Annotated in this window: 57 protein-coding genes (1 of these 57 running past the window's edge); all 57 read left to right on the forward strand. The window is 62.9% G+C overall.

Annotated elements, in window-relative coordinates; genetic code table 11:
- Window positions 1-261, forward strand: partial view of a 50S ribosomal protein L4 gene (gene rplD, locus VNN77_06490; protein ID HXG51032.1) — the end only. The gene continues 336 nt to the left of window position 1, outside the view; 261 of the gene's 597 nt are visible here — the last part of the coding sequence; its start codon lies off the left edge, out of view; its stop codon occupies window positions 259-261.
- Window positions 258-548 (forward strand): 50S ribosomal protein L23, encoded by a 291-nt coding sequence (locus tag VNN77_06495; protein HXG51033.1) that lies wholly within the window; start codon window positions 258-260, stop codon window positions 546-548. The genes rplD and VNN77_06495 overlap by 4 nt, the downstream gene beginning before the upstream one ends.
- 9 nt (window positions 549-557) lie before the next feature.
- On the forward strand, window positions 558-1,382 hold the full coding sequence (gene rplB, locus VNN77_06500) for a 50S ribosomal protein L2 (GenBank protein HXG51034.1): 825 nt from the start codon (window positions 558-560) through the stop codon (window positions 1,380-1,382).
- A 5-nt stretch (window positions 1,383-1,387) separates the two neighbouring features.
- The gene (rpsS, locus tag VNN77_06505; protein HXG51035.1) at window positions 1,388-1,714 is read left to right on the forward strand and encodes a 30S ribosomal protein S19; all 327 of its coding nucleotides are present in this window, start codon (window positions 1,388-1,390) and stop codon (window positions 1,712-1,714) included.
- Between the two features lie 35 nt (window positions 1,715-1,749).
- A complete protein-coding gene (gene rplV / locus VNN77_06510; protein HXG51036.1) occupies window positions 1,750-2,094 on the forward strand; it encodes a 50S ribosomal protein L22 in 345 nt (114 codons plus the stop codon).
- 4 nt (window positions 2,095-2,098) lie between these two features.
- A complete protein-coding gene (gene rpsC, locus VNN77_06515) occupies window positions 2,099-2,761 on the forward strand; it encodes a 30S ribosomal protein S3 (protein ID HXG51037.1) in 663 nt (220 codons plus the stop codon).
- Between the two features lie 80 nt (window positions 2,762-2,841).
- The gene (gene rplP / locus VNN77_06520; GenBank protein ID HXG51038.1) at window positions 2,842-3,267 is read left to right on the forward strand and encodes a 50S ribosomal protein L16; all 426 of its coding nucleotides are present in this window, start codon (window positions 2,842-2,844) and stop codon (window positions 3,265-3,267) included.
- Window positions 3,257-3,466, forward strand: a complete 210-nt coding sequence (gene rpmC / locus VNN77_06525; protein HXG51039.1) for a 50S ribosomal protein L29 — start codon at window positions 3,257-3,259, stop codon at window positions 3,464-3,466. The genes rplP and rpmC overlap by 11 nt, the downstream gene beginning before the upstream one ends.
- Window positions 3,463-3,756, forward strand: coding sequence for a 30S ribosomal protein S17 (gene rpsQ, locus VNN77_06530; GenBank protein HXG51040.1), 294 nt, complete (start codon window positions 3,463-3,465; stop codon window positions 3,754-3,756). The genes rpmC and rpsQ overlap by 4 nt, the downstream gene beginning before the upstream one ends.
- A complete protein-coding gene (gene rplN / locus VNN77_06535; protein ID HXG51041.1) occupies window positions 3,753-4,121 on the forward strand; it encodes a 50S ribosomal protein L14 in 369 nt (122 codons plus the stop codon). The genes rpsQ and rplN overlap by 4 nt, the downstream gene beginning before the upstream one ends.
- Before the next feature lie 26 nt (window positions 4,122-4,147).
- The gene (gene rplX / locus VNN77_06540; protein ID HXG51042.1) at window positions 4,148-4,459 is read left to right on the forward strand and encodes a 50S ribosomal protein L24; all 312 of its coding nucleotides are present in this window, start codon (window positions 4,148-4,150) and stop codon (window positions 4,457-4,459) included.
- Window positions 4,460-4,470: 11 nt separating this feature from the next.
- Complete coding sequence (rplE, locus tag VNN77_06545) at window positions 4,471-5,010, forward strand: 50S ribosomal protein L5 (protein ID HXG51043.1); 540 nt, start codon at window positions 4,471-4,473, stop codon at window positions 5,008-5,010.
- An 18-nt stretch (window positions 5,011-5,028) separates the two neighbouring features.
- Window positions 5,029-5,214, forward strand: coding sequence for a type Z 30S ribosomal protein S14 (locus VNN77_06550; protein ID HXG51044.1), 186 nt, complete (start codon window positions 5,029-5,031; stop codon window positions 5,212-5,214).
- Window positions 5,215-5,227: 13 nt separating this feature from the next.
- The gene (gene rpsH, locus VNN77_06555; protein ID HXG51045.1) at window positions 5,228-5,632 is read left to right on the forward strand and encodes a 30S ribosomal protein S8; all 405 of its coding nucleotides are present in this window, start codon (window positions 5,228-5,230) and stop codon (window positions 5,630-5,632) included.
- A gap of 15 nt (window positions 5,633-5,647) precedes the next feature.
- The gene (gene rplF, locus VNN77_06560; GenBank protein ID HXG51046.1) at window positions 5,648-6,196 is read left to right on the forward strand and encodes a 50S ribosomal protein L6; all 549 of its coding nucleotides are present in this window, start codon (window positions 5,648-5,650) and stop codon (window positions 6,194-6,196) included.
- Window positions 6,197-6,211: 15 nt separating this feature from the next.
- The gene (gene rplR, locus VNN77_06565) at window positions 6,212-6,568 is read left to right on the forward strand and encodes a 50S ribosomal protein L18 (protein HXG51047.1); all 357 of its coding nucleotides are present in this window, start codon (window positions 6,212-6,214) and stop codon (window positions 6,566-6,568) included.
- Window positions 6,569-6,590: 22 nt separating this feature from the next.
- Window positions 6,591-7,088, forward strand: a complete 498-nt coding sequence (gene rpsE, locus VNN77_06570; protein ID HXG51048.1) for a 30S ribosomal protein S5 — start codon at window positions 6,591-6,593, stop codon at window positions 7,086-7,088.
- 2 nt (window positions 7,089-7,090) lie between these two features.
- Window positions 7,091-7,546, forward strand: a complete 456-nt coding sequence (rplO, locus tag VNN77_06575) for a 50S ribosomal protein L15 (GenBank protein HXG51049.1) — start codon at window positions 7,091-7,093, stop codon at window positions 7,544-7,546.
- Window positions 7,539-8,849 (forward strand): preprotein translocase subunit SecY, encoded by a 1,311-nt coding sequence (gene secY, locus VNN77_06580; GenBank protein ID HXG51050.1) that lies wholly within the window; start codon window positions 7,539-7,541, stop codon window positions 8,847-8,849. The genes rplO and secY overlap by 8 nt, the downstream gene beginning before the upstream one ends.
- A gap of 2 nt (window positions 8,850-8,851) precedes the next feature.
- Window positions 8,852-9,514 (forward strand): adenylate kinase, encoded by a 663-nt coding sequence (locus VNN77_06585; GenBank protein HXG51051.1) that lies wholly within the window; start codon window positions 8,852-8,854, stop codon window positions 9,512-9,514.
- Window positions 9,511-10,269 (forward strand): type I methionyl aminopeptidase, encoded by a 759-nt coding sequence (map, locus tag VNN77_06590; protein HXG51052.1) that lies wholly within the window; start codon window positions 9,511-9,513, stop codon window positions 10,267-10,269. Before VNN77_06585 ends, map begins: the two co-directional genes overlap by 4 nt.
- 19 nt (window positions 10,270-10,288) lie before the next feature.
- Complete coding sequence (gene infA / locus VNN77_06595; GenBank protein ID HXG51053.1) at window positions 10,289-10,507, forward strand: translation initiation factor IF-1; 219 nt, start codon at window positions 10,289-10,291, stop codon at window positions 10,505-10,507.
- Between the two features lie 14 nt (window positions 10,508-10,521).
- Window positions 10,522-10,635 carry a 50S ribosomal protein L36 gene (gene rpmJ / locus VNN77_06600; GenBank protein HXG51054.1) on the forward strand — a complete coding sequence of 38 codons (114 nt, stop codon included), beginning with the start codon at window positions 10,522-10,524 and terminating at the stop codon, window positions 10,633-10,635.
- 109 nt (window positions 10,636-10,744) lie between these two features.
- Window positions 10,745-11,128, forward strand: a complete 384-nt coding sequence (gene rpsM, locus VNN77_06605) for a 30S ribosomal protein S13 (GenBank protein HXG51055.1) — start codon at window positions 10,745-10,747, stop codon at window positions 11,126-11,128.
- A gap of 19 nt (window positions 11,129-11,147) precedes the next feature.
- The gene (gene rpsK, locus VNN77_06610; protein ID HXG51056.1) at window positions 11,148-11,603 is read left to right on the forward strand and encodes a 30S ribosomal protein S11; all 456 of its coding nucleotides are present in this window, start codon (window positions 11,148-11,150) and stop codon (window positions 11,601-11,603) included.
- Window positions 11,604-11,613: 10 nt separating this feature from the next.
- Window positions 11,614-12,240: a 30S ribosomal protein S4 gene (gene rpsD, locus VNN77_06615; protein ID HXG51057.1), complete on the forward strand. Its 627-nt coding sequence runs from the start codon at window positions 11,614-11,616 to the stop codon at window positions 12,238-12,240.
- 32 nt (window positions 12,241-12,272) lie between these two features.
- The gene (locus VNN77_06620) at window positions 12,273-13,292 is read left to right on the forward strand and encodes a DNA-directed RNA polymerase subunit alpha (GenBank protein ID HXG51058.1); all 1,020 of its coding nucleotides are present in this window, start codon (window positions 12,273-12,275) and stop codon (window positions 13,290-13,292) included.
- Window positions 13,293-13,295: 3 nt separating this feature from the next.
- Complete coding sequence (gene rplQ, locus VNN77_06625) at window positions 13,296-13,763, forward strand: 50S ribosomal protein L17 (GenBank protein ID HXG51059.1); 468 nt, start codon at window positions 13,296-13,298, stop codon at window positions 13,761-13,763.
- Between the two features lie 50 nt (window positions 13,764-13,813).
- Window positions 13,814-14,182, forward strand: a complete 369-nt coding sequence (locus VNN77_06630; protein ID HXG51060.1) for a cupin domain-containing protein — start codon at window positions 13,814-13,816, stop codon at window positions 14,180-14,182.
- A gap of 66 nt (window positions 14,183-14,248) precedes the next feature.
- Window positions 14,249-15,130: an NAD(P)-dependent oxidoreductase gene (locus VNN77_06635; protein ID HXG51061.1), complete on the forward strand. Its 882-nt coding sequence runs from the start codon at window positions 14,249-14,251 to the stop codon at window positions 15,128-15,130.
- Window positions 15,131-15,302: 172 nt separating this feature from the next.
- Window positions 15,303-17,000, forward strand: a complete 1,698-nt coding sequence (gene argS, locus VNN77_06640; protein ID HXG51062.1) for an arginine--tRNA ligase — start codon at window positions 15,303-15,305, stop codon at window positions 16,998-17,000.
- Between the two features lie 11 nt (window positions 17,001-17,011).
- Entirely contained in the window at window positions 17,012-17,710 is a 699-nt protein-coding gene (locus tag VNN77_06645) for an SPOR domain-containing protein (GenBank protein ID HXG51063.1), read from the forward strand.
- 5 nt (window positions 17,711-17,715) lie between these two features.
- Entirely contained in the window at window positions 17,716-18,732 is a 1,017-nt protein-coding gene (gene trpD / locus VNN77_06650) for an anthranilate phosphoribosyltransferase (protein ID HXG51064.1), read from the forward strand.
- Between the two features lie 112 nt (window positions 18,733-18,844).
- Window positions 18,845-19,621: an indole-3-glycerol phosphate synthase TrpC gene (gene trpC, locus VNN77_06655; protein ID HXG51065.1), complete on the forward strand. Its 777-nt coding sequence runs from the start codon at window positions 18,845-18,847 to the stop codon at window positions 19,619-19,621.
- Window positions 19,622-19,653: 32 nt separating this feature from the next.
- Window positions 19,654-20,280 (forward strand): phosphoribosylanthranilate isomerase, encoded by a 627-nt coding sequence (locus tag VNN77_06660; protein ID HXG51066.1) that lies wholly within the window; start codon window positions 19,654-19,656, stop codon window positions 20,278-20,280.
- The gene (gene trpB / locus VNN77_06665) at window positions 20,237-21,457 is read left to right on the forward strand and encodes a tryptophan synthase subunit beta (GenBank protein ID HXG51067.1); all 1,221 of its coding nucleotides are present in this window, start codon (window positions 20,237-20,239) and stop codon (window positions 21,455-21,457) included. The genes VNN77_06660 and trpB overlap by 44 nt, the downstream gene beginning before the upstream one ends.
- Before the next feature lie 64 nt (window positions 21,458-21,521).
- Window positions 21,522-22,358 (forward strand): tryptophan synthase subunit alpha, encoded by an 837-nt coding sequence (gene trpA / locus VNN77_06670; protein HXG51068.1) that lies wholly within the window; start codon window positions 21,522-21,524, stop codon window positions 22,356-22,358.
- A 135-nt stretch (window positions 22,359-22,493) separates the two neighbouring features.
- Window positions 22,494-23,771: a folylpolyglutamate synthase/dihydrofolate synthase family protein gene (locus tag VNN77_06675; GenBank protein HXG51069.1), complete on the forward strand. Its 1,278-nt coding sequence runs from the start codon at window positions 22,494-22,496 to the stop codon at window positions 23,769-23,771.
- A gap of 34 nt (window positions 23,772-23,805) precedes the next feature.
- Complete coding sequence (gene lptD / locus VNN77_06680; GenBank protein ID HXG51070.1) at window positions 23,806-26,148, forward strand: LPS assembly protein LptD; 2,343 nt, start codon at window positions 23,806-23,808, stop codon at window positions 26,146-26,148.
- A 235-nt stretch (window positions 26,149-26,383) separates the two neighbouring features.
- A complete protein-coding gene (locus VNN77_06685; protein HXG51071.1) occupies window positions 26,384-27,451 on the forward strand; it encodes a glucose-1-phosphate thymidylyltransferase in 1,068 nt (355 codons plus the stop codon).
- A 33-nt stretch (window positions 27,452-27,484) separates the two neighbouring features.
- The gene (gene rfbB / locus VNN77_06690) at window positions 27,485-28,579 is read left to right on the forward strand and encodes a dTDP-glucose 4,6-dehydratase (GenBank protein ID HXG51072.1); all 1,095 of its coding nucleotides are present in this window, start codon (window positions 27,485-27,487) and stop codon (window positions 28,577-28,579) included.
- 4 nt (window positions 28,580-28,583) lie between these two features.
- Window positions 28,584-29,141, forward strand: a complete 558-nt coding sequence (rfbC, locus tag VNN77_06695; GenBank protein ID HXG51073.1) for a dTDP-4-dehydrorhamnose 3,5-epimerase — start codon at window positions 28,584-28,586, stop codon at window positions 29,139-29,141.
- A 142-nt stretch (window positions 29,142-29,283) separates the two neighbouring features.
- A complete protein-coding gene (locus VNN77_06700; GenBank protein ID HXG51074.1) occupies window positions 29,284-29,934 on the forward strand; it encodes a class I SAM-dependent methyltransferase in 651 nt (216 codons plus the stop codon).
- 40 nt (window positions 29,935-29,974) lie between these two features.
- Window positions 29,975-30,862: a dTDP-4-dehydrorhamnose reductase gene (gene rfbD, locus VNN77_06705; protein ID HXG51075.1), complete on the forward strand. Its 888-nt coding sequence runs from the start codon at window positions 29,975-29,977 to the stop codon at window positions 30,860-30,862.
- Between the two features lie 415 nt (window positions 30,863-31,277).
- Complete coding sequence (locus tag VNN77_06710) at window positions 31,278-32,210, forward strand: NAD(P)-dependent oxidoreductase (protein HXG51076.1); 933 nt, start codon at window positions 31,278-31,280, stop codon at window positions 32,208-32,210.
- An 8-nt stretch (window positions 32,211-32,218) separates the two neighbouring features.
- Window positions 32,219-33,526 carry an HAD-IIIA family hydrolase gene (locus VNN77_06715; protein ID HXG51077.1) on the forward strand — a complete coding sequence of 436 codons (1,308 nt, stop codon included), beginning with the start codon at window positions 32,219-32,221 and terminating at the stop codon, window positions 33,524-33,526.
- On the forward strand, window positions 33,513-34,589 hold the full coding sequence (locus VNN77_06720) for a kinase (protein ID HXG51078.1): 1,077 nt from the start codon (window positions 33,513-33,515) through the stop codon (window positions 34,587-34,589). Before VNN77_06715 ends, VNN77_06720 begins: the two co-directional genes overlap by 14 nt.
- Before the next feature lie 13 nt (window positions 34,590-34,602).
- A complete protein-coding gene (locus VNN77_06725; GenBank protein HXG51079.1) occupies window positions 34,603-35,571 on the forward strand; it encodes a GDP-L-fucose synthase in 969 nt (322 codons plus the stop codon).
- Window positions 35,552-36,490, forward strand: a complete 939-nt coding sequence (locus VNN77_06730; protein HXG51080.1) for a thiamine pyrophosphate-dependent dehydrogenase E1 component subunit alpha — start codon at window positions 35,552-35,554, stop codon at window positions 36,488-36,490. Before VNN77_06725 ends, VNN77_06730 begins: the two co-directional genes overlap by 20 nt.
- A 6-nt stretch (window positions 36,491-36,496) precedes the next feature.
- Window positions 36,497-37,543 carry a transketolase C-terminal domain-containing protein gene (locus VNN77_06735; GenBank protein HXG51081.1) on the forward strand — a complete coding sequence of 349 codons (1,047 nt, stop codon included), beginning with the start codon at window positions 36,497-36,499 and terminating at the stop codon, window positions 37,541-37,543.
- Window positions 37,544-37,545: 2 nt separating this feature from the next.
- Window positions 37,546-38,727, forward strand: coding sequence for a DegT/DnrJ/EryC1/StrS aminotransferase family protein (locus VNN77_06740; protein HXG51082.1), 1,182 nt, complete (start codon window positions 37,546-37,548; stop codon window positions 38,725-38,727).
- Window positions 38,728-38,740: 13 nt separating this feature from the next.
- On the forward strand, window positions 38,741-40,279 hold the full coding sequence (locus tag VNN77_06745) for a radical SAM protein (protein ID HXG51083.1): 1,539 nt from the start codon (window positions 38,741-38,743) through the stop codon (window positions 40,277-40,279).
- A 47-nt stretch (window positions 40,280-40,326) separates the two neighbouring features.
- Window positions 40,327-40,902, forward strand: coding sequence for an NUDIX hydrolase (locus tag VNN77_06750; GenBank protein ID HXG51084.1), 576 nt, complete (start codon window positions 40,327-40,329; stop codon window positions 40,900-40,902).
- Window positions 40,899-41,603: a glycosyltransferase family 2 protein gene (locus tag VNN77_06755; GenBank protein HXG51085.1), complete on the forward strand. Its 705-nt coding sequence runs from the start codon at window positions 40,899-40,901 to the stop codon at window positions 41,601-41,603. The genes VNN77_06750 and VNN77_06755 overlap by 4 nt, the downstream gene beginning before the upstream one ends.
- A gap of 81 nt (window positions 41,604-41,684) precedes the next feature.
- Complete coding sequence (locus tag VNN77_06760; GenBank protein ID HXG51086.1) at window positions 41,685-43,928, forward strand: hypothetical protein; 2,244 nt, start codon at window positions 41,685-41,687, stop codon at window positions 43,926-43,928.
- Window positions 43,929-43,941: 13 nt separating this feature from the next.
- Window positions 43,942-44,898, forward strand: a complete 957-nt coding sequence (locus VNN77_06765; protein HXG51087.1) for a glycosyltransferase family 2 protein — start codon at window positions 43,942-43,944, stop codon at window positions 44,896-44,898.
- Between the two features lie 229 nt (window positions 44,899-45,127).
- Window positions 45,128-45,313 (forward strand): transposase (locus tag VNN77_06770; protein HXG51088.1); only part of this gene is annotated, 186 nt, incomplete at its 3' end.

Below are 45,313 nucleotides of genomic sequence, written 5' to 3' on the forward strand. Positions count from 1 at the left end.
AAGCTGATCGTGGTGGACCGGTTCGATCTCGAGGCGCCGAAGACGCGCCTGATGGCGCAGGCGCTGGCGGATCTCCAGGTCTCGAGCGCGCTGATCGTGATTCCTGCATCCGAGGAGACGGTCGAGCGTTCGGCGCGCAACCTCCCCGGGGTCAAAGTGCTGCGCGTCGAAGGGCTCAACGTCTACGACCTGCTCCGTTACGAGCACTTGATCCTTACCGAAGGAGCGCTCAGGCTGCTCGAAGAGAGGCTGGCGGCATGAAAGGACCCGAATCCGTTATCGAAGCGCCGTTGATTTCCGAGAAGGGCTCTCTGCTCGCCGAAAGCGCGAACCAGGTGCTGTTCAAGGTGCGACCGGACGCCAACAAAATCGACGTGAAGCGGGCCGTGGAGAGCCTGTTCAAGGTCAAGGTCGTCAAGGTCCGGATGTCCCGCTATCTGGGCAAGGTGCGCCGGGTCGGACGGAACATCGGACGGCGGCCGCAGTGGAAGAAGGCCTACGTGACCCTCAGGGAAGGGGACAAGATCGACTTTTTCGGAGGCGCTTAAAGAACCGCCATGGCCATCAAGACCTATCAGCCGACTTCCGCCGGAATACGCTTCCGCACGGGTCTGACCTTCGAGGAGATCACGCGGACCGAGCCCGTAAAGGGGCTGTGCGAGCCGCTCAAGCGCAGCGGGGGGCGCAACAACACCGGGCGCGTGACCGCGGACCATCGCGGCGGCGGACACAAGCGCCTGTACCGGGTGATCGACTTCAAGCGCGACAAGAAGGGGGTGCCGGCGAAGGTGGAGGCGATCGAGTACGATCCGAACCGTTCGTGTCGGATCGCGCTCCTCTGCTACGCGGACGGCGAGCGGCGCTACATTCTCGCGCCTGATCGGCTCAAGGTGGGGGACCAGGTGGTGGCGGGCGACGACAACGTCGACATCCAGCCGGGGAATTCCTTGCCGCTCAAGTACATCCCGGTCGGAACCGTGGTGCACAACATTGAGCTCAAGATCGGCAAGGGGGGGCAGCTCGCCCGCAGCGCCGGTTCCGGGGCGCAACTGATGGCGAAGGAAGGCAACTACACGCTGCTCAAACTGCCCTCGGGCGAGCTGCGTTACGTGCTCGCCGATTGCCGGGCGACGATCGGCCAGGTCGGGAACGCCGACCAGGAGAACATCTCGTGGGGAAAAGCCGGGCGGATGCGGTGGCTCGGCCGGCGCCCCATTACCCGGGGGATCGCCAAGAACCCGGTGGATCATCCGCACGGCGGCGGCGAAGGCCGCTCCAAGGGCAATCACCCGATGACGCCCTGGGGCAAGCCCACCAAGGGCTACAAGACGCGCAAGAACCGCGCGTCGGACCGGTACATCGTGCAGCGTAGAAAGGCGTAGCGAAAATGGCGCGTTCGGTGAAAAAAGGACCGTTCGTCGACGAGCATCTCGCGAAGAAGATCGCCGCGATGAACGAGTCGCGGCAAAAGCGCGTGATCCAGACCTGGTCGCGTCGTTCGACGATCACTCCGGAGATGGTGGGTCACACCATCGGGGTGCACAACGGGCGAAAGTTCATCCCGGTTTTCATCACCGAGAACATGGTCGGCCACAAGCTCGGAGAATTCGCGCCGACGCGGACCTTTTTCATGCATTCAGGGGACCGCAAGGGAGAGGCCAAGGAAACCACCGGGGCTCCGCGGCCTGCACCTGGCGCGCCGCCGAAGAGCTGACGCCAGCGGGAGCTACGCTGGGAAGGTAAGGAAAGATGGAAGCCCGCGCGATCACCCGATTCACGAGACTCTCGCCGCGCAAGGTCCGGCTGGTCGTCGACCAGATCCGGGGCAAGGGCGTGGAGGAGGCGTTGAATATCCTGAAATTCATTCCGAAGCGCGCCGCCGGCACGGTCGCCAAGACGCTCCGTGCCGCCGTGGCGAACGCGGAAAACACCCAGAGCGTGGACGTCGACCGGCTGTACGTCAAGCGGGCGAGGGTGGACGAAGCCGGGATGTGGAAGCGGTTCACGCCGCGCGCCCAGGGCCGGGCCACTCGGATCCGCAAGCGGCTGAGCCACATTACGATCGTCCTGGACGAGGCCGAGGAGAGGAGCTGACCGGATGGGCCAGAAGACGCATCCCAAGATTTTTCGGCTCGGCGTGATCGAGTCCTGGGACTCGCGGTGGTATGCCCGCCAGGACTACGCCAAGCTGCTGCACGAAGACCTGCGGATAAAGAAGTTTCTCAAGAGCCGACTTTACCATGCGGGCATTTCGCGGATCGAGATCGAGCGCGCGGCGAACAAGGCCAAGATCAACATACACACCGCGCGCCCCGGCATCGTGATCGGAAAGAAAGGGGCGGAGATCGAAAAGCTCAAGGAAGACCTCACCAAGCTCACGGGCCGGGAAACCTACATCAACATCCACGAGGTGCGACGCCCCGACCTCGACGCGCAGCTGGTCGCGGAAAACGTCGCCCTCCAGCTCGAGCGGCGGGTCGCCTTCCGGCGGGCGATGAAGGAGAGCGTTTCCCGGGCCATGCGGATGGGGGCCCAGGGGATCAAGATCCAGTGCGCGGGGCGGCTCGGCGGAGCGGAAATCGCGCGCACCGAGTGGTACCGGGAGGGCCGGGTGCCGCTGCACACGCTGCGGGCCGACATCAGCTACGGCTTCGCGGAGGCGCGGACCACGTACGGCGTGATCGGCGTCAAGGTCTGGATCTTTCGCGGCGAGGTATTGACCGAGGAAGAGGAACAGCAGAAGGCGATGCTGGGCGGATAACAATCAGGTTGTCGGTTTCCGCTTGAGAGATCGAAGCGGCAACTGCAACCTCGAGCCCGAAACGGGAAACTCGCAGATCGATGCTCGAACCGAAAAAAGTAAAATATCGCAAGCAACAAAAGGGCCGGCGGCGCGGCCTGGCTTATCGCGGGGCCTCGCTCGCCTTCGGCGACTACGGGCTGAAAGCGGTGGGGCGCGGCTGGATGACCGCACGTGAGATCGAGGCGGCTCGGGTGGCGCTCACGCGCTACCTGAAACGCGGCGGCAAGGTCTGGATCCGGATCTTCCCCGACAAGCCGCTTACGAGAAAGCCGGCGGAAACCCGGATGGGCAAAGGCAAGGGGGCTCCGGAGCTGTGGGTGGCGGTGATCAAACCCGGCAGGATTCTCTTCGAGATGGAAGGGGTCGAGGCGAACCTGGCGCGGGAGGCTTTCCGGCTGGCGGCCCACAAGTTGTCGATTCCGACTATTTTCGTCGAAAGAAGGGGGCTGGCTCATGCTGGCTAGAGAGCTGAGGGAAATGAGCGACGGAGATCTCGCGCGCAAGCGATCGGAGCTGCGCGAAGAGATCAGTCACCTGAAGCTGCGGCGCGCGACCAGCCGGCTCGAGAACCCGATGAAGCTGCGGCAGACCCGGCGGGAGCTGGCGCGGGTGGAGACGGTGCTCCGGGAAAAGGCGCTCGCGAGGGAGAAGGGCGGAGTATGAAGCAGCGGGGGCTGAGAAAGGAGCGCACCGGGGTGGTGGTGAGCGACCGGATGCAGAAGACGGTGGTGGTAGCGGTGGAGCGTACGATCATGCACCCCAAGTACAAGAAGTACCTGCGCCGCCGCACGAAGATGATGGCGCACGACGAGGCCAACGCATGCCGGGTGGGCGACCGCGTGCTGATCGTGGAGTGCCGTCCGATCAGCCGGACCAAGCACTGGCGCGTCCGCAAGATCCTCGAGCGCGCCAAGACGGCGGTCGAAACCGAGCCGGTCGAGGTGGGGTCATGATTCAGATGCGGACGGTTCTCGACGTGGCGGACAACTCGGGGGCCCGAAAGGTGCAGTGTATCAAGGTGCTGGGCGGAAGCCGGCGGCGGTACGCCTCGATCGGCGACATTATCGTCGTGTCGGTCAAGGAGGCGGTCCCCAACGCGAAGGTCAAGAAAGGCGACGTGATGAAAGCGGTGGTGGTGCGGACGGCCAAGGAGGTGGGACGCCCCGACGGGACCTACATCCGCTTCGACAACAACTCGGCGGTGCTGATCGACAACCAGAAGGAGCCGATCGGAACCCGTATTTTCGGTCCGGTCGCGCGCGAGCTCAGGGCCAAGAAGTTCATGAAGATCATTTCGCTGGCGCCCGAGGTGTTATAGCGGCGGGCCCGGGGAGAAGGCTAACCGTGCATATCCGAAAGAACGACAGCGTCATGGTGATCGCCGGCAAGGAGCGCGGTAAGACCGGGAAAGTGTTGCGGGTGGTGCCCAAGAAGGGCGGGGTGGTGGTCGAGCGGCTCAACCTGGTCAAGCGACACATGCGGCCCCGCGGTCCTCAGCATCCCGGCGGGATCGTCGAGAAAGAGGCTCTCATCCGGGCGGCGAACGTCATGCTGATGTGCGACAAGTGCAACGCTCCGGTGCGCGTCGGGCACAAGGTCCTCTCCGACGGGAAGAAGGTGCGTGTTTGCCGACGCTGCGGGGAAGCCTTAGATTGACGGGTACGGCAATGGCGAGGCTCAAGGACAAGTACTACAACGAGGTCGTGCCGGCGATGCAGCGGGAGTTCGGGTACAAGAACGCGATGCAGGTGCCCCGGCTGGAGAAGATCACGGTGAACGTGGGCCTGGGCGAGGCGACGCAGAACATCAAGGCCCTTGAGACGGCTGCGGCCGAGGTCGCCGCGATCACCGGGCAGAAACCGGTGATCACCCGGGCGAAGAAGGCGATCGCCAATTTCAAGCTGCGCCAGGGGATGCCGATCGGCTGCATGGTAACGCTGCGGCGCGATCGCATGTACGAGTTCCTGGACCGGCTTATCCACGCGGCGTTGCCCCGGGTGCGGGATTTCAAGGGAGTGCCGGACCGATCGTTCGACGGTCGCGGCAACTATTCCCTGGGGCTGCGGGAGCAGATCATCTTTCCCGAAATCCAGGCCGACAAGGTGGACAAGCCCAGGGGTATGACGGTGACGATCACCACGACGGCAAAAACCGACCGGGAGGCGCGGTCGCTGCTCAGACTGCTGGGCATGCCTTTTGCCGGCTGAGGCGCAGGGGGGGTTCCGTTGGCCAAGAAATGTCTTCGTGTCAAGGCCGAAAGGCCGAACAAATTCAGGGTTCGAGAGTACAACCGCTGCCCGCTGTGCGGCCGGGCCCGGGCTTTCTACCGCCGTTTCCGCATGTGCCGCCTCTGCTTGAGGGATTACGCGCGCAAGGGCCAGATCCCGGGCCTGATCAAGGCGAGTTGGTGAGGCGGAGAAGAATATGGCGATGACCGATCCGATTGCAGACATGCTCACGCGGATACGCAACGCGGCCCGTGCGCGGCATCCGAAGGTTTCGGTGCCGTGGTCCCGCATAAAAGAAAGCATCGCCCGCGTGCTGCTCGAAGAGGGCTACGTCAAGGACGTCAAGAAGGTCAAGGCGGCCCGGGGCGGGGGAGAAGATCTGGTGATCCAGCTCAAGTTCGACCGGGAAAACCGCCCGGTCATCTCCGGGCTCAAGCGCGTGAGCACTCCCGGACGGCGAGTCTACACCGGGACGAGAGAACTGATGCCGGTCCGAAAAGGACTGGGGATTCATATCCTCTCGACGCCGAAGGGTATCCTGGTGGACCGGGAAGCGCAGCGCGCCAGGGTCGGGGGCGAGCTGATCTGCTCGGTGTGGTAGGCGGCGAGGTGTACGGTGTCGCGAATCGGTAAACTTCCCATAATGCTGCCGCAAGGGCTCAAGGTCGCGGTCGAGGGCGACCGTGTTCGCATCGAGGGGCCGAAGGGCAGGCTCGAGACCACGGTTCCGGAAGGCATCAGCGTCAAGGTCGAAGGGAACGTGGTGCGCGTGGAGCGCCGGGGGGATGAGCGCAAGGTGAAGGCACTGCACGGTCTCACGCGGAAGCTGCTCGCCAACATGGCCGACGGCGTCAGCAAGGGCTTTACCCGCGTGCTGGAGATCAACGGCGTGGGTTACCGCGCGGAAGTGAAGGGGCAGGAGCTCCACATGACGCTCGGCTACTCGCATCCGGTAGTGTTTCCCCTCCCGCCCGGCATCACTGCTTCGGTCGAGCGCCAAACGATCATCACGTTGAGCGGCGCGGATCGGCAGCTGCTCGGCGAAACCGCTGCCAAGATCCGAAGCCTGAGGCCCCCCGAGCCCTACAAGGGCAAGGGCATCAAGTACCGTGAAGAAGTGATCAGGCGCAAGGCCGGAAAGGCCGTGGGCTCCGCGGGGGCGTAGCGACGAGGTTTGCTGATGTTGGGAAATGAACGATATATCGGGCGAGTCCGGCGCCGCAAGCGGGTACGGAAGAAGGTTCTCGGCACGGACGAGCGGCCGCGCCTTTGCGTCTTCCGCAGCAACAAGCATATCTACGCTCAGGTGATCTCCGACGACCGGGGCGTCACACTGGCTTCGGCGTCGACCCTGGCGTCCGCCGCGACCCCCAGACCCAAGGGCGTGGAGGCGGCCAGGCAGGTCGGGCTGGAGATCGCCAGGATATGCAAGGAACGGAACATCACGCGCGTGGTTTTCGACCGTAACGGCTTTCTCTATCACGGCCAGGTCAAGGCGCTGGCGGACGGGGCGCGCGAGGGCGGGCTGGAATTTTAGCCGGCGGGACAGCGAGGGTGCATTGGAACGGATTGATCCGCAGGGATTGGAGCTAAAGGAAAAGGTCGTTCACATCAGCCGCGTCGCCAAGGTCGTCAAGGGCGGCCGCCGCTTCAGCTTCAGCGCGCTGGTGGTGGTCGGGGACGGCAAGTCGGTGGTCGGCTGCGGCCTCGGTAAGGCCAACGAGGTGCCCGAGGCGATCCGCAAGGGGCTGGAGCAGGCGAAAAAGAATCTCATACGCGTGCCGGTGGTGAACGGCACGATTCCGTTCGAGGTGACCGGACACTTCGGCGCCGGCCACGTGATCCTCAAGCCCGCCTCGGACGGCACGGGCGTGATCGCCGGGGGCGGCGTGCGCGCCGTCGTGGAGGCGGCCGGCATCCAGAACGTGCTCACCAAGTGCATCGGCTCCAACAACCCGCACAACATGGTCAAGGCGACCTTCGAGGCCCTGCGCGACCTGCGGGCCCCGGAAGAGATCGCGGACCGGCGCGGAAAGGCGCTGGCGGAGATTCGCTGAAGATGAAGCTGAGCGACTTGAAACCCGCGGCGGGTTCGAAGAAAAAGAGAAAACGGGTAGGACGCGGCGACGGCTCCGGCCACGGCAAAACCTCGGGCCGGGGTCACAAGGGCCAGGGGGCCCGATCGGGCGGCAACGTGGCGCCGGGCTTCGAGGGCGGGCAAATGCCGCTCCAGCGGCGCCTTCCGAAACGGGGCTTTCATAACCCGTTCCGCGTCGAGACCGCGGTGGTGAACCTCAAGCAGCTCGAGGAAGTCTTTCCCGCCGGTGCCGAGGTTACCCCGGAGGCGCTGGCGGAGGCGGGCCTCGTGCGAGGCCGGGGCAAGCGCGTGAAGATCCTGGGGGACGGCTCGCTCACCAAGGCGCTCACCGTCAAGGCTCACGGCTTCTCGGCCTCGGCCAGGGAGAAAATCGAAGGCTGCGGCGGTAAAATAGAATTGATCGCGACTCATGCTTAGCGGTTTTCAAAACGCTTCCCGGATCCCGGAGCTTCGCCGCCGGATATTTTTCACGCTGGCGATGCTGGCGGTCTACCGCCTCGGGGTCCACGTGCCGACGCCGGGAATCGACCGGGTGGCGCTGGCGGCTTACTTCGAGCAGGTCAAGGACACGATCTTCGGGCTGTTCAACCTGTTCTCGGGGGGAGCGCTCGAACAGTTCTCGGTCTTTTCGCTGGGCATCATGCCCTACATCAGCGCTTCGATCATCCTGCAGCTGCTGACGGTGGTGTTTCCCTACCTGGAACGGCTGTCCAAGGAGGGGGAGGTCGGGAGGCGCAAGATCACCCAGTACACCCGCTACGGCACCGTGGTGCTGTCGATCATTCAGGGATTGATGATCAGCTATGGTTTGGAGGGGACGCGGGGGCCGGGCGGACAACCGATCGTCATCCATCCGGGCTGGGGGTTTCGCTTGATGACGGTCATCACGCTTACCTCCGGGACCGCGTTCATCATGTGGTTGGGCGAGCAGATCACCGAGCGCGGGATCGGCAACGGGATCTCGCTGATCATCTTTGCCGGGATCGTGGCCAGGCTGCCTTCGGCCGTCACGACGACCCTGCAGTTCATCCGCGAAGGCGAGCTGGGGATCCTGGTGGCGCTTTTCATGCTGGTCTTGATCGTCGTGGTGGTTGGCGCCATCATTTTTGTCGAGCGCGGCCAGCGGCGGATCCCGGTGCAGTACGCCAAGCGGGTGGTCGGCCGCAAGATGTACGGCGGCCAGAGCTCGCACCTGCCGCTCAAGGTGAACACCGCGAACGTCATCCCGCCGATCTTCGCTTCCTCGATCCTGATCTTTCCGGCGACGATGGCGCAGTTCGCGGACTACCCGTGGATCCAGGCGATTTCCAGCTACCTCAGCCCGGGACGGTGGCTGCACGACATCGCTTTTGCCGCGTTGATCATCTTTTTCGCTTTCTTCTACACGGCGGTGGTGTTCAACCCGACCGACGTGGCCGATAACATGAAGAAATTCGGCGGCTACATCCCGGGGATCCGGCCGGGGCAGAAGACCGCGGAGTTCATCGAGCGCGTGCTTTCCCGGATCACGCTGATCGGCGCGATCTATCTGGTGATTGTTTGTCTGTTGCCGACGTTCCTGATCAGCCAGTTCAACGTGCCGTTCTACTTCGGTGGAACCGCGTTGCTGATCGTGGTCGGGGTCGCGCTGGATACTGTGGCGCAGATGGAGACCCATTTGATCACACGTAGCTACGAGGGATTCATGAAGCGCGGGCGGCTGCGGGGAAGACGAGGTTAGGCTTGGCCGGTTTGCGCGTCGTTTTGCTGGGGCCCCCGGGAGCCGGCAAGGGAACCCAGGCAAAACTGCTCCGGGAGCGCTACGAGGCGTGCCAGGTGTCGACCGGAGACATACTGAGAAACGCCGTGGCGCAGCAGACTCCTCTCGGCAAGGAAGCGGCACGACATCTCGAGCGCGGAACCCTGGTTCCGGACGACGTGATCGTCGAGCTGGTCGCCGAGCGGCTCGCGGAAAGCGACTGTGCGAAGGGATTCATCCTCGACGGTTTTCCCAGGACGATTCCCCAGGCGCAGAGTCTCGACGCGATGCTGGGCAGGATGGGACGCGACCTTCAGTGCGTCCTTTCGATCCGGGTTCCGCGGGAGGTGATCATCGAGCGGCTCGCGGGACGGCGTACGTGCAGGCGATGCGGCGCGCTCTATCATGTGACGTTCGATCCTCCGGCCAGACCGGGCGTCTGCGATCGCTGCGGCGGAGAGCTCTACCAGAGGGAGGACGATCGGGAAGAGACCATAGCGAGGCGTCTGGAGGTCTACGATAAGCAAACGGCGCCGTTGATCGGATACTACCGGGAACGGGGTCTCCTCCGGGAGCTCGACGGGGTCGGGACCATTGCCGAGATCCGGGACCGCCTGATGGCTGCCCTGGGAGGCGCCGCGGCGTGATCTCGCTCAAATCCCCCCGCGAGATCGAGATCATGCGGCGGGCCAACATCATCGTGGCCGAGGTGCTCGAGGAGCTAAAGCGCGCGATCGCTCCGGGCGTGACAACGCTCGAGCTGGACGCTCTCGCCGAGGAGCTGACGCTCAAGAGGAAGGCGGTGCCGGCGTTCAAGGGCTACACGGTCGCGGGCCGCGTGTTTCCCCGGAGCCTCTGCGTGTCGGTGAACGAAGAGGTCGTTCATGGCATACCCTCGCGCCGGGTCCTGCGCGAAGGGGATATCGTCGGGCTCGACTACGGCGTGATCTACGAAGGGTACTACGGCGACGCGGCGATCACGGTGGGAGTGGGCGCGGTGAGCGAGCAGGCACGCCGCCTGATGGAGGTGACCGAACAGGCGCTTTACCGCGGCATCGAACAGCTCCGGGTCGGAAAGCGGCTCGGCGACCTCGGCGCGGCGGTGCAGCAGACGGCGGAAAGCGCCGGCTTTTCCGTGGTTCGGGCGTTCGTCGGGCACGGTATCGGCAAGCGCTTGCACGAGGAGCCGCCGGTACCCAATTTCGGCGAGCCAGACCGCGGAGTCCGGCTGCAGGAGGGGATGGTGCTCGCCATCGAGCCGATGGTGAACGCGGGAAGCCACGAGGTTAAAATCAAGGAAGACGGTTGGACCGCCGTGACCAAAGACGGGAGCCTGGCGGCCCATTTCGAGCATTCCGTGGCGGTGACGAAAAACGGCCCCTATATCTTGAGCAAGCTCTGAACGGGGCGGGCGGACTGTTATGCCGAAGGAAGACGCCATCGAGGTGACCGGCACCGTGCTGGAAACCCTGCCGAACGCGATGTTCCGCGTCGAGCTGGAGAACGGCCATAAGGTGCTGGCGCACATTTCGGGCAAGATGCGAATGCACTACATCAAGATTCTCCCGGGCGACCGGGTCAAGGTCGAGCTGTCGCCGTACGACCTGGGACGGGGCCGGATCATCTACCGGGAGCGATAGGAAACGGGGGAGCGGTGAAGGTCAGAGCCTCGGTCAAGAAGATCTGCAACAAGTGCAAGGTGGTGCGGCGCAAGGGCGTGGTGCGCGTCCTGTGCGTCAACACCAAGCACAAGCAGCGGCAAGGGTAGTCCGGTCGACGTTCGAGGTCGGGACGGGAGCGAGATGCGACCTTTCGGAGCGAAGGGGCAAGGCGCGGCCCGGCCGTCCGAGGGCTGAGGGCTTCCAGGGAGCAGAAACATGGCACGCATAGCAGGAGTCGATCTGCCGCGGAACAAGCGGATGGAAGTGGCGCTGACGTACATCTACGGCATCGGCCGCAGCGCCGCCCGCAACATTCTCAAGCAGGCGGGCATTTCCTACGATCTCAAGAGCGATGCCCTGTCGGACGACGACGTGGTCAAGATCCGCCAGATCATCGATCAGGGCTACAAGGTCGAGGGGGATCTGCGGCGGGAAGTGGCGATGAACATCCGGAGGCATATCGAGATGGGTTCCTACCGCGGGTTGCGGCACCGCAGGAACCTGCCGGTGCGGGGACAGAGAACCCACACCAACGCCCGCACGCGCAAGGGGCCGCGGAAGACGGTCGCCGGCAAGAAGCCGCCGCCGTCGAAAGGCTAGGGCGAATCGGGAGGAAAGCATGGCAAAAGCGGACGATACCGCCGAAGCGAAGCAGGAAAAAAAGACCGAGGGCCAGGCCGAAGCCAAGAGCGCCGAGCGCGCGGGACGCAAGCGGCGGGGCCGGAAGAATATCACCGAGGGGGTGGTCCACATCCACTCGACGTTCAACAACACGATCGTCACGATTACCGATCATCAGGGCAACGTGATCTCGTGGTCGAGCGCCGGCAGCATGGGTTTCAAAGGGAGCCGCAAGGGCACGCCGTTCGCGGCGCAGCAGGCGGCGGACAGCGCCGCCAAGAAGGCGATCGATCACGGCCTGCGCAGCGTGCAGATCTTCGTGCGCGGGCCGGGAGCGGGCCGGGAATCGGCCCTGCGGGCGCTGCAGTCCGCGGGGTTCGCCATCAGCTTGATCAAGGACGTGACGCCGATCCCGCACAACGGGTGCCGGCCGCCGAAACGTCGGCGCGTTTAAGGAGGAAGGATTGGCTAGATACACAGACTCGGTCTGCCGCCTGTGCAGGCGGGAGAACCTGAAGCTTTTTTTGAAAGGCGAGCGATGCTACTCGGACAAGTGCGCCATCGAGCGGCGCGCCTATCCTCCGGGCCAGCACGGCCAGGCGCGCCCCAAGTTCTCCGAGTACAGCGTCCAGCTGCGCGAAAAACAGAAGGTCAAGCGCATGTACGGACTGCTGGAAAAGCAGTTCCGCCGGACCTTCGCCCAGGCCTCCAGGGAAAAGGGCATTACCGGCGAGGCGCTCCTGGTGCTGCTGGAGCGCCGCCTGGACAACGTCGTCTACCGCCTGGGCTTCGCCAGCTCACGGGCTGAGGCCCGGACCATGGTCCGGCACGGTCACATCCTCGTCAACGGCAAACGCCTCAACATCCCGTCGTACTACGTTCGCGTCGGGGACGTCGTTTCGGTGCGAGAGCGGAGTCGGCAGAACCTCCGCGTCCAGAGCGCCCTGGAAGGGGCGCAGCGCCGCGGCGTCCCGGAGTGGGCGGAACTCGACCGCGACGCCTGCAGTGGGCGGATCAGGATTCTACCATCGCGCAGCGACATCACGATGCCGATCAACGAGAAACTGATTGTCGAGTTGTATTCGAAGTAAGATTCGAATGGCAGGGAGAGACTATGTCGACCATGTCTAGGCACTGGACGGATTTGATCAAGCCGAAGCAATTGGAGGTGGACGAAAAGACGCTGACCTCGACCTATGGGAAATTCTACGCGGAGCCGTTCGAGCGCGGTTTCGGCCAAACCATCGGCAACGGGCTGCGGCGAATCCTGCTGTCGTCGCTGATGGGGGCGGCGATCGTCGCGGTTCGGATCAAAGGCATCCTGCACGAATTTTCCACGATTCCGGGAATCACCGAGGACGTGACCGATATCATCCTCAATCTCAAGGAGGTCCGGCTGCGGCTGAGCAGCGAGGAGCCGCAGACGCTCAAGATCGACGCCAAGGGACCGGGAGTGGTGACGGCCAAGGACATCATCGCGCCGCCGACCGTCGAGATTCTCAACCCCGATCACAAGATCGCCACGCTCTCCCGGGACGCACACCTCGAAATGGAGATGACCGCCAAGCTCGGCCGCGGCTACGTTCCGGCGGAAAGGAACAAGGAGGAAGGCGCGCCGGTGGACACGATCTTCATGGACGCGGTCTTCTCGCCGGTGCAAAAAGTCAATTTCACCGTGACCAACGCGCGCGTCGGCCAGAGGACCGACTACGACCGGCTCGTGTTCGAGGTTCATACCGACGGCAGCGTCAAGCCGGACGACGCCCTGGCCTATGCGGCCAAGATTCTCCAGGACCAGGTGAGCATCTTCGTCAACTTCCAGGAGGAGCCGCAGGCCGAACGACGCGAGGACGGCCCGAAAGCGCCGCTCAACGAAAACCTGTTTCGGAGCGTCGACGAGCTGGAGTTCTCCGTGCGCTCGCAGAACTGCCTGCAGAACGCCGACATCCGCTACATCGGTGAGCTGGTCCAGAAGACCGAGCAGGAGATGCTCAAGACCAAGAATTTCGGCCACAAGTCGCTGAACGAGATCAAGGAAGTCCTCCGCGAGATGGGGCTCGAGCTGGGCATGAAGCTCGAGCATTTCCCGTCCCGGGAAGAGATCGAACGCCGCAAGCGGGCGGCGGAAAAGGAGCCCGCCTGAGCCATGCGCCACCTGAAGTCCGGCCGGAAGCTCAACCGCAGCCCCAGCCACCGCTGGGCGCTCATCCGCAACCTCGTGACCTCGCTGCTGCGCGAGGAGCGGATCCAGACCACGGACGCGAAGGCCAAGGAGCTCAAGCGCTGGGCTGACCGCGTCATCACGCTGGCAAAGCAGGGAACGCTACACGCTCGCCGACAGGCGCTCGGCATCGTCCGCGACAAAGCGGTGGTCCGGCGCCTGTTTGACACGATCGCCCCGCGCTTCAAGGACCGTCCGGGCGGGTACACCCGCGTCGTGAAACTCGGCCGGCGGCGCGGCGACGCCGCACCGCTCTCGGTGGTCGAGCTGGTCGGGAGAGGGGAAGAAGCGGCCGCATCGTCTGCAGGCAAGAAAAAGAGCGAGCGCGGGGCTCGAAAGGCGGCGAAGCGTACCCGCAGGGGAGAGAAGAAGGCCGAGGAAGCGGCCGCCTAGCCGGCGCCCGCGATCGACAAACCGGCGCGCCGGGCTCCGGCGCGGCTCCAATGGCGGCGTTTCACCGTTCGCTGCGCGATTTTCTCCGCGTGGACGTCAGCGAGGAAGCCCTTGCGGCGCTGTCCTGGCGCGACTTCGGCAACGGCCTGTCGATGGCGCGGCTCGCCCGCCAGGGCAAGCGAGAGCTGGTGCTTTACCGGGTCGCCGAGGGCGCCGCACCGAACGCCTTCTTACGGCACGAGCACGTGGGCGGCGAGCTCTATCTCGTGCTCAAGGGCAAGATCGTCGACGAGCACGGAGAGTACGGCGAGGGCGAGCTCGTCTTCCTCGATCCCGGGTCCGTTCACCTGCCACGCGCCGACGGCGAGACTCTGGTCCTCGTGCTCTGGCCGGATGGGGTCAGGCTCGTCGAGGAATAGCCCCGCCCGCACAAAAGTCGAGGGCGCGAGCGGCCCGGGACGGAACTTCGGGCGTCAGGAGGCCCTATGGAGAAGCTCGGATTTATCGGCACCGGCGGCATGGGACGCGGCATGGCCGCCAATCTCATCAAGGCCGGCTATCCGCTGGCGGTCAATGACCTGAACCGAGACGCGGCGAAAGAGCTCGAGGCCCGAGGAGCGGTTTTCAAGGACTCGCCCAGGGAGGTGGCCGAAAGCTCGGAGGTCGTGCTCTCGATGCTTCCCTACAACGAGGCGGTGCGCGAGGTCGGGCTGGGGCCGCGGGGTCTCCACGAGGCGGCCGGAGGGGCGAGACTGTGGGTCGACTTCAGCAGCATCGACAAGAAAACGATCGTCGGGGTCGACCGCGAGCTGAGGAAAAAAGGATGGGTGGTGCTGGACGGCTCCGCGGGGGGCGTCGAGGAGGCCGCCGCAGCCGGCGCGCTGTCCCTTTGGCTTTCGGGCCCCGAGGACGTTTTCCAGCGCCATCAGGCCATCTTTCGGGCGATGGGAAAGAAGATCGTTTACGTCGGCGAGCTGGGCAACGCCAAGCTGGTGAAGAACGCCATGGCGATGTTCGCCGCCATCCAGCATCTCGGGCTCGCGGAAATCTTCGCCTGGCTGAAGAAGGGCGGCGTGGACGAGCGGACCTTCCAGAACGTCCTGAAGAACTCCCAGCAGGATTCCGAGGCGATCGACCGGATCTGCCGGACCATCGTCAGCCGGCAGTTCAAGCCGCGCAAGTCCTGGATGCCGAAAGACGTGGGATTCGGCCTCGACATGGCGCGCGAGATGCAGGTGCCGGTGCCGTTCAGCGCGCTGGCTTACCAGATGTTCTCCATCGCGCAGGCCGCCGGCCTGGACGGTTACGAGGCGACCGGAATCGCGTGCCGCGTCTTCGACCTGATCACGGGGCAGGAGAGGATCTGAGGCCGGCGCGACTTGCCGCCGGAGGCGCGGCGGTGGCGGGTTCGCTTGCTTTGACGGCCGAAAATCACTATAAAAATCCATACGATCTCTTCGAGTCGCGGTTCCCTCATGAGACGAGTTGCCGGTTGGCATGGCCGCTCCGCGAGGCGGTTTCGGACCGTGCAAAGCAGACATGCGCAGTCACCTTAGCCAGCTTTTGACCCGAGCCATTGAAAAGGCGGCAAAGGGGGGAGAGCTGACGTCAGATCTCCCCCCTTTGCTTCTCGAGCCCCCCAAACAGCGCGAATTCGGCGACCTGACGACCAACGTGGCGCTTCTGTGGGCGAGGAGCGCGAAGCGACCCCCGCGCGCGATCGCCGAGACGATTCTCAAGCACCTCGAAGATCCGGACGGGATCCTGGCGCGCAAGGAAATCGCCGGCCCGGGCTTTCTCAATTTCTCCTTTTCACCGGGATTTTACTACCGGCGCCTCCGGGAGCTCGCGGCGGCGGGAGAGCGGCGGCTCGACCTCGGCCGCGGTCGCAGGGTCCAGGTCGAGTTCGCGAGCGTGAATCCCACCGGCCCGCTGCACGTCGGCCACGGCCGGGTCGCGGTCATCGGCGACGTGCTCGCGCGCCTCCACGAAGCCGCGGCCTATGAGGTCGAGCGCGAGTACTACGTCAACGACGCCGGCAAGCAGATGGAAAGCCTCGGCCTGTCGCTCTACGCGCGTTATCGCGAGCTGTTCGGCGAGGTCGTGGAGTTTCCCGCCGACGGCTATCCCGGGGATTACGTCAGGGAGATCGCAGCCCGGCTCAAGGCCGAGAAGGGTGAAAGTCTGCTCGGCGAGACCAAGGAGCGGGCGGTCGCCTTCTGCACTGAGTACGGCGGCGCCGCGCTGCTGGAACAGATCCGGGAACAGCTCGCCGCGTTCGGCATCCGCTTCGATTCCTACTTCAGCGAGCGCGCGATGCGCGCCCGGGACGAGGTCGCCGGGACAATGGCGCTGCTGCGGGAGCGCGGCCTTATCTACGAGAAGGACGGCGCACAGTGGTTCCGGTCGACGCAGTTCGGCGACGACAAGGACCGGACCGTGGTCAAGAGCGACGGCGAGCTCACCTACTTCGCGAGCGACATCGCCTACCACCGCAGCAAGTTCGAGCGCAAGTTCGACCGGCTCATCAACGTCTGGGGCGCCGACCACCACGGCTACGTGCCCCGAATCAAGGCGGCCTTGCGCGGTCTGGGTTACGATCCGGACGTGCTGCAGGTGGTGCTGGTGCAGATGGTGCAGCTCACGCGGGGCGGCGAGCCGGTCCGCATGGGAAAACGGACCGGGGAGTTCGTATCGCTGCAGGAGGTCATCGAGGAGGTCGGGAAGGACGCCGCCCGGTTTTTCTTCTTGATGCGCAAGCCCGACAGCCATCTCGACTTCGATCTCGATCTGGCCAAGCGACAGTCGAGCGAAAATCCGGTCTTCTACGTTCAGTACGCGCACGCGCGGGTTTCCAGCGTGTTCGAACAGGCGCGCAGGACCGGCGTGCCGTGGGACGAGGCGCGCACCGCCCACGTGACCGTGGAGCGCCTCGAGCTCGCTGAAGAGCTGGAGCTGATCCGGCAGGCGATTCGCTTCGACGAGGTGATCGAGGAGAGCGTGCGCGAGCTGGAGCCGCACCGGGTGACGTTTTACCTGCTGGAGCTGGCGGGGGAATTTCACCGCTATTATAATCGCCACCGGATACTGTCCGACGACCTCGAGCTGACGCTGGCGCGCATGCTGCTGGCGCGAACCGTTCAAACCGCGCTGCGCCGCGGGCTGGAGGTGGTCGGGGTCGAGGCGCCCGTCAAGATGGCGCAGCGCGCCGGTCCGGAGGCCGACGCGCTGACGTGAGGAAGGCTCCTATGGCGGAAAATCGCAGAGGGAAGGGCAACCGGTTGTATTTCACGCGGGGGCAGCTCGTGCTGCTCGGCGGCGGCTTCACGCTCGCCTCGGTGGTGATCTTCGTCCTCGGGATGCTGGTGGGCAAAAGCATCGAGGAGCGCAAGATGATCAAGCCGCCGGAGCCGGCGGTGAAGATCCCGGTCAAGCCCGGAGCCGGGGAGCGAGACGCGGCTGCGACCGCGCCCAAGGAAGAGCTGACCTTCTATGAAACCCTGACGAAGTCGCCCCCGGGTGATGCGCGCGCCGACGCCAAGGCAAAGGAGGTCAAAGCTTCCGCCGCCAAGTCCGAGCCCGGCGAGCAGGGGAAAGCCCAGGGGTCGAAGCCGGACGAAAAGCGTCCCGGCCGCGCCCCGGAAGCGGGCGTCAAGACAGCGTCCGCCGGCACGGAGAAAGCCGAAAAAAAGGAGACCGGCGCCGTTTGGACGGTTCAGGTGAACGCCTTTCCCGACGACCGGTCCGCGAAACTTCTGGTTGATCGACTGAAGAATAAGGGTTACAACGCCTACATGACCGAGGCGCATACCAAGGGGAAAACCTGGTATCGGGTGCGCGTGGGGCGCTACGCCTCGCGCGAGGAGGCGGAAAAAGTCGAGGAGATCCTGAGGAGCAAGGAGAGCCTGCCGAAGGCCTTCGCCACGAGCCGGAAGCTGGGCGGCTGAGAGCGATGACGACGAAAGAAGCGATCGAGAGGCTGGTGAACCGGCTCGACCTGTCGGAGACGGAGATGGTCGAGGTCATGAACGAGATCATGACCGGCGAGGCCACCCCGTTGCAGGTGGCCGCGTTCTTGACGGCGCTGCGGATGAAAGGGGAGACCGTCGAGGAAATCACCGGCGCCGCGCGGGTCATGCGGGAGCGCGCGCACCGGGTCAGGGTGGGCTCGCGCACGGTGCTCGACACCTGCGGTACCGGGGGAGACCAGAAAGGCACCTTCAACATCTCGACGACGTGCGCCTTCGTAGTCGCCGGGGCGGGAGTGAGCGTCGCCAAGCACGGCAACCGGTCCGTTTCCAGTCAGTCGGGGAGCGCGGACGTTCTCGGAGCCCTGGGCGTCAAGGTCGACGCGCCCCGGGAGCGGGTGGAGGCCTGCATCGAAAGGATCGGCATCGGCTTTCTGTTCGCGCCGCTGCTGCACGAGGCGATGAAATACGCCGTGCAGCCGCGGCGGGATATCGGGATTCGCACGATCTTCAACCTTCTCGGACCGCTCACCAATCCGGCTCTCGCCACGCATCAGTTGATCGGGCTTTACAGCGGCGACCTGGTGGGAGTCATCGCGAACGTGCTGAAAAACCTCGGCAGTGTTCGGGCCATGGTCGTGCACGGCCTGGAGGGAATGGACGAGATATCGGTTTGCGGGCCGACCAAAGTCGCGGAGCTGCGCGACGGCGAGGTGCGCGAGTACCTGGTCGAGCCGGAGCAATTCGGCATCAAGCGCTGCCGCCTGGAAGATTTGCACGGCGGCACGGCCGAGCAGAGCGCGGCGATCGTGCGCGGCGTGCTCGCGGGGAGCCGGGGGCCGGCCCGGGACGTGGTCCTGCTCAACAGCGGCGCGGCTCTTTACGTCGCGGGGAAAGCGACGTCGATCTCGCAGGGCATGCAGCTCGCTGCCGAGTCGATCGACTCGGGCAAGGCCGGGGAAAAGCTCGCCCAACTGATCGAGCTGACCAACGCGAATTAAAAAGTTTCCCGTTTCCCGTTCCGGTTCCCGGTTTCCGACCAGGCGGAGACGGAGGGTCGTAACCGGACACGGGGCAACCGTAACCCCGGAGCCCGAAACTGGAAACCAACATATGGCTGAAGTCCTGGCTGAGATCGTCGACCACGTGCGCGGAGTCGTCGAGCGGCGGCGCCTGGATTTCCCCGTCCAGGCGTTGCGCGAGCGACCGCTGTTTCATGCTCCGGTCCGGGATCTGGCGAGCCGTCTGGCGGGGAAGGGGCGCCGGATCATCGCCGAGGTCAAGCGGGCCTCACCTTCCAAGGGAGTCATCCGCGCGGATTTCGACCCGGCGGCGATCGCCGCGCAGTACGCCCGGCACGGTGCGAGCGCGATTTCGGTCCTCACCGAGGAGCGCTTTTTCCAAGGAAGCCTGGCGTCGCTCGAGCAGGTGAGGCGGGGCGTGGAAGTGCCGGTGCTGCGGAAGGATTTCATCGTGGATCCCTACCAGCTCGTCGAGGCGCGGAGCTTCGGCGCGGACGCCGTCCTGTTGATCGCGGCCATCCTCGAAGAGGGAGCGCTGCGCGAGCTGCGGGAGCAGGCGCGCGAGCTGGCGCTCGCCGCCCTGGTGGAGGTTCATGACGAGCGGGAGCTGGAAAGCGCGCTGAAAGCGGGAGCGGAGCTGGTGGGCATCAACAACCGGGACCTTCGAACGTTCGAGGTGAGCCTTTCGACCACCGAGCGGCTCGCGCCGCTGGTCCCGTCCGGTGTCACGGCAGTGTGCGAGAGCGGGATCGACAGCCTGGAGCAGATCCGGCGGGTGGAAGCCCTGGGAATCCGATGTTTCCTGGTCGGGGAGTCTCTGATGCGCGCCTCGAGTCCGGGAGAAAAGCTCAAAGAGCTGTTGTCCTGATCCCGCACCGGCGCGCGGAGCAGCAACGTCGCATGGTCAAAGTCAAGGTTTGCGGCATCACCAGCTTGGAGGACGCGGAAAAGGCGCTGGAGTTCGGCGCGGACGCGTTGGGCTTCAACTTCTACCCGCCGAGCCCGCGCTGGATCGCTCCGGAGCGAGCCGGGGCGATTCTCGCGCGCCTGCCGCGCGGCTCGTGCAACGTGGCGCTTTTCGTGAACGAGCCCAGGGAAAGAGTGCTCGAGGTCCTGGCCTGCGGCAACGTTCCCGGCGCGGGGCAAATGTACCGCGCGCTGCAGTTTCACGGCGAGGAAACGGCGGAGTACTGCCGCGGCTGGGAGCTCAAGGTGCTCAAGGCTTTTCGCGTGAAAGACAGAAAGTCGCTCGCCGGGCTGGAGAGCTTTCCGGCGGACTATTATCTGCTCGACTCGTGGTCGCCGGGATACGGCGGCTCGGGCGAGGCCTTTCCGTGGGAATGGCTGGAGGGTTTGAGGCCGGAAAAGCTCATCCTGTCGGGCGGGTTGACCGTCGCCAATGTCGCCGAGGCGGTAAGGCGCATTCGCCCCTACGGCGTCGATGTCTGCTCGGGCGTGGAAGCGCGGCCCGGCGTGAAGGATCATGGAAAACTCAAGGAATTCATCTCCGCTGCCAAGAGTGCCTGACCGCAACGGCCATTTCGGGCCCTACGGGGGACGCTACGTGGCCGAAACGTTGATGCCGGCGCTCGCCGAGCTGGAGCGAGCTTACGCGCGGGCGCGGCGCGACGCCGCCTTTCGCGCCACGGTGGGCCGCTATCTCAGGGAGTACGCCGGGCGGCCAACCCCGCTCTACTTCGCCGAGCGGATGAGCCGCGACCTCGGCGGGGCGAAGATCTACCTGAAGCGCGAGGATCTCTGCCATACCGGCGCGCACAAGATCAACAACACCGTCGGCCAGATCCTGCTGGCGCAGCGGATGGGCAAAAGGCGGATTATCGCCGAGACCGGGGCCGGACAGCACGGCGTCGCCACGGCGACGGTCGCCGCGCGCTTCGGTTTCGACTGCGAGATCTTCATGGGCGAGGAGGACGCGCAGCGGCAGTCGCTGAACGTCTTTCGCATGAAGCTTTTGGGAGCGAAGGTGCGCGTGGTGCAGTCGGGCAGCCGCACGCTCAAGGACGCCATGAACGAGGCGCTGCGGGACTGGGTGACGAACATCCGCACGACTTATTATCTGATCGGGTCTGTGGCGGGCCCGCATCCCTATCCGATGATGGTCCGCGACTTCCAGGCGGTCATCGGCCGGGAGGCGCGCTCTCAGATTCGCCGGAAAGAGGGCCGCCTGCCGGACTATCTCGTTGCCTGCGTCGGAGGCGGGAGCAACTCGATGGGGCTTTTCCATCCGTTCCTGGGGGATCCGAAGGTAAGGATGCTCGGAGTGGAGGCGGCGGGCAGAGGGCTGCGCACGGGAAAGCACGCGGCCTCGATCCTGGGGGGAGAGATCGGGGTGCTGCACGGCAGCAAGAGCTACGTGCTCCAGGACGGGGTCGGGCAGATCCGACAGACCCATTCGATCGCCGCAGGTCTGGACTACCCGGGGGTCGGTCCCGAGTTGAGCTATCTCAGGGATTGCCGCCGGGTGGAATTCGTTTCCGCCACCGACTTCGAGGCGGTTGACGCCCTGCAGTATCTCGCCCGCGTGGAAGGGATCATTGCAGCCCTGGAGAGCGCCCACGCCATCGCGGCGGTCAGGCGCCTGGCGCCGCGCCTCGCTCGCGACCGTATCATCGTCGTCAACCTGTCGGGCAGGGGCGACAAGGACATGGGGACGGTGGGGCAATACCTCGGCGTCAAGCTTTGAACGATCCGGGTTCAGCGGTGGAATCTTGTTTTGCGCCGGGCATCGAACCGGCGACGCGGAGAAGATGAGTCGCATCGAGGCAAAGCTCAGTGAGCTCAGGGAGGCCGGACAGGCCGCGCTGATCCCGTTCGTGACCGCCGGGGATCCCGATCTCGAAACCACGCTGCGGATTTTGCGGGCGCTGGACGAAAACGGCGCGGACTGCATCGAGCTGGGCGTGCCGTTTTCGGATCCGACGGCCGACGGGCCGACGATCCAGCGTTCCTCCGAGCGCGCCCTCAAAAAGAGGCTTTCGCTGCCGCGGATTCTCGCCCTCGTGCGCAGATTCCGCCGCACCTCCAGCACGCCGCTGATCCTTTTCGGCTACTTCAATCCTTTCTTCCGGTTCGGGCTGGAGCGGCTGTGCCGGCGGGCGAAGGCGGCCGGAGTGGACGGGATTTTGTGCGTGGACCTTCCCCCGGAGGAAAGCGGCGAGCTCAAGCGCTGGGCGGACGCGGCGGGACTGGATCTGATCTTTCTCCTCTCGCCGACGAGCGGGCCGGACCGGGTGCGCCTGGTGAGCCGCGAGGGTCGGGGCTTCATCTACTACGTTTCCGTGACCGGGGTGACCGGCGCGCGCCGCGCCTTCGACAAACAGCTGCCGGAGCAGGTTGCGCGCGTCAGGCGCGCCACCTCGCTTCCCGTCGGCGTCGGCTTCGGCATCTCGACTCCCGAGCAGGCCGCGTGGATCGCGGAATTCGCCGACGCCGCGGTCGTCGGCAGCGCGCTGGTCGAGGTAATCGAGCGTGCCGGCGGAAGCGGCGAGAAGGCGCGTGCCGCCGGAGCGTTCGTCGGCCGTCTCAAGCGGGCGATGAAGCGGGTCGTCAGGAACGGGTCGCGCCGGGCTGAACGCGTTCAGTAAAAGTTCAAACCGTTCGAGCCGTTCAACCGCTGCGCCCGGTTCAAGCCGTTGGGGCCCCGGAACCGAAAGCTCGACGGTTCCGGCAGCGCTCCGGTGCCGAGCCGGACCCGGAAGCGGGAAACCGTCACGTTTTTCATGACCGAGTACGAGAGCACGCTTCAGCGGATCTACGGCCTTCGCGGCGGCGTGATCGACCTCCGCCTCGACCGGATGGAAAGGGCGCTGTCGTTGTTCGGCCATCCGGAAAAGGCCTTTCCTGCCTTCCACATTGCCGGGACCAACGGCAAGGGCTCGACAGCCGCGATGCTCCACCGCATTCTCACGGCGGCGGGCTACAGGACCGCCCTGTACACCTCGCCCCATCTCGTCTCGTTCACCGAGCGGATCCGCGTCGGCGAGGACGAGATCGCTCCCGAGGAAGTCGTCGCCCTGGACCGGGAGATCCGGGAGCGAACGAAGGACGCCGTGCCTCTCACTTTTTTCGAGTTCGTCACGGTCATGGCCTTCGTTCATTTCGCGCGCTGCGGCGCGGAGCTGGCGGTGGTCGAGGTGGGGCTGGGAGGTCGGCTCGATGCCACCAATCTGGTCTTTCCGCTCGTCTCTCTGATCACGACGGTCTCGATGGACCACGAGGCCTATCTCGGGAGCGACCTCGCGTCGATCGCCGCCGAGAAGGGGGGGATCATCAAGGAGGAAATCCCCGTGGTCTGCGGCCTCCTTCCGCCCGAGGCCCAGAGCGTCGTCGAGCGGATCGCCCGGGAAAGGCGCGCCCCGCTGCACATGCTCGGGCGAGAATTCAGTTTTACCTTGAAAAACGACGCCGACTTCGATTATAAAGGTCCGGATTGGGTGCTTGAAAACCTGTCGCTGGCGCTTATGGGCCGGCACCAGAGAAGGAACGCCGCCGTGGCCCTGGCCGCTCTCGAGCAGGTCCGGAAGCACTGGCCGGTGGACGAAGGCGCGATCCGCGCTGGCCTGAGGAATGTCGTCTGGCCTGGGCGGCTCGAGATTTTGCGCCAGCGTCCGGCGGTGGTGCTCGACGGAGCGCACAACGGCGAGGGGATCCGCACCCTGGTCGAAGAAATGCGGAGCTTTCGCGGCGCGAGAAAAGTGAAGGTGCTTTTCGCGTCGATGGCGGACAAGGACTGGAGGTTGATGCTGGACGAGCTTGGTACCGTGGCCGACGAACTGATCCTGACGCGCGTCAGGATGGAACGCAGCGCCTCGCCCGACCTGCTGGCGGCACACCTGGGAGAGAAGATTCCCCGCCGCGTGGTCGAGGACCCGGAGACGGCGGTCCGCACCCTGATCGCAGAACTCGGCCCCGACGATGTGGGTCTCGTGGCCGGCTCGCTCTACCTTCTCGGAGAGGTCCGGCCGGTGATCCAACGACTCCTCGCGGCTTCGGGCTGATGACCCGACTTCCCGATTCCCGCCCGCAGCATCCATGAGATCGCGCTGGACCATTCTTACCCGAGCCGCGGCTACCGCAGCGGTCCTTTTCCTGGGCCCGGGCACGGCGACCGCCGCGCAGGCTGAGCGGAAAACCTCGCAGGGCGAGGCGATCCAGGTAACCGCCGATCAGCTCTCGGTCGGGGACAGCGGCACGCAGGTCGAAGCCAGGGGCAACGTGGAGATCAAGCGCGAGCAGACCACGCTCAAGGCCGAGGAGGTGCGCGTCAACCGGGCCACGCAGGAGGTCGAGGCAAAAGGGAAGATTTCGGTCGACGATCCGGAGTGGAAGGTCAAGTCGGCCGATTCGATCCAGATCAACCTCGAGAAAGAAACCGGGGAGATCCTGCGCGGCGACCTCTTCATCGAGCAGGGCCACGTCAGCCTGATGGGCAGGCGGTTTCAGAAATTCGGCGGCCAAACCTACCACGTCGACGAGGGCTTTTTTACGACTTGCCTGTGCGAGTCCGGGCCGCCGCACTGGAGGATATCCGCCGACGCCATCGACCTCGATCCGACCGGTCTCGGCACGGTCAAAAACGCCTATTTTTACGTTCTGGACGTTCCGGTTTTTTACCTGCCCTACGGTTTTTTCCCCGTCAAGACCGAGCGCCAGACCGGATTGCTGTTTCCCAGGTTCGGCCACTCTTCGACCGAGGGTTTTCGTTTCCAGCAGCCGTTTTTCTGGGCGATCTCGAAAAGCACCGACGCGACGCTGGCCTTCGACGTGCAGACCCGGGCGCGCTGGGGTTTCCTCGGCGAGTTTCGCACGCTCTTCAGGCAGGACGCTGATCTGCGCCTGTCGGGGGCGTACTTCAACGAAGGACTGCGCCGTTTCGAGCACGAGGCGGTGGTCGACCGCACCATCGCCGATCAGGACATTCCGCAAAATCGCTGGAGCATAGCGGGGACCCATCGCTATCTCCTGCCGCGCGACTGGCTGACCTACAGCGATTTCGCCGCGTACGGCGACGACCTGTTCACGCGCGAGCTGGTCGAGCGGATGGACGTTCCCCTTGTCCAGGAATCCGAGATCCGGCGCAGCCGTTTCAGCCGGTCGCGCTTCGGCGTTTTCAGAAGCTGGGGCGACGCCCATTTCCAGGGCGAGTGGGACTTCTATCAGGATTTCATCCAGAACGACGCGAGCACGCTGCACCGCACGCCGCAGGTTTCGTTCTGGGGCCGGCGCTTCTTTCGCGGCTTGCCGCTCGAATTGCGCTGGGGGGCCGAAGGGGTCAATTACATCCGGCGCAGAGGGGGCGACGGGCTCCGCTTCGATCTTCGTCCCGAGCTGGTGCTGCCGTTTCGCACGACGCGCCTGTTCGGCTCGTTCAGCGTGGCACCCCGGGAAACTCTCTATCATCTGTACTCGATCGTCGACTCCGGCCGCAATCTCTCGCGCGAGCTGGTCGAGATCCGGGGCAACGTCGGGACCACCCTCGGCCGGACGTTCGCGTGGACTTTCGGAACCCTCCGCAGCGTGCGACACGTCGTGGAACCGGAACTGGGCTATCTGTTCGTCCCGCGCGTGGACCAGAAAAGCATTCCGGTGATGGACGGCCTCGACCGGGTCAACCGGAGAAACGCGGTCACCTTCGCCGTTGGCAATCGTTTGCTCGGAAGGTTCACCAACCCGCTGGCGCTCGCCGGCGAGAAAAACGTAGAGACGCTGAACCCGATCATGGCCACCGACATCCGTGAGATCGGATCGGCGCGGTTCGCGATCACGTACGACATCGACAAGGAGAGAAAGAGAGGCGACACGCTATCGGATCTGGACATGAATTTCCGGCTGACGCCGGCAAACTATTTTTCTCTCGGCCTTGATGCAGGTCTGGACCCCGGAGCCTGGAAGGTCAATCAGCTGAGGGTCAATTTCGGCATATCCGATCCGCGGCCGATGACCCGGCGCGTTGCAGACCCCGATTTCGTCCGCCCCAACTCTTTTGGAATCAGCTATCATTTTCTCCGCCAGGAGCACAATGCGTTTTTGGCGGAAGATCCGAATATCGATCTGAATGAAGCGGCAAATTGTGCTGTGCATCCTCTTGATCCGCGGTGTCCGGGAGCTTTGGTCAACAAGAAAATTGTGGGAAACATCAACGTCAATCTTCTTTACCACCTTCTGGATCACGTGCTGCTTTTTGCCAGCGGCGCCTATGACGCCCGCGACAGCCGCTTTCTTGGGTTCAGAGTGGCTACCAAGCTCCTTTCATTCTGCGAATGCTGGAACATAACCTTAGGAGTTCGCAAGGATATCAATCCGTCGAAGACCAGCTTTAATTTCGATTTCAACCTGCTAGGATTGGGTGGATCGCAGCGGCCGAGTTTGCAGTGAAAGGCCCAGTTGCGGAATCGGAGTTCCACGCGTCTCGCTACGCGATGGTAGATCCCAAGGTCTGCTTTCCACGCCGCTTGCCGGTGAGCGGTTTATAAGTCGCGGGTTGCGAATGCCGGGCAGCGGACCTCGACCTCAGGCTTTTGAGCCGCCGCCGGGCGGCGCGGCCGGAAAGTTTCGGAGCGAGCGACCGTGATGCAATGTCTGCGTACTTGCGAACTCACCAATAAATCACGTGAAAGCGCTGGTCTTGAGCGGCGGTCAGGGGACGAGGCTTAGGCCCATCACCTCCACGGGAGCCAAGCAGCTCATCCCCGTGGCAAACCGGCCGATCCTTTTCTACGTGCTGGACAACGTGGCCCGGGCGGGGCTGCGTGAAGTCGGCATGATCATATCGCCGGAAACCGGAAACGAGATCCGGCGCGTGGTGGGCTCGGGCGAACGGTGGGGCATGAACGTGGAGTATATCCTGCAGGACCGCCCCGGCGGGCTTGCCCACGCCGTCAAAACGGCGCGGCCGTTTCTCGGCGACTCGCCGTTCGTCATGTATCTGGGGGATAATCTCATCGGCACCGGGATCGAGGCGTTCATCGCCAAGTTCGAGAGCGCGGGGTGCGCCGCGGTCATCCTTCTCAAAGAGGTCGAGGACGCGCGGTGGTTCGGGGTGGCCGAGCTGGGTCCGGGCGGCAGGGTGGTCCGGCTCCTGGAAAAACCCCGGAACCCCCCTTCCAACCTGGCGCTCGTGGGAGTTTACGTTTTCTCGCCGCAAGTTCATGCGGCGATCGACGCCATCCGCCCCTCGGCCCGGGGCGAGCTGGAGATCACCGATGCGATCCAGCAGCTGATCGACTGGAACTTGCCCGTCGAAAGTCACGTGGTGGAGGGGTGGTGGCTGGATACCGGAAAGAAGGACGATCTTCTGGCCGCCAACACCGTGGTCCTCGACCAGTGGCTGAAGAGCGACAATCAGGGAGAGTTGGATAGCACGAGCCAGGTCACCGGGCGCGTGAAGATCGGCAAGGGCAGCCGGCTGGTCAACAGCAGGATTCGCGGTCCGGCGATCGTAGGGGAGAACGTGCTCATCGAGGATTCCTTCATCGGTCCTTACAGCAGCATCGGCGACGGGACCCGGATTCGGAAGTCCGTCGTCGAGCATTGCGTGGTGCTGGAAAACTGCAGGATCGACTCCATCGACCGGCTGGAGGACAGCGTTCTCGGGAAAAACGTGACCGTGGCGACCAATCACGGCTCGCACCGGGCGTTGCGGTTGCTTCTCGGCGACTATTCCGCGGTGGAGCTGTGAGGCGGTGAAGGGAGGTCGAGCCTTCGGAGTCCTATGCGGCGCATTCTAGTCACGGGCGGAGCCGGGTTCATCGGCTCGAACTTCATCCGGTACTGGCTCGAGCGCCACCCCGAAGACCGGCTGGTGAACCTCGACAAGCTGACCTATGCCGGCAACCTCGAAAACCTCGCAGACGTCGAGTCGCATCCGTCGTATCGCTTCGTTCGCGGCGACATTTGCGATGCGACGCTGGTCGGGCGCCTGTTTGCAGAGGAAGGTATCGACACAGTCGTCCATTTTGCGGCGGAGTCGCACGTGGATCGTTCGATTCTCGGTCCGGACGAGTTCATCCGCACCAACATCCAGGGGACGTTCACGCTGCTCGAGGCGGCAAGGAAGGCGTGGCTTGCGGAAGGCCTGGGCCCGGCCAGGCCCGGTTGTCGGTTTGTCCACGTGTCGACGGACGAGGTCTACGGTTCGCTGGGTCCGGAAGAGCCGTCTTTCAGCGAGACCACCGCCTACGCGCCCAACAGCCCCTACTCCGCGAGCAAGGCGTCGTCGGATCATCTGGTGCGCGCGTACCACCACACGTACAGGCTCCCGACGATCGTAACACACTGCTCGAACAACTACGGGCCGTTTCAGTTTCCGGAAAAGCTGATTCCGCTCGTGATCCAGCGAGCGCTCAAGGGAGAGCCGATTCCGGTATACGGCGACGGCGGCAACGTTCGTGACTGGCTGTACGTGGAGGATCACTGCCGGGCTCTCGAGGCCGTGCTCGAGCGGGGAGGAACCGGCGAGAGCTACAACATCGGGGGATCGAACCAGTGGCACAACATCGATCTGGTGCGCCTGATCTGCGATCTGCTGGACCGACGGCTCGATAACGGCCTGGTTCCCCGCCGCTCGTTGATCACGCTCGTGCAGGACCGCCCCGGTCACGACCGCCGCTACGCGATGGATACGACGAAGATCCGCCGCGAGCTCGGATGGTGTCCGATCGACGACCTGCCGAGCGGCATCGCCAAAACCGTCGACTGGTATCTGGCACATCGCGGCTGGGTCGAGCGCGTGATCACGGGCGAGTACAAGACCTACTTCGACACGCAGTACGGGAAGCGGCTCGCGCTAAAGAACCGGCAAAGCTGAAATCATGGCGTTTCGTTTCGAGCCCCTCGGCGCATCCGGCTTGATTCTCGTAGAGCCGACGGCCTTCGAGGACCGGCGTGGCTTTTTCATGGAGGTCTACAAACGCTCCGAGTTCGCCGGGAACGGAATCGTCGATGTTTTCGTCCAGGACAACTGCTCGCGTTCGGTTCGCGGCACCCTGCGCGGCCTCCATTATCAAAGGCATCCCAAAGCTCAGGCGAAACTGGTCGGCGTCGTCCGCGGGGAGATTTTCGACGTCGCCGTCGATCTCAGGCGCGGTTCGCCGGAATACGGCCGCTGTCAGAGCGTCGTGTTGTCGGACCGGAACCGCCGGATGCTCTACGTGCCGGCGGGGTTCGCGCACGGGTTTTGCGTGCTGAGCGAGGTCGCCGACGTGGTCTACAAAGCCAGCGCGGAGTACGATCCGGCGCTCGACGGGGGGATCCTGTGGAACGATCCCGAGATCGGCATCCGGTGGCCGATCGAAAGGCCGCTTCTTTCGGAAAAGGACGCACGACTGCCGCGCCTGCGCGACTCCGATCCGGGCTTCCGCTACGGGTAGGGAGGAGATTGACCGCGGAGTCACGGAGGGCTCGGCGTAATTTCGGAGAACTCACCACGGAGGTTGTAGAGAGCGCGGAGAAAACATGGCGACAATTCATCCCCCGTGTTCTCTATTTCTACGCATGAAAGTCGAAAAGGGCATGGACGAACAATTGTTGCGGCGGCCGTCGAAGAGGCGAATCAAAAGGATTCGCATTTACCGGAGCCTCGTCGGCCTTCGACAGCGGGTCCTCGAGCTCGGGTGCGGCGCCGGGGATTTGACTTGTGCATTGGCCGAGGACGGAGAATTCGTGGCCGGTTCGGATCTTTCCTTTGAATCGGTCCGTTCGGGCAAGGCGCGGCTGCTCCGGGATCGGGAGGAGCCGCGGAAGGTCGCTTTCGTGCAGATGGACGCACGCGCGCTGGCGTTTGCGGACGCTGCGTTCGACGTCGTGGTGAGCACGTCCATGATCGAGCACCTCTATCCTGACGATCTTTCAGGACACCTTAGCGAGGTGTGGCGCGTGCTGAAAATCGGCGGGCGGTATCTGGTCTGGTGCCCGAACGGCCTCGGCCGTCACCGGCACCGGGACTTTCACTACAGCATGTTCTCGTACCGCGAATGGATGGAGAAAATGCGGGCCGCCGGTTTCGGTGGGTTTGAATCGTTGCTCTTCCACCGGCCCCTGTTTCGTGTGGACGCCGGCTGGAAAGTTCGCCTCGAGGAATTCCTCTCCCGCTGGAGGCTGAAAATCCTGTGGAGCCACCTCGGGGTGAGGAACGTACTCCTCTTGGCGCGAAAGGAACACTGACCCGCGCGGCGTGGAAAATCCTCGCCCGCGAGGCAAAAATATGCGGGTTGTCGTCATCGGCGCTAAGGGCCAGCTCGGCAGCGATCTCGTGAAGGTCCTGTCGGGCCAGGTCGTGGGCGCCTTGAAGCAGAGCGATCTCGATATCCGCGATGCGGCGCGTGTCCGGGAAGTGCTTTCGCGGTTGAAGCCCGACGCCGTCGTCAATACGGCGGCCTTCAACCGCGTCGACGATTGCGAGGACGATCCCGCCACCGCCTTCTCGGTGAACGCCTACGGCCCGCGCAACCTGGCGCGCGTCTGCGCGGAGGTGAACTGCGTCCTGATGCACATCAGCACCGACTACGTTTTCGGCGGCGAAAAACGGTCGCCGTACACGGAAGACGATTCGCCCAATCCGCTGAGCGTGTACGGGACGTCGAAGCTTGCCGGAGAATACTTCGTTCGCAATGCCTGCCCCAGGCATTTCGTCGTCAGGACCTCGGGGCTCTACGGCGTGGCAGGATCGAGAGGCAAAGGCGGCAATTTCGTCGAGACCATGATCCGCCTCGCCAGGGAAGGAAAGCCGGTCCGCGTGGTCGATGATCAGGTCCTCACCCCGACATATACGAAAGACCTCGCGGAGAAGCTCGAACAGTTGCTGCGTACGGATCGCTACGGACTTTACCATATCACCAACAGCGGCCAATGCTCATGGTACGAGTTTGCCGCGAAGATCTTCGCGCTGACGAATCTCCGGCCCGACTTCGCGTCGACCACAAGCGAGGCCTTCGGATCGAAAGCCCGCCGCCCGGCTTACTCGGTTCTGGAAAGCGAAAGGCTGCGGAGAGCGGGATTCCGGCCGTTAAATTCGTGGGAAGAAGCGCTCGGCAATTATCTCGCCGAGAGGACGGCGGTCCTGAATCCCGCGCCGGGAAGCTCCCCCCGATGATCCTGGACCCGAGCGCTCCGGATCGGTGCTTTGCCTGCCCCAGATGGCTTTGGCGATGGCCAGAGGTTCAGGCTGCCTGGAGGTATGCCGAAGCCCGGGGATTGTCTCGCTAGAGCGGGGATAGATCTCGGGAGTTGTTGGTTTACACTGCAACCCCCGCTGGCAGGGCAATCCACGTGCCAAAGAGCTAAGGATCGATCGCGGCGGTTGCTGGTTTGCAACGAGTTCTAGCGGGAAAAAGTCGAGACCGACCGCCCCGACCGTTGCCGCGACGCTCTCGAAGGAAGGAACGAGGCGGAAGCGCTTCACACACCTACCGGACGAGCTACAACGGCTTTACTACAACCTGGCGATTGTGATATACACGGCAGGAGCTGTTGGTCTGTCAGCAGTCCGGCGGCATGGTGCTAGAAGTATGCGTGTTCTTGTCACCGGCGCGGCGGGCTATCTGGGTTCGGTCCTGTGCGAGCGCCTTCTCGAGGGCGGATGTAGCGTTACCGCCGTCGACAATCTGATGTATGGGCAGCGCAGCCTGTTTCACCTCTGCGCGAACGCCCGCTTTGAGTTCGTCTACGGAGACGTCCGGGACGAAGCCGTCCTAAAGCCCCTGGTCTCGCAAGCCGACGTTCTCATTCCGTTGGCGGCGATCGTCGGGGCTCCAGCCTGCGACCGCGATCCCGATCTTGCCCGGAGCGTCAACCTTGAGGCCGTGCGCTTGCTCAACCGTTTGCGCTCGCCCCGGCAGCTGGTCATTTTCCCCACGACCAACAGCGGCTACGGAACCCAGTCGGGCGACGTTTTCTGCACCGAGGAGACGCCGCTTCAGCCGATCTCACTCTATGGACAGACGAAGAGTCAGGCCGAGACGGAACTGCTGCAATCCCCGAATGTGGTGACGTTGCGCCTGGCCACGGTGTTCGGGATGTCCCCGCGAATGCGGCTCGACCTGCTCGTCAACCACTTCGTCCATGTCGCCGCTACGGACGGGTACCTGGTCATTTTCGAGAAGGATTTCAAGCGCAATTACATCCATATCCGCGACGTGGCCGATTGCTTCGTCCATTCGATCGAGAACGGAGAGCGCATGGCGGGCAGGCCCTACAACGCGGGGCTCGACACCGCCAATCTGTCCAAGGAAGAGCTGGCGCTCAAGATCAAGGAATACGTGCCCAATTTTTACATCCATTTCGCCGAGGTCGGAACCGACCCGGACAGGCGCAACTACATCGTCTCGAACCGACGGCTGAAGGAGGCCGGCTTCGAAGCGCGGCGCTCGCTCGACGAGGGGATCCAGGAGCTCCTGAAAGGCTATCGCATGATGGGCCGATCGGAGTTCAAGAACGTCTAGCCGGGTCCATGAGGGGGCGGGGCGTCAGTGGACTGGCGGACGTGACGGGCGTGATCCTGGCGGGAGGGCTGGGAACGCGCCTGCGGTCCATAGTTGCCGATCGGCCGAAGGTTCTCGCGGAAGTTTGCGGCCGGCCGTTCCTCGCTTATCTACTCGATCGGCTGTCCGGTGCCGGGCTGCGAAACATAGTGATCTCGACCGGGTATCTGGGGGAGCAGATCGAACGTGCTTTCGGGAACTGCTACAGGAACCTGCGACTCGTTTACTCGCGGGAGGCCCGGCCGCTCGGGACGGGAGGAGCGTTGAGGCTTGCGCTGCCGTTGCTCGACTCCGACCCCGTTCTGGTATTGAACGGCGACTCCTGCTGCGACGCCGATCTCCACTCCTTTTGGCGCTCCCACGTGGCCCGGCAAGCCAGAGCGACGCTCCTGCTCGTCCGGGCGGAGGACATGGGTCGCTACGGGTCCGTCGAGTGCGGGGACGACGGTCAGGTGACGGCGTTTCGAGAAAAGGGCCGAGGGGGCGAGGGCTGGATCAGCGCGGGGGTCTATCTCATCGACCGTTCGCTGATCGAAGAAATTTCTGCGGGCGAGACGGTGTCGCTGGAAACGGACGTCTTCCCCGGGTGGATCGGCTGTGGACTCTTCGCGTATCGGGGCAGCGGTCGGTTCATCGACATCGGGACGCCCGAGTCGTTCGCCGCGGCGGAGCGGTTTTTCGCCCCGGATCGCGCCGCGCCGCAGGACCGCCGTTTTGTCGTGCTGGACCGCGACGGCACGATCAACGAGGAGCGCGAATATCTTTCGGACCCGGACCAGGTTCGGTTGATCCCGGGAGCCGCCGAAGGGCTGCGGCGACTCAAAGAGATGGGGTTGGGACTGGTCGTGATCACCAACCAGTCGGGAGTCGGGCGCGGGTACTTCGACCGTGCGCGGCTCGATGCGATTCACCGCAGGCTGAGCGAGCTTCTCCAGGCCGAGGGGGTCGCGCTGGATGGCATTTACGTCTGCCCGCACACGCCCGAAGATAAATGTTCCTGCCGCAAGCCGAGGACCGCACTGCTCGACCGGGCGGCCGGGGAGCTGGGCTTCAAGCCGGAGCTCGGCTTCGTGATCGGGGACAAACCGTGTGATATCGAAATGGGAGCGGCGGTCGGCGCAACCACGTTCCTGGTGCGCACGGGCTATGGTGCCCATTATGCTGCGGACGGAGCTGTCTGCGCCGACCATGTCGTGGAAGACCTGCGCGAGGCTTGCGCCGTGATTCGGCGCCTGCTGGAGCGAGAAGACAGAGAGGTGGCGCGTGATCATCAGTAGAACTCCTTTTCGGATCTCGTTCTTCGGGGGCGGGACGGACTACCCCGATTGGTACCGGGAGCACGGGGGAGCTGTCCTGGGGGCCACGATCGACAAATACTGCTATCTCACCTGCCGGTACCTGCCGCCGTTTTTCGAGCACCGTTTCCGAGTGGTCTATTCCAGGATAGAAAATTGCCAGACCGCGGACGAGGTCGCACATCCGGTTGTCCGCGCGATGCTTCGGTACCTCGGCATCGAGCGGGGTCTCGAGATCCACCACGATGGCGACCTGCCGGCGAGAAGCGGCATGGGGTCCAGCTCCGCGTTCACGGTGGGGCTCCTGCACGCGCTCTGCGCGCTGCAGGGGCGGATGCTGAGCAAAGAGCAACTGGCCGCGGAGAGCATCCATCTCGAACAAAACGTGCTCCGGGAAACCGTGGGCTCGCAGGACCAGGTTCTGGCCGCTTACGGCGGCCTGAACCACATCGTTTTCATGACGAACGGATCGTTCGCCGTGAGGCCGGTCACCATCGGAACCGACCGGCTCCAGGAATTGAACGACCATTTGATGCTTTTCTTTACCGGAATCAATCGGACGGCGTCGCAAGTGGCGCAGAGTTATATCGGAAACGTCAACGGAAGGAGGCGGGAGCTGCGGATCCTGGGCGACTTGGTCGGCGAGAGCCTGTCGATTCTGAACGGAACGCAAGGGATCGCCGCCTTCGGGGAGTTGCTCAACGAAGCGTGGCAGGTCAAGCGAAGCCTCAGTCAAGAGGTTTCGAACGCAGCCGTCGACGAGATCTACCGGGAAGCAACGGCGGCCGGGGCCATCGGCGGAAAGCTCCTCGGAGCCGGCGGTGGCGGCTTCATGCTGCTTTTCGTTCCGCCCGACAGACAACCCGACGTGCGAGCGCGTCTCGGAAATCTCATCCACGTTCCTTTCAAGTTCGAGTTTACCGGGACTCAGATCATCTTTTTCGATCCCGAGGTGGACTACTCGGCCGAGGAACGACACCGTTCGACGCGGTGCGCTGCCCCGTTCCGCGAGCTCGCCACCCTCCCGGGAGAAAAAGGGATCTGAGCGCTGGACCGGCATGAACGTGGTCATCGAAGAGAAATCGAAAATCTATGTCGCCGGGGGCGATACCCTGGTCGGGGCGAGCCTGCTGGCGGAGCTGGAGCGGCGGGGGTATCGTCGAATCGTCAACCGGAGCGTGCCCGAGCCCGACCTCGCCGACCCGGCCGAAACCGATGAATTTTTCCGCACCACGCTTCCCGAGCTCGTTTTCGTCGCCGCCGGAAAATCGGGCGGCATCGAGGCCAACCGGAAATATCCGGCGAGCCTCATGGCGGACAACCTCCTCGTGGCGACGAACGTGATCCGGGCGGCTCACCGCCACGGGGTGCGGAAGCTTCTGTATCTCGCCAGCTCTTGCGTCTATCCCAGGCTTTGCCCGCAGCCCATGGAGGTTGGCTCCCTGATGACGGGGCCGCTGGAGCCGACCAACGAGGCCTATGCGGCGGCGAAGCTCGCGGGACTGATCCTCTGCCGCGCCTATCGGGTCGAGCACGGGGTGAATTTCGTGACGCTGATCCCGGCCAACCCTTTCGGGCCGGGCGACGATTTCAGCCTCGAGGGGTCGCACGTGATCGCGGCGCTGATGCGGCGCATGCACGCAGCGAAGATCCGCGGCGAGAGCACGGTCAGGGTGTGGGGCAGCGGGCGGCCGCGGCGCGAATTCATCTTCGCCCGAGACCTCGCCGATGCCTGTATCTTCGTCATGCAGCGCTACGAGGACGACGAGCCGATCAATGTCGGTGTGGGCTCGGATCTCTCGATCGCCGAGCTCGCGGAGCTGGTGCGCGAGACGGTCGGCTATCGCGGCCGACTGGAGTTCGATCCGGGTCAGCCTGACGGAATGCCGGCGAAGCTGCTCGACTCGAGTCGCCTCAGGGCCATGGGCTGGCGTCCGCAGACGCCGCTCAAGACCGCTCTCGCCGAGACCTACGAGTGGTTTTGCAAGGCGGCAGAGAAGGAGCACGGTGACCGAGCGTTTCTATAGATCCCTCTACCGCATTCGCCGGGTCGAGGAGACGATCGCGGAGGTGTATCCGACGGACAAGATCAAGAGCCCGGTTCACCTCTCGATCGGGCAGGAAGCCGTCGCCGTGGGGGTGTGCGAAGCGCTGCGGCCTAAGGACGTCGTCTTCATTACCTACAGGAGCCACGCCGCCTACCTGGCGAAAGGCGGCGACCTGAGGAAGATGATCGCGGAGCTCTACGGCAAGGCCACCGGCTGTGCCAAAGGGAAGGGCGGATCGATGCACTTGATCGACGCGGCTCACGGCGTCATGGGAGCCTCGGCCGTGGTCGGGACCACGATCGCGAACGCCGTCGGCTACGCGTACGCGGTCAAGCTGCGCCGGCGCGATCAGGTCGTCGTCAGCTTTTTCGGCGACGGCGGAACCGACGAAGGGGTGTTTCACGAGAGCATGAATTTCGCGGCGCTCAAGGGGCTGCCGATCATTTTCGTCTGCGAGAACAATTTTTACGCCATCCATACGCATCAGAACCGGCGTCAAAAGCTCGCCAACATCTGCGGGCGAGCGCGCGCTTACGGCATGCCGGCCGAGCGGATCGAGGGTAACGACGTGTTTCGCATTCACGAGCGCGTTCGCGACGCGGTCGGCGCACTCGGGGCCGGTGCGAGCGGTCCGTTCTTCTTCGAGTGCTTGACGTACCGCCTGAAGGAGCACGTGGGGCCCAACGAAGACTACCATCTCGGCTACCGCAGGCGCGAGGAAGCCGAGCCGTGGATTGCGGGCGACCCGGTGCGAAGGCTTGCCGCGATGCTGGACGGCGCTCGGCGCGCGCGCATCGAGGATGAGGTGGAGGCGGAAATCAGAGACGCGTTCGCTTTCGCCGAGGCAAGCCCGTTCCCAGAGGCGGCGGAGCTGTTCACGGACGTGACCGAAACGTAGAAGGCCATGGAACGAACACTTTCCTACGTCGAGGCGATCCGCGAGGCGACCGATCAGGAGATGGAGCGGGATCCCGCCGTGGTCGTGTTCGGCCTCGACGTCGACGATCCGAAAGCGATTCAAGGGACGACGCGCGGCCTCGTGGAAAAATACGGGCCCGAGCGGGTCTTCGGCACGCCTCTTTCCGAGGACGCCATGACAGGAGTCGCCGTCGGCATGGCACTGGCCGGCCTTCGGCCCATCCACGTGCACATCCGCATGGATTTTCTGATGCTGGCGATGAACCAGCTCGTGAACGTTGCGGCCAAGAGCCGCTACATGTACGGAGGCCAGGTGCAGGTGCCGATCGTGGTTCGCTCCATGATCGGCAAGAGCTGGGGCCAGGGAGCGCAGCACTCTCAGGGGCTTTATTCGTTTTTCATGCATGTGCCCGGGCTCAAGGTCGTGGCGCCGGCAACCCCGTACGATGCCAAGGGCTGCCTGGTTCACGCGATCCGGGACAACGATCCCGTGATGTACGTCGAGCACCGCCTGCTGCACTTTCAAAAAGGCCCGGTGCCCGAACGCCTCTACTCGGTGCCGCCGGGGAGAGCGCGCGTCACCGCCGCGGGCAAGGACGCGACCCTGGTCGGGATCTCGTACATGCAGGTGGAGTGCCTGCGGGCGCAGCGCTATCTGGAGGACGCGGGCATCGCCGCCGAGGTGATCGATCCGATCTGGCTGAGCCCTCTCGACACCGAGACGATCGTCGAGTCCGTGCGCAAGACGGGGCATCTTTGCGTGGTGGACAACGGTTGGAGCACGTGCGGAGCGGGAGCCGAGATCGTCGCCCGGGTCGCGGAGCATTTCCAGGGGAGCAGGGCGATCAAGGTCAAACGGCTCGGCTTTGCGCCGGTGACCTGCCCGCCGACGCCGGCTCTCGAGGACCTTTATTACCCCAACGCACGCACCATCGCGTCGGCCGTCTTCGATCTCGTGAACGGCAAAGGGCAATCCTGGCAGCCGGAAGAACGGCGCGAGCTTCAGGAAATCGAGTTCAAGGGGCCTTTTTGAGCATGAGCTGCGGACAAGAGCTCGACTGGCCGCTGATGAAAAACAACGTCGAGCGTGCCGATCTGCAAGCCGTGATCGATTACCTCGGGCAGAACAGCCCGAGATTGACGCAGGCGGGTCAGGTCGAGTCGTTCGAGCAGGAGTGGTCGCGCTGGCTGGGAGCGAAGTACAGCGTTTTCGTCAACTCGGGCTCTTCGGCGAATCTTTTGACGATCGCCGCCCTGCGGGAACACCGGGGGCCGGGGGAGGTCATCGTCCCGACCCTGACCTGGGTTTCCGACATCGCGGCGGTGCTCCAGTGCGGCTTCACGCCGGTCTTCGTCGACATCGATCCGAGGACCCTCGGGATGGACACCGACGAGGTACTGAAAAAAATCACCCCTCGGACCCGCGCGGTTTTCCTGACTCACGTCCTCGGCTACAACGCGCTCAACCGCCGCCTCCTCGGCGAGCTGGAAAGGCGAAACATTGCGCTGATCGAGGATGTGTGCGAGTCCTACGGCGCGACCTTCGAGGGCCGCAGGCTCGGGACGTTCGGCTGGGCGGCGAATTTCTCCTTTTACTACGCGCACCACATGAGCACGGTCGAGGGAGGAATGATCTCCACCGATGACGAGGACCTTTACGAGACGCTGCGGATGCTGCGCTCGCACGGCATGACGCGCGAGGTGAAGTCGGAGGCCCTCAGGCGCCGCTACGCCGAGGACCACCCCGACCTCAACCCCGATTTCATTTTCGCGTTTCCCGCCTACAACGTGCGCTCCACGGAGATCAACGCGGTGATCGGGCGGTCGCAGCTCCGCAGACTGGACGCGAGAAACCGCGTGCGCACGGAGAACCTCAACTGTTTTCTGGAGCAACTGGACCCCGGAAAATACCGCACCGATTTCGATACGACGGGAAGCTGCAACTACGCCCTGACGCTGGTGCTGCGGGAGCCTGACCCAGCGTTACGCGACCGGGTAGTGCGGACCCTGCGGGAGCACGGCGTGGAATTCCGCCGCGGGACCTCGGGAGGCGGCAACCAGCTCCGCCAGCCCTATCTGCGCAAGCTCTTCGGCGACGCTTACCGGAACTACCCAGCCGTGGACCACGTGCACTTCTACGGGTTCTATATCGGCAACTATCCTGAGCTCCCTCGGGAAAAGATCTCCCGGCTGTGCTCCATGCTGAACCGACTGTGAGGAACTTGGTTTTATGCGCAAAAGCGACCTCGATCTCCTGTTGATCCATCCGGGGAGCCGGAGCCAGATCTATCAATCTCTCGGCTCCACGCTCTCCGCGATCGAGCCCCCGGTCTGGACCGGCCTCATGGCGACCTTCGCCCGCAGCCGGGGCTTCTCCGCGTACGTGCTCGACGCCGAGGCGGAAGATCTGGCGCCCGAACAGGTCGCGGCACGGGTGGAGGAAATTCGCCCGCTACTTTGCGCTGTCGTGGTGTACGGTCATCAACCCTCGGCTTCGACCCAGAACATGACCGCCGCGGGCGCGATCTGTACCGCCGTCAAGCAGTTGCTTCCCGAGCAGCCGGTCCTGCTCGTCGGAGGACACGTGGCGGCCTTGCCCGAGCGGACGCTCCGCGAAGAAAGCGCCGACTTCGTGTGTACGGGGGAAGGCCCCTGGACCCTGGCGGATTTGCTTTCGGCGCTCCGGAGCCGCTCGCCCGATCTCTCCAAGGTTCGCGGGCTTTGCTACCGGGAGGACGGACACGTTGCGGTCACCCCTCCGGCGCCGCTGGTCAAAGATCTGGACCGCGAGATGGGAGAGCTGGCGTGGGACCTGCTGCCGATGGAGAAGTACCGGGCCCATAACTGGCACTGCTTCGGCGAGCCGTCGCGGCGGCCCTACGCTTCCCTCTACACGACGTTCGGCTGCCCGTACCGCTGCAGCTTTTGCTGCATTCAGGCCCCCTTCAAATCCGGCGAAAAGCTCGCCGGGATGAAAGAGACCGTCAACAGTTACCGGTTCTGGAGCCCGGGAGCAGTGATCGCCCAGATCGAAAAGCTGGTCGAGCGCTACGGCGTTCGCCACATCAAGATCGCCGACGAGATGTTCGTGCTCAACCCGCGCCACGTCCTCGGTCTGTGCGACGCCATCATCGAGCGCGGCTTCGATCTCAACATCTGGGCGTATGCGCGCGTGGACACCGTCAAGGACGGGATGCTGGAGAAGCTCAAGCGCGCGGGATTCAACTGGCTCGCCTTCGGGATCGAGGCGGCGAGCGAGCGGGTGCGGGACGACGTGGACAAGGGGTTCGGGCAGGAGGAAATCTTCAACACCATCGCGAAGGTCCGGGCGGCGGGGATCAACGTCCTTGGCAACTACATCTTCGGGCTGCCCGAAGACGATCTGGAGAGCATGCAGGCCACGCTCGATCTCGCCGTGGAGCTGAACTGCGAGTTCGCGAACTTCTACTCGGCCATGGCCTATCCGGGGTCGCGGCTTTACGAGCTGGCGCTCGAAAGAGGCTGGCCGCTGCCGGAAAAGTGGAGCGGCTATTCGCAGCACTCGGTCGACACGCTGCCGCTGCCGACGAAGTACCTCTCGGGACCCGAGGTGCTGCGGTTCCGGGACCACGCTTTTAAGGTCTATTACCGTAACGCCGAGTATCTCGCGATGATCGAGGCCAAATTCGGGCCGCAAACGGTCCGGGAGATCCATGAGATGACCTCGCATAAGCTAAAAAGAAAGTACGTGCCCGCGGAAGGGGCCGTGCCGCCAAGCGCAGGCGCTTAAGACGGCGAGACGAATCATTGGGGTCAAAAGACGCCATTTTTCCGGTTGTGAGCAAGCGCAGGCTCGTCTGCGAGAACAGCCGGTTCTCGGTGTTCTTCGACGAGATCGCTTCCGGAGGGCGGACCGCTGCCCGGGATTATCTCGTTGTCGCCCCGAAGCGAGCGAGTAACAGCGGTACGACGGGCGTAGCCGTGCTTCCGGTCGTTGACGGCCGGATCGGGCTGATCCGGACTTACCGGCACGCAGTCGCCTGCGAGTCATGGGAGATCCCGAGGGGTTTTATCGAGGACGGGGAAGCGGATGCGGTCTCGGCGGTCCGCGAGCTCGAAGAGGAGACCGGCCTCTCATGCTCCCTGCGCAACATTCGATCCCTGGGGTTTGTCGTTCCGGATGCGGGGGTCCTGGCGGCCCGCGTCCATCTATTCTCCGCATCGAAGTGCTTCAGGAGCAGGCCCTTTCGCACGGCCGAATGGGGTCATCGCGAATTTTCTCTTTTTGATCTGGCGACACTCCGCAAAATGGTCGCCTGCTCCAAGATTCAGGACCCTTGCACGCTGATCGCGTACTACAAGTTCCTGTATCCCGGCCGTGCTCCGCGGAAAAAGGAGCGCATGAAATCTTGAAGACGACACTGCTGGTTCTGACCTTGAACGAGATCGAGGGCATGAAGGCGATCATGCCGCGCGTCGACAGGACATGGTGCGACCAGATCATCGTTCTGGACGGCGGATCGGTGGACGGCACGATCGAGTACGCCAAGGAAAACGGTTATTTCGTTTACGTTCAGCGTGCGCCGGGGATCAGGAACGCCTACAAAGAAGTGCTGCCGTACGTCGAGGGGGACGTTATCGTCACCTTCAGCCCGGACGGGAACTGCATCCCCGAGCTGATCCCCGCGCTGATCGACAAGATGCGGGAAGGCTACGACATGGTGATCGGCTCGCGCTACCTGGGAGGAGCTCGGAGCGAGGACGACGATCCCGTCACGGCCCTCGGGAACTGGTTGTTCACGCAGACCGTCAACGTACTGCACGGCGGCCGCTACACGGACGTCATGAACATTTTCCGGGCCTACAAGACGCAGTTGATCTACGATCTGGGTTTGGACAAGGATGATCCCTACTCGACGGCGGAAAGAATCTTTCGTACGACGATAAGCTGGGAGCCGTTGCTTTCAGTGAGGGCAGCCAAGAGGAAGCTTAAGGTCACGGAAATTCCCGCCGACGAACCGCCGCGCTTGGGCGGAGTCAGAAAGCTTCAGGTGTTTCGCTGGGGCGGAGCGTATTATTTTCAGTTCATTCGCGAGAAGTTCTGCGGGTGTTAAGAAAGAATTTTCAGGATCTATTGACAAATCGCGGTAAGCGTTGCGCGCTACAGGACAATCGAGAAAGACCTTTTTCCCAGCATGGAATACCGAGAGAACGAAATTTCACACAAATCAAGCCAAGATCCGAGACTTTGCGATAACTACAAGGGGCTTTCAGATGCTCATAATCTGCCGGTGGCATCGCAAAGTTATGATTCCAGAGAGAGCGAGGCCTTTTATGGCCCGACCGCTGCAAACATCTTTGGGTACCATTGGCGCTATACTTTTGTCGTTTGTGCGTTTCTGGTGGTTGTTCCTTATCTGCCGTCGTTTGTCTTTGAATTTGGAGTCCACAATGACTACATGATCTGGTCTTATGATAACCGCAAGTGCTGCCTTGGATTTCCGGAATCAACACACCTTTTGGTCGTTGGGAGACCGCTCGGCGCAATTTTACTCAATCTACATTTCGCTGCGTTTACGGGTATCAAGAGTCTGGCGATAGGTCGTGGTGTAAGCCTGTTGGTAATTTTATGGGCGTACTATCTTTTCTGCGTGGTTCTTATCAAGAACTACAAATTTGCTCCGCCGTTTTCACTGACCACGGGGTTGCTGATCTTCTCGCTGCCACCGGTGGCTCTTTATGTCGTCTGGCTCACAAATTTCGTTCCCGGAAGTCTTACAGTATTCATGTCGGTTTTGGGCTATTTTTTAATTTCTTTGCCACTCAAGGATTCCGAGACCACCAGCAAGAACCACACGGTCATTTCTCGACGACACCTCGGCTATGCGGTAGTCTTTCTGTCTTTTTTTATTTACCCACCGGTCGGCATATTCTGTCTCGTTTTTCCTCTCATATGTGCGTTGTTTATGGGCCGCGACCAATGGGCTCGGGAACGTGGGCGTATTTGGGCACAGATTGGCACCATAGTTAGTCTCCTAGTGCTTTACTTTTTTGTCACAAAGTTCGTCTTGATGCCAATACTGTGGCAAATGAGCCAAGCTGTCCGTGAGTACGTGCTACCTACGGAAAATTATCAGTTTTCATTGTCCATCGACATCTGGAAAAGATTGTTCTTGGTCAATGAATTTGCTGCAATTACGTTCAATCTGTGGACCTCAAACTACATACCGGGGTTTCATTTTGCTGTTCTTGTGTTTATCGCTGGAATGATTCTGTGGAAGATTGTCCGTAGAGCGGGTCACGAAGGTGGCAGTCAGTGGATCGATGTGGCTTCTCGTTGGCGGGCAGCAACGGTTGTAGTTCTGCTTGCAACCAGCGCGGCTCCTGTTTTTTTGCCCAGGGGTGGCTTCGTCGCGTACCGCATCGTTTTTACTGCCGCCAGCATGGCGGTCGTACTTTTTTTGTGGGCGGTTTACGAAGTATGTTCGTGGTGGGATAGTCGGCGAACGTTACCGGCTGCAGTTGCGGTTGTTGTTGGTATCGCCATAGTGTTCTCAAGTCTCAGAATTCACTTGTTTGTGGCCAACGTCAATAGGGAGTATGAATTCGTCCGAAGTTCAATTCGGTGGCTTGAGCTGGATAAGCTCACAAAGGTAGTGGTGGTCTCGCCCAAATGGGGCGCGCAAATCGTCCGGGGCAGTTTGTTTTATGATTTCCGGTACATGGGAACGAATTTCGCGCGCATGGACGGGATAGTGCGTGTAGCCCTTCGAGAATCGGGCATGTCGCGGCGGCGAGCGAGAAAAATAAATGTTTCGTTTGTACCAGATACCGTTGGCCGGTCGGCAGAATTGAGGAAGTATTTTTGTCCGTGTGTTGATATGAGCTGGGCTGGATTTCAAACCAGGATTCCGCCATTTAGCTTAGCGATGGGACCGATGATTCCAGCGCTGTCCGACTCTCCTGTTTCCGTGTCAACGTCGGCGAGCGTTGAAGCTTCTTCTGCCTCGCTTGAGGCAGTTGGAAGGGTGCGACGTGTCAGTGGGCCGCAAATGATTATCGAAGGATACGCGGGGTACAACATCGTCTTGTACCGGTCTCGAATTTACGGATTCCCTCAGGGATTTAAGCCTGATTACACGGACCCGAATCTTAGCCGACGCAAAGGTGTGTTAACCGGGCGTTCCGTGAAAGAGGTTATGAACGCGGTCGACAGAATTCCAAAAAACGAAAATATTGGCTTGCGAGCACCGAGACTGATCGCGGAAAATTATAAGGGTTACAATATAGTTTCATTTGACGGGAGCATCTACGGGTTCCCTCAAGGCATGTCACCGGATTACGGGGACCCGGACCTGGCTAGAAAGCCGGGTGTAGTGGTTGCTACAAGCGAGGATGCAGTGAGAGCGCTGATAGACGATAAGCGCGTGAGCAAATGATGGAATAATGACTATGGCATTGGTGTCCATTGTTTTTTCGTTCAGAAACGAACAGGAAGTCTTACCTCTCCTGATAAGGAGAGTGTCCGAGGCGCTTCAGGGCATTCCCGAAGATATGGAATTGATCTTCGTAGATGATGCTTCGACTGATAATTCAGTAGGTACGATTCGCGCGCTCGCCAATCAGGTAGACAACCTGCGGTTGGTTCAAATGTCAAGACGATTCGGGGTCGAAGAGTGCTTTTTTGCCGGCCTGGAGCATGCCAAAGGCGATGCTGTTGTTCTAATGTATGCGGATATGCAAGATCCGCCCGAGGTGGTGAGGGAGATGCTTGCCCGATGGCGACAGGGCGCAGACATAGTGCATGGAGTGCGGAGGCGTCGTCTTGGGGAGAGCAAAGCAAAAATTGTCGCAGCCCATGTGGCGTATCGAATAATTAATCGTATTGCGGAGATACCGATTCCTACCGATGCGGGGGATTTTAAATTGATTTCACGTGTTGTCGTAAATCATCTACTGAAGTTGCGTGAAAGTGATCCTTACCTGCGCGGTTTAATTCCATGGGTTGGATATACGCAAGACTACGTAGAGTATGATCTTCAGCCGCGCGCCGCTGGAAGATCCCACGTGCCGTTGTTTGGGAGAAAAGCATGGACAGTGTTCCTTAGCGGTCTCACGTCGTTCTCCATGGGGCCAATTTATTTAATTTTGATTCTCGGTGTTGTCGGAACGGTAATCGTTGCCTGTAGCATGGCTACACTGACCGTAGTATTTCTCTTCAAGCCTGTGCCGTTCTGGGCACTGTGGTTGACCGTGGCTCTGCTGTTATGGTCAACAGTAATGCTAGCCTTAGGTGTCGTGGGGTTCTACGTCGGGCGGATCTACAAAGACGTTCGCGGGCGGCCCCGTTATATTGTCAAAAAGGTTCACGATCTTGGGCGGAAAGGTAGCAACTCGGCATACGGCTGAGGTAGCCGCCTAAATCCTTTAAACATCTGAATACCGTTTGGAGAGAATCCGACGGTCAAAGTGTAAATTTCGAACGGAGCAATTTGACAGGAGGCGGTTAAGGGCCGGTCGAGGAGTGCGGTCCTCAACGGGGAGCTTGCATGCGAGTGGTATTGACCTGCCCCCCAAAAACTAGGCCATTTTGAAAGTGAGTCCTCCTGGGATATAGCAGAGCGAAAGGAGGACAGCGATGAGAGGCAAGCGGTTTAGTGAGGAGCAAATCATAGCGGTCCTCAAGGAGGGCGAGGCGGGGGCAAAGACCGCCGATCTCTGCCGGCGCCACGGGATCACGCAGCAGACCTTTTACCGTTGGAAGTCAAAATACGGAGGGTTGGAGGTGAGCGATGTCCGGCGGCTGCGGCAGCTGGAGGAAGAG

The sequence above is a fragment of the Candidatus Zixiibacteriota bacterium genome, assembly GCA_035574315.1.
In the GTDB taxonomy this organism is placed as follows: Bacteria; Desulfobacterota; Binatia; order UBA9968; family UBA9968; genus DATLYW01.

Excerpts from the sequence above, each read along its gene's own strand:
- rfbB (HXG51072.1), top strand. The coding sequence starts at position 27,485 with ATGCGGCGCATTCTAGTCACGGGCGGAGCCGGGTTCATCGGCTCGAAC.
- VNN77_06700 (HXG51074.1), top strand. The coding sequence starts at position 29,284 with ATGGACGAACAATTGTTGCGGCGGCCGTCGAAGAGGCGAATCAAAAGG.
- lptD (HXG51070.1), top strand. The coding sequence starts at position 23,806 with ATGAGATCGCGCTGGACCATTCTTACCCGAGCCGCGGCTACCGCAGCG.
- VNN77_06635 (HXG51061.1), top strand. The coding sequence starts at position 14,249 with ATGGAGAAGCTCGGATTTATCGGCACCGGCGGCATGGGACGCGGCATG.
- VNN77_06495 (HXG51033.1), top strand. The coding sequence starts at position 258 with ATGAAAGGACCCGAATCCGTTATCGAAGCGCCGTTGATTTCCGAGAAG.
- rplB (HXG51034.1), top strand. The coding sequence starts at position 558 with ATGGCCATCAAGACCTATCAGCCGACTTCCGCCGGAATACGCTTCCGC.
- VNN77_06645 (HXG51063.1), top strand. The coding sequence starts at position 17,012 with ATGGCGGAAAATCGCAGAGGGAAGGGCAACCGGTTGTATTTCACGCGG.
- rplN (HXG51041.1), top strand. The coding sequence starts at position 3,753 with ATGATTCAGATGCGGACGGTTCTCGACGTGGCGGACAACTCGGGGGCC.
- VNN77_06765 (HXG51087.1), top strand. The coding sequence starts at position 43,942 with ATGGCATTGGTGTCCATTGTTTTTTCGTTCAGAAACGAACAGGAAGTC.
- rpmC (HXG51039.1), top strand. The coding sequence starts at position 3,257 with ATGCTGGCTAGAGAGCTGAGGGAAATGAGCGACGGAGATCTCGCGCGC.
- rplR (HXG51047.1), top strand. The coding sequence starts at position 6,212 with ATGTTGGGAAATGAACGATATATCGGGCGAGTCCGGCGCCGCAAGCGG.
- rpsS (HXG51035.1), top strand. The coding sequence starts at position 1,388 with ATGGCGCGTTCGGTGAAAAAAGGACCGTTCGTCGACGAGCATCTCGCG.
- VNN77_06710 (HXG51076.1), top strand. The coding sequence starts at position 31,278 with ATGCGTGTTCTTGTCACCGGCGCGGCGGGCTATCTGGGTTCGGTCCTG.
- rfbD (HXG51075.1), top strand. The coding sequence starts at position 29,975 with ATGCGGGTTGTCGTCATCGGCGCTAAGGGCCAGCTCGGCAGCGATCTC.
- rplP (HXG51038.1), top strand. The coding sequence starts at position 2,842 with ATGCTCGAACCGAAAAAAGTAAAATATCGCAAGCAACAAAAGGGCCGG.
- rplO (HXG51049.1), top strand. The coding sequence starts at position 7,091 with ATGAAGCTGAGCGACTTGAAACCCGCGGCGGGTTCGAAGAAAAAGAGA.
- VNN77_06740 (HXG51082.1), top strand. The coding sequence starts at position 37,546 with ATGAGCTGCGGACAAGAGCTCGACTGGCCGCTGATGAAAAACAACGTC.
- rpsQ (HXG51040.1), top strand. The coding sequence starts at position 3,463 with ATGAAGCAGCGGGGGCTGAGAAAGGAGCGCACCGGGGTGGTGGTGAGC.
- VNN77_06725 (HXG51079.1), top strand. The coding sequence starts at position 34,603 with ATGAACGTGGTCATCGAAGAGAAATCGAAAATCTATGTCGCCGGGGGC.
- VNN77_06675 (HXG51069.1), top strand. The coding sequence starts at position 22,494 with ATGACCGAGTACGAGAGCACGCTTCAGCGGATCTACGGCCTTCGCGGC.
- VNN77_06620 (HXG51058.1), top strand. The coding sequence starts at position 12,273 with ATGTCTAGGCACTGGACGGATTTGATCAAGCCGAAGCAATTGGAGGTG.
- VNN77_06735 (HXG51081.1), top strand. The coding sequence starts at position 36,497 with ATGGAACGAACACTTTCCTACGTCGAGGCGATCCGCGAGGCGACCGAT.
- rpsM (HXG51055.1), top strand. The coding sequence starts at position 10,745 with ATGGCACGCATAGCAGGAGTCGATCTGCCGCGGAACAAGCGGATGGAA.
- rplV (HXG51036.1), top strand. The coding sequence starts at position 1,750 with ATGGAAGCCCGCGCGATCACCCGATTCACGAGACTCTCGCCGCGCAAG.
- trpB (HXG51067.1), top strand. The coding sequence starts at position 20,237 with ATGGAAAACTCAAGGAATTCATCTCCGCTGCCAAGAGTGCCTGACCGC.
- VNN77_06715 (HXG51077.1), top strand. The coding sequence starts at position 32,219 with ATGAGGGGGCGGGGCGTCAGTGGACTGGCGGACGTGACGGGCGTGATC.
- rpsK (HXG51056.1), top strand. The coding sequence starts at position 11,148 with ATGGCAAAAGCGGACGATACCGCCGAAGCGAAGCAGGAAAAAAAGACC.
- trpC (HXG51065.1), top strand. The coding sequence starts at position 18,845 with ATGGCTGAAGTCCTGGCTGAGATCGTCGACCACGTGCGCGGAGTCGTC.
- rplQ (HXG51059.1), top strand. The coding sequence starts at position 13,296 with ATGCGCCACCTGAAGTCCGGCCGGAAGCTCAACCGCAGCCCCAGCCAC.
- infA (HXG51053.1), top strand. The coding sequence starts at position 10,289 with ATGCCGAAGGAAGACGCCATCGAGGTGACCGGCACCGTGCTGGAAACC.
- argS (HXG51062.1), top strand. The coding sequence starts at position 15,303 with ATGCGCAGTCACCTTAGCCAGCTTTTGACCCGAGCCATTGAAAAGGCG.
- secY (HXG51050.1), top strand. The coding sequence starts at position 7,539 with ATGCTTAGCGGTTTTCAAAACGCTTCCCGGATCCCGGAGCTTCGCCGC.
- rpsC (HXG51037.1), top strand. The coding sequence starts at position 2,099 with ATGGGCCAGAAGACGCATCCCAAGATTTTTCGGCTCGGCGTGATCGAG.
- trpD (HXG51064.1), top strand. The coding sequence starts at position 17,716 with ATGACGACGAAAGAAGCGATCGAGAGGCTGGTGAACCGGCTCGACCTG.
- trpA (HXG51068.1), top strand. The coding sequence starts at position 21,522 with ATGAGTCGCATCGAGGCAAAGCTCAGTGAGCTCAGGGAGGCCGGACAG.
- rplE (HXG51043.1), top strand. The coding sequence starts at position 4,471 with ATGGCGAGGCTCAAGGACAAGTACTACAACGAGGTCGTGCCGGCGATG.
- VNN77_06745 (HXG51083.1), top strand. The coding sequence starts at position 38,741 with ATGCGCAAAAGCGACCTCGATCTCCTGTTGATCCATCCGGGGAGCCGG.
- rfbC (HXG51073.1), top strand. The coding sequence starts at position 28,584 with ATGGCGTTTCGTTTCGAGCCCCTCGGCGCATCCGGCTTGATTCTCGTA.
- VNN77_06630 (HXG51060.1), top strand. The coding sequence starts at position 13,814 with ATGGCGGCGTTTCACCGTTCGCTGCGCGATTTTCTCCGCGTGGACGTC.
- rpsH (HXG51045.1), top strand. The coding sequence starts at position 5,228 with ATGGCGATGACCGATCCGATTGCAGACATGCTCACGCGGATACGCAAC.
- VNN77_06660 (HXG51066.1), top strand. The coding sequence starts at position 19,654 with ATGGTCAAAGTCAAGGTTTGCGGCATCACCAGCTTGGAGGACGCGGAA.
- VNN77_06760 (HXG51086.1), top strand. The coding sequence starts at position 41,685 with ATGGAATACCGAGAGAACGAAATTTCACACAAATCAAGCCAAGATCCG.